Origin of the sequence: Paenibacillus sp. FSL K6-2393 (genome assembly GCF_038002545.1) — a bacterium.
Lineage (GTDB): Bacteria > Bacillota > Bacilli > Paenibacillales > Paenibacillaceae > Paenibacillus.
On sequence record NZ_JBBOCU010000001.1, the window covers coordinates 403,699 to 461,369 of the forward strand.

General features: G+C 47.5%; 53 protein-coding genes (2 of these 53 only partly in view). 30 read left to right on the forward strand and 23 right to left on the reverse strand.

What is annotated here, in order from left to right; all coding sequences use genetic code 11:
* The 3 genes from MHI14_RS01770 to MHI14_RS01780 form a co-directional block, all read right to left on the reverse strand.
* Positions 1-549 carry the 5' portion of an MraY family glycosyltransferase gene (locus MHI14_RS01770; RefSeq protein ID WP_062836785.1) on the reverse strand. It extends 411 nt beyond the left edge of the window, so 549 of the gene's 960 nt are visible here — the first part of the coding sequence; it begins with the start codon at positions 547-549; the stop codon falls past the left edge of the window.
* 121 nt (positions 550-670) lie between these two features.
* Positions 671-1,483, reverse strand: coding sequence for a hypothetical protein (locus tag MHI14_RS01775; RefSeq protein ID WP_341129767.1), 813 nt, complete (start codon positions 1,481-1,483; stop codon positions 671-673).
* A 69-nt stretch (positions 1,484-1,552) separates the two neighbouring features.
* Complete coding sequence (locus tag MHI14_RS01780) at positions 1,553-1,870, reverse strand: ArsR/SmtB family transcription factor (protein ID WP_289390597.1); 318 nt, start codon at positions 1,868-1,870, stop codon at positions 1,553-1,555.
* 354 nt (positions 1,871-2,224) lie between these two features.
* Between MHI14_RS01780 and MHI14_RS01785 the strand changes: the two genes are divergently transcribed.
* Both MHI14_RS01785 and MHI14_RS01790 read left to right on the forward strand, forming a co-directional pair.
* A complete protein-coding gene (locus MHI14_RS01785; protein WP_339311263.1) occupies positions 2,225-2,623 on the forward strand; it encodes a nuclear transport factor 2 family protein in 399 nt (132 codons plus the stop codon).
* Between the two features lie 197 nt (positions 2,624-2,820).
* Positions 2,821-3,342 carry a hypothetical protein gene (locus MHI14_RS01790; RefSeq protein ID WP_341129768.1) on the forward strand — a complete coding sequence of 174 codons (522 nt, stop codon included), beginning with the start codon at positions 2,821-2,823 and terminating at the stop codon, positions 3,340-3,342.
* A 477-nt stretch (positions 3,343-3,819) separates the two neighbouring features.
* Here MHI14_RS01790 and gntK read toward each other — a convergent pair whose 3' ends face one another.
* The 4 genes from gntK to MHI14_RS01810 form a co-directional block, all read right to left on the reverse strand.
* Entirely contained in the window at positions 3,820-5,370 is a 1,551-nt protein-coding gene (gene gntK, locus MHI14_RS01795; protein ID WP_340964983.1) for a gluconokinase, read from the reverse strand.
* A 275-nt stretch (positions 5,371-5,645) separates the two neighbouring features.
* The gene (locus tag MHI14_RS01800; RefSeq protein WP_341129769.1) at positions 5,646-6,473 is read right to left on the reverse strand and encodes a carbohydrate ABC transporter permease; all 828 of its coding nucleotides are present in this window, start codon (positions 6,471-6,473) and stop codon (positions 5,646-5,648) included.
* Between the two features lie 20 nt (positions 6,474-6,493).
* Entirely contained in the window at positions 6,494-7,360 is an 867-nt protein-coding gene (locus MHI14_RS01805; RefSeq protein WP_091013252.1) for a carbohydrate ABC transporter permease, read from the reverse strand.
* 128 nt (positions 7,361-7,488) lie between these two features.
* Complete coding sequence (locus MHI14_RS01810) at positions 7,489-8,763, reverse strand: ABC transporter substrate-binding protein (RefSeq protein ID WP_133386196.1); 1,275 nt, start codon at positions 8,761-8,763, stop codon at positions 7,489-7,491.
* Positions 8,764-9,086: 323 nt separating this feature from the next.
* On the opposite strand from MHI14_RS01810, the gene MHI14_RS01815 reads away from it, so the two are divergent.
* From MHI14_RS01815 to MHI14_RS01835, 5 genes are all read left to right on the forward strand, one after another.
* Positions 9,087-9,854, forward strand: a complete 768-nt coding sequence (locus MHI14_RS01815) for a GTP cyclohydrolase II (protein WP_091035917.1) — start codon at positions 9,087-9,089, stop codon at positions 9,852-9,854.
* 190 nt (positions 9,855-10,044) lie between these two features.
* Positions 10,045-10,614, forward strand: a complete 570-nt coding sequence (locus MHI14_RS01820; protein ID WP_026081418.1) for a glycerol-3-phosphate responsive antiterminator — start codon at positions 10,045-10,047, stop codon at positions 10,612-10,614.
* A 28-nt stretch (positions 10,615-10,642) separates the two neighbouring features.
* On the forward strand, positions 10,643-12,130 hold the full coding sequence (glpK, locus tag MHI14_RS01825) for a glycerol kinase GlpK (protein ID WP_249912770.1): 1,488 nt from the start codon (positions 10,643-10,645) through the stop codon (positions 12,128-12,130).
* Between the two features lie 556 nt (positions 12,131-12,686).
* The gene (locus MHI14_RS01830) at positions 12,687-14,345 is read left to right on the forward strand and encodes a glycerol-3-phosphate dehydrogenase/oxidase (RefSeq protein WP_341129770.1); all 1,659 of its coding nucleotides are present in this window, start codon (positions 12,687-12,689) and stop codon (positions 14,343-14,345) included.
* 68 nt (positions 14,346-14,413) lie between these two features.
* Positions 14,414-15,418: a Gfo/Idh/MocA family protein gene (locus tag MHI14_RS01835; protein WP_047840822.1), complete on the forward strand. Its 1,005-nt coding sequence runs from the start codon at positions 14,414-14,416 to the stop codon at positions 15,416-15,418.
* 104 nt (positions 15,419-15,522) lie between these two features.
* Here MHI14_RS01835 and MHI14_RS01840 read toward each other — a convergent pair whose 3' ends face one another.
* Positions 15,523-15,822, reverse strand: a complete 300-nt coding sequence (locus MHI14_RS01840; RefSeq protein WP_026081419.1) for a winged helix-turn-helix transcriptional regulator — start codon at positions 15,820-15,822, stop codon at positions 15,523-15,525.
* A gap of 422 nt (positions 15,823-16,244) precedes the next feature.
* Between MHI14_RS01840 and MHI14_RS01845 the strand changes: the two genes are divergently transcribed.
* Positions 16,245-16,625 (forward strand): DoxX family protein, encoded by a 381-nt coding sequence (locus tag MHI14_RS01845; protein ID WP_091035924.1) that lies wholly within the window; start codon positions 16,245-16,247, stop codon positions 16,623-16,625.
* Between the two features lie 194 nt (positions 16,626-16,819).
* Here MHI14_RS01845 and MHI14_RS01850 read toward each other — a convergent pair whose 3' ends face one another.
* The 3 genes from MHI14_RS01850 to MHI14_RS01860 form a co-directional block, all read right to left on the reverse strand.
* Positions 16,820-17,338, reverse strand: coding sequence for an AbrB/MazE/SpoVT family DNA-binding domain-containing protein (locus MHI14_RS01850; RefSeq protein ID WP_076209663.1), 519 nt, complete (start codon positions 17,336-17,338; stop codon positions 16,820-16,822).
* 105 nt (positions 17,339-17,443) lie between these two features.
* Positions 17,444-18,124 carry an LrgB family protein gene (locus tag MHI14_RS01855; RefSeq protein WP_091035927.1) on the reverse strand — a complete coding sequence of 227 codons (681 nt, stop codon included), beginning with the start codon at positions 18,122-18,124 and terminating at the stop codon, positions 17,444-17,446.
* Positions 18,121-18,492, reverse strand: a complete 372-nt coding sequence (locus tag MHI14_RS01860; RefSeq protein ID WP_017691758.1) for a CidA/LrgA family protein — start codon at positions 18,490-18,492, stop codon at positions 18,121-18,123. Before MHI14_RS01860 ends, MHI14_RS01855 begins: the two co-directional genes overlap by 4 nt.
* A gap of 163 nt (positions 18,493-18,655) precedes the next feature.
* On the opposite strand from MHI14_RS01860, the gene cidR reads away from it, so the two are divergent.
* From cidR to MHI14_RS01880, 4 genes are all read left to right on the forward strand, one after another.
* Positions 18,656-19,540 carry a cidABC operon transcriptional activator CidR gene (gene cidR, locus MHI14_RS01865; protein WP_047840818.1) on the forward strand — a complete coding sequence of 295 codons (885 nt, stop codon included), beginning with the start codon at positions 18,656-18,658 and terminating at the stop codon, positions 19,538-19,540.
* 111 nt (positions 19,541-19,651) lie between these two features.
* Positions 19,652-20,509: a carbon-nitrogen hydrolase family protein gene (locus MHI14_RS01870; RefSeq protein ID WP_341129771.1), complete on the forward strand. Its 858-nt coding sequence runs from the start codon at positions 19,652-19,654 to the stop codon at positions 20,507-20,509.
* A 72-nt stretch (positions 20,510-20,581) separates the two neighbouring features.
* Positions 20,582-21,256 carry a GNAT family N-acetyltransferase gene (locus MHI14_RS01875; RefSeq protein ID WP_091035932.1) on the forward strand — a complete coding sequence of 225 codons (675 nt, stop codon included), beginning with the start codon at positions 20,582-20,584 and terminating at the stop codon, positions 21,254-21,256.
* Positions 21,257-21,302: 46 nt separating this feature from the next.
* The gene (locus MHI14_RS01880) at positions 21,303-21,974 is read left to right on the forward strand and encodes a GNAT family acetyltransferase (protein ID WP_091035935.1); all 672 of its coding nucleotides are present in this window, start codon (positions 21,303-21,305) and stop codon (positions 21,972-21,974) included.
* A 433-nt stretch (positions 21,975-22,407) separates the two neighbouring features.
* Here the strand turns inward: MHI14_RS01880 and MHI14_RS01885 are convergent, their stop codons facing one another.
* The 4 genes from MHI14_RS01885 to MHI14_RS01900 all read right to left on the reverse strand — a co-directional run bounded on the left by MHI14_RS01885 (position 22,408) and on the right by MHI14_RS01900 (position 25,666).
* Positions 22,408-24,330 carry an LTA synthase family protein gene (locus MHI14_RS01885; protein ID WP_445670360.1) on the reverse strand — a complete coding sequence of 641 codons (1,923 nt, stop codon included), beginning with the start codon at positions 24,328-24,330 and terminating at the stop codon, positions 22,408-22,410.
* 230 nt (positions 24,331-24,560) lie between these two features.
* Positions 24,561-25,058 (reverse strand): antibiotic biosynthesis monooxygenase family protein, encoded by a 498-nt coding sequence (locus tag MHI14_RS01890; RefSeq protein WP_341129773.1) that lies wholly within the window; start codon positions 25,056-25,058, stop codon positions 24,561-24,563.
* Positions 25,059-25,149: 91 nt separating this feature from the next.
* Complete coding sequence (locus MHI14_RS01895) at positions 25,150-25,464, reverse strand: DUF3796 domain-containing protein (protein WP_341129774.1); 315 nt, start codon at positions 25,462-25,464, stop codon at positions 25,150-25,152.
* The gene (locus MHI14_RS01900; RefSeq protein ID WP_036612923.1) at positions 25,454-25,666 is read right to left on the reverse strand and encodes a helix-turn-helix transcriptional regulator; all 213 of its coding nucleotides are present in this window, start codon (positions 25,664-25,666) and stop codon (positions 25,454-25,456) included. Before MHI14_RS01900 ends, MHI14_RS01895 begins: the two co-directional genes overlap by 11 nt.
* A 169-nt stretch (positions 25,667-25,835) precedes the next feature.
* On the opposite strand from MHI14_RS01900, the gene MHI14_RS01905 reads away from it, so the two are divergent.
* From MHI14_RS01905 to MHI14_RS01915, 3 genes are all read left to right on the forward strand, one after another.
* A complete protein-coding gene (locus tag MHI14_RS01905; protein ID WP_133386192.1) occupies positions 25,836-28,148 on the forward strand; it encodes an ATP-dependent DNA helicase in 2,313 nt (770 codons plus the stop codon).
* A 203-nt stretch (positions 28,149-28,351) separates the two neighbouring features.
* Positions 28,352-29,833, forward strand: a complete 1,482-nt coding sequence (locus MHI14_RS01910; RefSeq protein WP_341129775.1) for an alpha-amylase — start codon at positions 28,352-28,354, stop codon at positions 29,831-29,833.
* Positions 29,834-30,381: 548 nt separating this feature from the next.
* Positions 30,382-31,014 carry a hypothetical protein gene (locus MHI14_RS01915; RefSeq protein WP_341129776.1) on the forward strand — a complete coding sequence of 211 codons (633 nt, stop codon included), beginning with the start codon at positions 30,382-30,384 and terminating at the stop codon, positions 31,012-31,014.
* 79 nt (positions 31,015-31,093) lie between these two features.
* On the opposite strand, the gene MHI14_RS01920 is transcribed toward MHI14_RS01915, so the two are convergent.
* Positions 31,094-31,372: a hypothetical protein gene (locus MHI14_RS01920; RefSeq protein WP_249912761.1), complete on the reverse strand. Its 279-nt coding sequence runs from the start codon at positions 31,370-31,372 to the stop codon at positions 31,094-31,096.
* A 72-nt stretch (positions 31,373-31,444) separates the two neighbouring features.
* On the reverse strand, positions 31,445-32,188 hold the full coding sequence (locus tag MHI14_RS01925; RefSeq protein WP_341129777.1) for an MBL fold metallo-hydrolase: 744 nt from the start codon (positions 32,186-32,188) through the stop codon (positions 31,445-31,447).
* Between the two features lie 203 nt (positions 32,189-32,391).
* Between MHI14_RS01925 and uxaC the strand changes: the two genes are divergently transcribed.
* The 4 genes from uxaC to MHI14_RS01945 all read left to right on the forward strand — a co-directional run bounded on the left by uxaC (position 32,392) and on the right by MHI14_RS01945 (position 38,375).
* Positions 32,392-33,834 carry a glucuronate isomerase gene (gene uxaC / locus MHI14_RS01930; RefSeq protein WP_341129778.1) on the forward strand — a complete coding sequence of 481 codons (1,443 nt, stop codon included), beginning with the start codon at positions 32,392-32,394 and terminating at the stop codon, positions 33,832-33,834.
* Between the two features lie 400 nt (positions 33,835-34,234).
* Positions 34,235-34,777, forward strand: coding sequence for a MarR family winged helix-turn-helix transcriptional regulator (locus MHI14_RS01935; protein ID WP_091035952.1), 543 nt, complete (start codon positions 34,235-34,237; stop codon positions 34,775-34,777).
* The gene (locus MHI14_RS01940; RefSeq protein WP_133386185.1) at positions 34,774-36,501 is read left to right on the forward strand and encodes an ABC transporter ATP-binding protein; all 1,728 of its coding nucleotides are present in this window, start codon (positions 34,774-34,776) and stop codon (positions 36,499-36,501) included. Before MHI14_RS01935 ends, MHI14_RS01940 begins: the two co-directional genes overlap by 4 nt.
* The gene (locus MHI14_RS01945) at positions 36,498-38,375 is read left to right on the forward strand and encodes an ABC transporter ATP-binding protein (RefSeq protein ID WP_036612899.1); all 1,878 of its coding nucleotides are present in this window, start codon (positions 36,498-36,500) and stop codon (positions 38,373-38,375) included. The genes MHI14_RS01940 and MHI14_RS01945 overlap by 4 nt, the downstream gene beginning before the upstream one ends.
* Before the next feature lie 101 nt (positions 38,376-38,476).
* Here the strand turns inward: MHI14_RS01945 and MHI14_RS01950 are convergent, their stop codons facing one another.
* Positions 38,477-39,070: a hypothetical protein gene (locus MHI14_RS01950; RefSeq protein ID WP_341129779.1), complete on the reverse strand. Its 594-nt coding sequence runs from the start codon at positions 39,068-39,070 to the stop codon at positions 38,477-38,479.
* Between the two features lie 317 nt (positions 39,071-39,387).
* On the opposite strand from MHI14_RS01950, the gene MHI14_RS01955 reads away from it, so the two are divergent.
* A complete protein-coding gene (locus MHI14_RS01955) occupies positions 39,388-40,284 on the forward strand; it encodes a diacylglycerol/lipid kinase family protein (RefSeq protein WP_341129780.1) in 897 nt (298 codons plus the stop codon).
* A gap of 40 nt (positions 40,285-40,324) precedes the next feature.
* On the opposite strand, the gene MHI14_RS01960 is transcribed toward MHI14_RS01955, so the two are convergent.
* Entirely contained in the window at positions 40,325-40,915 is a 591-nt protein-coding gene (locus tag MHI14_RS01960) for a GNAT family N-acetyltransferase (protein WP_341129781.1), read from the reverse strand.
* A 160-nt stretch (positions 40,916-41,075) separates the two neighbouring features.
* Here MHI14_RS01960 and pdxR point away from each other — a divergent pair, with 160 nt between their 5' ends.
* Complete coding sequence (gene pdxR / locus MHI14_RS01965) at positions 41,076-42,545, forward strand: MocR-like pyridoxine biosynthesis transcription factor PdxR (RefSeq protein WP_341129782.1); 1,470 nt, start codon at positions 41,076-41,078, stop codon at positions 42,543-42,545.
* Here pdxR and MHI14_RS01970 read toward each other — a convergent pair.
* Complete coding sequence (locus MHI14_RS01970; protein WP_341129783.1) at positions 42,542-43,168, reverse strand: TetR/AcrR family transcriptional regulator; 627 nt, start codon at positions 43,166-43,168, stop codon at positions 42,542-42,544. The genes pdxR and MHI14_RS01970 overlap by 4 nt on opposite strands.
* A gap of 178 nt (positions 43,169-43,346) precedes the next feature.
* On the opposite strand from MHI14_RS01970, the gene MHI14_RS01975 reads away from it, so the two are divergent.
* Together MHI14_RS01975 and MHI14_RS01980 are read left to right on the forward strand one after the other, a co-directional pair.
* Positions 43,347-45,578: an MMPL family transporter gene (locus MHI14_RS01975; RefSeq protein ID WP_341129784.1), complete on the forward strand. Its 2,232-nt coding sequence runs from the start codon at positions 43,347-43,349 to the stop codon at positions 45,576-45,578.
* A gap of 270 nt (positions 45,579-45,848) precedes the next feature.
* Complete coding sequence (locus MHI14_RS01980) at positions 45,849-46,802, forward strand: nucleoside hydrolase (protein WP_091035973.1); 954 nt, start codon at positions 45,849-45,851, stop codon at positions 46,800-46,802.
* 226 nt (positions 46,803-47,028) lie between these two features.
* Here MHI14_RS01980 and MHI14_RS01985 read toward each other — a convergent pair whose 3' ends face one another.
* The 3 genes from MHI14_RS01985 to MHI14_RS01995 all read right to left on the reverse strand — a co-directional run bounded on the left by MHI14_RS01985 (position 47,029) and on the right by MHI14_RS01995 (position 51,004).
* Positions 47,029-48,747 carry a methyl-accepting chemotaxis protein gene (locus tag MHI14_RS01985; RefSeq protein WP_091035974.1) on the reverse strand — a complete coding sequence of 573 codons (1,719 nt, stop codon included), beginning with the start codon at positions 48,745-48,747 and terminating at the stop codon, positions 47,029-47,031.
* A 273-nt stretch (positions 48,748-49,020) separates the two neighbouring features.
* On the reverse strand, positions 49,021-49,752 hold the full coding sequence (locus tag MHI14_RS01990; protein ID WP_165980306.1) for a DUF3105 domain-containing protein: 732 nt from the start codon (positions 49,750-49,752) through the stop codon (positions 49,021-49,023).
* 334 nt (positions 49,753-50,086) lie between these two features.
* Positions 50,087-51,004, reverse strand: coding sequence for a hypothetical protein (locus MHI14_RS01995; RefSeq protein ID WP_341129785.1), 918 nt, complete (start codon positions 51,002-51,004; stop codon positions 50,087-50,089).
* A gap of 376 nt (positions 51,005-51,380) precedes the next feature.
* Here MHI14_RS01995 and MHI14_RS02000 point away from each other — a divergent pair, with 376 nt between their 5' ends.
* From MHI14_RS02000 to MHI14_RS02030, 7 genes are all read left to right on the forward strand, one after another.
* Positions 51,381-51,725, forward strand: coding sequence for a Na-translocating system protein MpsC family protein (locus MHI14_RS02000; RefSeq protein WP_017691786.1), 345 nt, complete (start codon positions 51,381-51,383; stop codon positions 51,723-51,725).
* Positions 51,726-52,173: 448 nt separating this feature from the next.
* Positions 52,174-53,244, forward strand: coding sequence for an ABC transporter substrate-binding protein (locus MHI14_RS02005; RefSeq protein WP_289392917.1), 1,071 nt, complete (start codon positions 52,174-52,176; stop codon positions 53,242-53,244).
* Positions 53,245-53,345: 101 nt separating this feature from the next.
* The gene (locus MHI14_RS02010; protein WP_341129786.1) at positions 53,346-54,284 is read left to right on the forward strand and encodes a nucleoside hydrolase; all 939 of its coding nucleotides are present in this window, start codon (positions 53,346-53,348) and stop codon (positions 54,282-54,284) included.
* A gap of 281 nt (positions 54,285-54,565) precedes the next feature.
* Positions 54,566-55,387: an ABC transporter permease gene (locus MHI14_RS02015; RefSeq protein WP_036612869.1), complete on the forward strand. Its 822-nt coding sequence runs from the start codon at positions 54,566-54,568 to the stop codon at positions 55,385-55,387.
* A 4-nt stretch (positions 55,388-55,391) separates the two neighbouring features.
* A complete protein-coding gene (locus tag MHI14_RS02020) occupies positions 55,392-56,183 on the forward strand; it encodes an ABC transporter permease (RefSeq protein ID WP_017691790.1) in 792 nt (263 codons plus the stop codon).
* 18 nt (positions 56,184-56,201) lie between these two features.
* Positions 56,202-57,260 carry an ABC transporter ATP-binding protein gene (locus tag MHI14_RS02025; RefSeq protein ID WP_339167574.1) on the forward strand — a complete coding sequence of 353 codons (1,059 nt, stop codon included), beginning with the start codon at positions 56,202-56,204 and terminating at the stop codon, positions 57,258-57,260.
* Positions 57,261-57,434: 174 nt separating this feature from the next.
* Positions 57,435-57,671: the 5' end (the start) of an adenine deaminase C-terminal domain-containing protein gene (locus tag MHI14_RS02030; protein WP_341129787.1), read on the forward strand. It continues 1,503 nt past the right edge of the window; only the first 237 of its 1,740 coding nucleotides appear in the window; the start codon lies at positions 57,435-57,437; the stop codon falls past the right edge of the window.

The window sequence follows — 57,671 nt, forward strand, 5'->3', positions numbered from 1 at the left end:
CGCCACAATGAACAGGGTGATCGCCGAGATAGCTGATAATCCGCCAGCCAGTCCGTCCATGCCGTCCGAGAAATTGATGACTGTTGTCACCCCAAAGATCCAGAGGATCGTGAGAATGAATTGCAGCCAGATTGGAAGCATGACATATTCCGCGTTGAAGGGATTCACGAATCCAGTGAACGCAATGCCAGAAGCAAACACGAGTACTGCCGCAGAGACTTGTACGAGCATTTTGGGCAGAGCAGGAAAATCTTTGCCTTTTGTTTTGTACCAGTCGTCGACGGTACCAATCGTTAGCAAAAGCATACCACCAGCGACCAGAGCCGCTGTTTCCCATGTGATTTCTTTGGTCAGAGCAATGTATGTCAGGAAAAATCCAGTAAATATCGCGTAACTCGCCGTGAGCGGGATCGGTTGCCTGTGCAGCTTACGCTCCACATCTTCCCGGGGCTTGTCCACAAAATCGAGCCGGTGAGCCAATCGACCAAGCGGCGGAATAAGCAGAACCACGACAGCAAAAGACACTATAAAAGCCAGTATGTATACCATAAACTCGCTTGTTTCACTCCCATCTACCAATTTCCCCTTATTATACGAGTTAAACAGGAAATCTGTCGATGTCATTATTGTAACCAGACGTACGCAAAGGTGAGCAAAAGTTCAGGTTTTATCACATTTGAGGAAGATAGGAGCCAAAATAATGTTTTACGGCTTCTGCATGATATCCATCATCACCTTGCCAGGTTGCTGCAAAGACAAAATCGCTGGAACCACCTTTGCGTTTTCTCGGTTTATCTCCAGGAACCAATATGCCGGCTGCAGCCCAAATTTCCAGCAGGGCATCTCGCTCCTGTTTGCTGGAAGGGAAGAGATCCTTCCACTTCTTCTCCAGTGAACGTGCACTGTCCTTGGGATCTTCCGTCTGAGCAGCTTCAAGCAGGTTTACCAGGATTGCTTGGTCTTCCTGGGTTACTTCATAGTTTGCATCGTTGTCCTGAAGCAGTAATTCCAGATCCATCAGGCAATAGATAAGCCAGCCATGACGCACGCCGCCCCACTTGATCCGTTCAAAATTAAGGACGTTTAAGTCGACGTTGGAATATTCCTTGTCTGACTGCAAACGCAGGAAGTTACAATCCCCACAGGCACTGGTGTTAGGGTGAAGGGCAGGGCGTTCCGCATAGGTATGCAAAAGCATCTTCGATGTTAAAACCCAGCTGGATAATGCGCTGCGCAGGTAGACTTTTTTGGTGGACAGACTATGTAAAAAGGCCGACATGACCCGCTCCTTGAGCGAGTCATCCTGATGCATGTCGTATAGGCGCTGGACTATCTCGTCATGCGTGATCGTGAGTGGATCGAACATAACACCTTTGCTTTTGGCATATTCAAATTCCTCCCCGGAGAAGGGTAGAGAGGTTGTTTTCCAGCCCCCACCTCCCCAGAAGGTGCTCAGCAATATCTTTGCCGCTTTTTTGTCCATATGGTTAGCCTCCTTTATGGGAATTGCGATCATGATGAAAGTAGTTCTTCAATCTCAAACCTGCTTACTTTAATGTACGTATTCCTCGGTTGTATTCAGAATCATGTCAACGAGGCCTGGAAAACGTGTGTTCAGTTCTTCCTTTCGTAGGGAATAAAAGTGCTGTTTACCTTCAATGCGAGGCTGGATCACGCCAGCTTCACGTAAAATTTTGATGTGATGGGACAACGTGGATTTGGAAATATGGTCTACTTCGAAGGCGGAACAGTTTTTCTCGCCAGAGCTGGCCAGACAGTGTGCAATTTTCATACGGATCGGATCACCCAATGCATTGCAGACCGTGGTCAACTTCAGTTCCGAAGCCATAGGTATCGTTGGAGTTCTCATATCTATGACGTTAGCATAATCGGCTGTACCTTTCAATGTTTGAAAAAAATCGAACTATAGAAGTTGAACTGTAACTATTACACTTGTTTACTCCGATTGCAGTACCATCTTTCGATCGCTCTTATCCCCAGATTTTCTTTATTCCCTTGGTCCAAGGGAAAAATCCGGTGATAAATGCGCACGCTTCGCTTCTTCAGATTGGTTCTGCACTCTCCGTGTTAGTGTAAAAGTCGGTCTCAACTTATATATTTCTTGCAGGCAGTATAAGAAGTATGATACATTTCTTTTCAGTTAGTTCGAAAATATTCGAACTGAAAGATTGGAAAACGGTTTTTTATTCTAGGAGGAATATGAATGAGTACTATAAGTACCACAAATACAACTACGATGTTGAACAACTATTTCCGTTTATTTGATGCTTCACGCACAGATGAGCGCGCGATGCAGGACTTATTGTCCCTGTTCACACCGGATGCAGAGATTGTGCTTAACGGCAGCAGCAGATCAGGGTTCGATGGTTTTATGAAAGCTTTTTACGAGTACAATAAGGATGTAAAACATATGTGGGACGGTTGGGTGCAACAGCCTGACGGCAGCTACCAAACGAACTGGGCAGTATGCGGACAAGCGGCAGACGGAACGGTATATGCCAAAGCAGGCATTGATATCGCGCGTGTAAATGATGCGGGGCAGATTGTGTATCTGGAGAATGTACAGGCCGATCAGAATGCGTTCAGCAAGTATAATCAGTAATTAAAATCTAGGATTTCAGTTCTATAGTTGTTAGAAATCTGAGTCAATAAAAGATAGGAAACCTTAACTCCACCGTTCTTTCATGCTGTGGGGTTTTGTTATACCCAACATGCTCAATCATTCTTTTTAGGGTAGGATTAGAGTATAGGGATGAACGTTGTAATTCTTAGTTGTTGAAATAAAGAGGAGTGAACTACATGAACGAAATTGGGAACCGAAACGTCATGGAACCTTTAGAGGTCATACCCATGGTCGGCATTGGACCATTTAAGTTGGGAATGAGTAAATCAGAGGTAGAAGAGATCATTGAGTGCATCACCCCGGAGATTAGTCAGCTCTATAACCAATTGGAGTATGATTTGGAACATAAACTCTATTTCATTGAAGTAAGTAATCCACACGATTATCCACCTGATGAATCTGATGTTGTCCTTACATATGATAATATTGATGTTTTTCGAACAAAGGCTGATGATCTCGTTAAGCTAATAGATAGTAAGACACCATATACTCGAGACATCGATGCGGAGTTGGGATTTTCTTTTATTTTCAAAGACATCCAATTGGCTTTGTGGAGACCTAGCGTGATGACCGAAGAAATGTTGAATTCAGTTGAGTTTCTGACCGAGTTTTCACCAGAGAATCAGGAACTGGAAAAGAGATTTTTCTATTTTAGGACGGTTGCTGTGGCGGCCCCTGGATACTTTAATAGAACATAAAGGGAAGCTCCAAGAATGCTGAGAGATAAATTGATACATTCTAAATAGAGTTTATATAGTCTGTGCATGAAAAAAAAGCCCATTCCCATATGGACATAACCATGGCGGGGTGGGCCTCTTTAACTTACGGCATCTCGTATTAATTCTAACGAATCTGAGACACGCTATTGGAGGATATTTGGCAAAAGTAATTTTCTAACGAACCACAGACACGTTAATAGACTACATATTAGGTTCTAGAGCAGTTTTGTGCGCATGTACGCCGATATAAGGTGTCTCAGGTTCGTTAGATTTTGAAAACATGTTATAAACATCATATAAGACGTCTACGATTCGTTAGACCATTCCATGTTCAACGTTTTGACCCTCCACCGTGTAACATTCCAGACGTTTAACCCTCAAATTTCCAACTCTCAAAAGCTCAGAACCTAAACCGTCCCATCCTTCGGTCATCCTGCATGCGACCCCATGTCGGTCCTAGCCTTGCATCGTCTTATTCTGAAAAGCAGCGATATCCGCATACTCTTCTTCGAATTTGCGGGAGATGCGGATAAAGATCGGCAGCAGTTCACGATAGACACGGACACTGTCCGGGTCTGGTTGGTGCCGGTGCGTTGATCCGATCATGCCGGAGACGGCACTCAGGGAATCGATGCGGCCAAGGGCGTACAAGCCCAGTACAGCTGCGCCGAGACAGGAGCTTTCAATACTTTCGGGAATGATGACATCCTGATCGAAAATATCGGCCATCATCTGCCGCCATAGCTCAGAGCGGGCGAAGCCGCCTGTCGCCTGGATTTTTTTCGGACGACCGATCTTTTCTTCAATCGCGAGCATGACCGTGTAGAGGTTAAACAATACACCTTCGAGCGCAGCGCGAATCATATGTTCCTTCTTATGATGCAGCGTCAGGCCGAAGAACGAGCCGCGTGCGTTCGGATTCCAGAGCGGAGCCCGCTCACCTGTCATGTACGGATGGAACAAGAGACCTTCCGAACCCGGAGGTACATTTTCCGCAACACGAGTGAGCACTTCATACGGATCGATGCCAAGTCGTTTCGCGGTCTCGACCTCGGAAGCCGCAAACTCGTCCCGAATCCAGCGGAAAATAACACCGCCGTTGTTCACTGGTCCGCCAATGACCCATGCATCCTCCGTGAGTGCATAACAGAAGAAGCGTCCTTTCGGATCGGTCACCGGTTTATCTACGACCGTACGAATCGCTCCACTGGTACCAATAGTCACGGCCACGACACCTGGATCAATGGCGTTCACACCCAGATTGGAGAGCACGCCATCACTGGCCCCAATGACAAACGGTGTGGTGACCGCAATGCCCATCTCCTTGGCGTACTCCGGGTGCAATCCATGTTTCAGCACATGTGTGGTTGGAACCAATCGGGACAGGTGTTCCGGCGTAATGCCCGCCACATGCAGCGCTTCTGCATCCCAGTCGAGTTTCTCAAGATTCATGAGTCCGGTGGCGGAGGCCATGGAGTGATCAATGACGTATTCAGAAAATAATTTATAGAAGACATATTCTTTCATGGATATGAATTTGTACGTCTGTCTGAAAAGTTCTGGTTGATCCCGGGTGAGCCACATGATCTTGGTGAGTGGGGACATCGGATGAATCGGCGTACCTGTTCTCAGATAGATTTCGTGACCATTCATCTCGGATTTGAGTACTTCGGTCCACTCGGCACTGCGATTATCTGCCCAAGTCATGGCCCGCATCAGCGGTTTGCCGTGTTGATCGACAGGCAGAATGCTGTGCATGGCCGAACTGAAGGATACAAACAGGATGTCCTCTGGCTTCACTCCCGCTTTGGAAGTGGCCTGTTTAACCGATGTAATGACTGCTTTGAAAATATCTTCCGCATCCTGCTCCGCAATCGCAGGTGTGGGGGTGTGCAGCGGATAATCGGCACTGCCTTGTGCCACAATGGTTCCGTTCTGTTCGAACAAGACGGCCTTGGTGGAGGTTGTGCCGATATCTACGCCGATCATATAGGGTGAAGAAGCCATTTTGTCATCCCTCTTTCTTGAATATATAAGTGAATGAATGCTGTTAAACGTTAACACTTCGGGTGCAGAAAGCCTTCCGATCGCCGTTATTCCCAAATTTCTTTGATTCCCTCTTCAAAGGGAGAAATTTGGTTATAAATGCGAACATTCCATTTCTTCAGGCCCTTTCTGTCCCCTCCGCGCACGTGGCGCTATTCATCCAACTTATATGGCATCTGTTATTTCATCTATAGATAAGAATATCAGACTTGAGGGATGGATCAAAATGCAGAACCCTAGTCCTTCACCGCCCCTGCGGCAATATCCGAAATAAACTGGCGGCTGATGAACAGGAACATCACGATGAGCGGAATGACAGCAAGCAACGTACCTGCGATGACCATCGCATAGTCTGTGTTATACAGCCCGTTTAATTGAGACAATGCAATCTGCAACGTGTATTTGCGTTCATCCGTCAGGACGATCAACGGCCACAGATAATCATTCCATACTCCGATAAAGGTGAACGCGCCAAGGAAAGCAAAGGCAGGTCGCAGAATTGGCAGCGCCACGTTCCAATAAAGTCGGAAGAAATTACAGCCGTCGATGCGGCCTGCATCCAGCAGATCGTTCGGAATCGACTCCGTGGCATACTGACGAATCCAGAAGATACCGAAGGCGTTCACCATGCCCGGAATAATGAGGGCTTTGAAGGAACCAACCCAACCGAACGTGGCCATGAGTACGAAGGAAGGCACCAGCGACAGCTGGGAAGGCACCATCATGGTAGCAAGCAGCAAGATGAAGAGCCACTTTTTGCCGGGAAATTCGAACTTCGCAAACGCAAACCCCGCCAGTGAGTCAAAAAACAGTACAAGAATAGTCACAAGGCCCGACACAAACAGCGTATTCAGAAAGGCGCCCCAGAAATCAATCTGCTGCAATACGCGCGTAATATTATTCCACAGTTCATCCCCGAACCAGAGCTGAGGTGGGAACTTGTAGATATCGGACGTTGTCCGGGTGGACATTACAATCAGCCAATAGAACGGGAACATGGATATGAGCATGCCCCCGATAAGACCGGTATACAACACCAGCGATTTGAGGTGTTTGGTCGCCATGTGCGCTCCCCCTTATCACATCAGGATGATTTGCCTTGAACAAGCTTCCAGTTCACAATCGAGAACAGGGCGATAATGAGGAACATACCCCAGCCAACAGCAGCGCCATATCCGAAGTAATTGTTAATGAAGGACTCACGGTAGAGGTAGAGTACAATTGTCATGCCTGCTGCACCAGCGCCGCCATCATTACCTACCAATACTTGAGGCTCGGTGAACAGCTGCATACCGCCAATCGTTGATGTAATGACCGTGAACAGGATCACAGGACGCAGCATCGGAATTGTAATTCGGAAAAAGGACTGTATCGCTGATGCGCCGTCAATCTTTGCCGCTTCGTATAATGTCTGCGGGATACTCTGAAGTCCGGCTAGGTAGATGACGGCGTTATATCCGGTCCAGCGCCAGACCACCATGGAGGAGATTGCGACTTTAATGCCCCATGGTGCATTAAGCCACTCCACAACCGGTAGCCCGACCGACTGCAACAGATAATTGAGAAAGCCATAATTGTTGGCAAATAAGGCACCGAAGATAATGGCTACCGCTACGATGGACGTGACGTTTGGCAGGAAATAACCGACCCGAAACAGGGTACGGAACTTCACAAATGGTGCATGTAGCAAAAAGGCAATAATCAGGGCGAAGAAGAGCATCGGAATCGTCGAATAGATCCAGATCATGAACGTGTTGCCCACGGCTTGCCAGAACTCGGCATCGGTCAGCATGTATTTGAAGTTGTTGAACCCGTTGTACGTCATGACACCGATGCCATCCCATTTATGAAAAGCCAGATAGAGTGAGAACCCGATTGGGAACAGCCCAAATACCGCAAACAGAATATAAAACGGCGATATCGCAACATAGAGTGCACGATGCTCCCACATTCTCGCCCATAGTGACTTCTGCCGATCCAGATCAGGTCTTGCATGTCCGGGATCGGGAGTAAGACGAGGTTCAGTTACAGCCATATGAATTCCTCCTTTGCGGATAACGAAACCACACGTTCTTCAGGTTAACGCTGCAATTCCCGCTCGACGCGGTGTACCGTATCCGTCCAGACCTGCTGTGGATCGGCATTTTGCTTCGCGACATCATTCAGCCGCCGGGTGATAATGTTGTGTACGGAAGGGTATCGTTCGCCAAAGAAAGCATCCGGCACCTCCTGTGCCGATTCGGCAAATACAGGCCCTGTCGCCTGTCCACCGAAGAAAGGTTCTTTTTCTTTCATGGCAGGATCATCAAACACACCTGGTGCAGAAGGGAAAAGGTTCAATGTCTGATATTGCTCCAGTTGATTTTCGGGACTTTGCAGCCAGCGAACCAGTTCAAAGGCTTCCTGAGGATGTTCACTCGACTTCAGGATGGACAGGAATGATCCTCCGTTATTGCCATCTCCCCCTGGTGCCCGAGCGACACGCCACTTCCCGGATGTATCCGGAGCGGCTTCCTGAAGAACTTGTTTCATCCAGACAGCACCTACGAAAGAGGCGATTTCACCATTATTCATCGCGGCGTTCCAGCCTGGAGTCCAGCCATCTGCATTGGCAAGCAGTCCCTTTTCTTTAAAAGCAACGGCCGTATCCCAGCTCTTGCCCACAGTAGGGGAATCCATGCCGATAAAGGACCCGTCCGGCCGGAAGTAACGCTCAGCAGACTGCGATATGACTTGGTTGTAAACGGTTGCAATATTGTCGGTTAGAAAAACCTTGCCTCCGAATTTCTCCTTGAGCTGTTCTCCGGCAGCAGCATATGCATCCCAGCTGTTGATCTGGCGTGTAACGTCTTCGGGATCAGATGGCAATCCGGCCTCTTTGAACAGATCTTCTCGGTAGAAGAGGGCTGTTGGTCCCGTATCCATCGGGAAACCAATCATCTGTCCGCTTGGCGTAACGCCTTGCTTCCATTTCCACGGCAGATATTGGTCTTCAATATCTCCTGCACCGAGATCATACAGATTATAGAAACGGTCCTCACTGGGGAAAAGCTCCATGATCCAGTCGTTCAATGCGACAATGTCTGGTTCACCTGAGCGTGCAGCGAGTGTTGTTTTGAGCTTTGCTTTGAAATCACCGCCGATTTTCTGAGCTGTCAGTTCGATATTGGGGAATTTTTCCTTAGCCCTGGCAAGCAACTTATCATCGATGGACCGATTCCAGTACCATAATGTAAGCGCTACCTTTTTGTTGTTCGCTGAATCGTCCTGTCCGGGCCAGATGGAGCATCCGCTTATGAGCAGGACGCAGACCATCAGTATGGCTGTCCAGCATGTTCTTTTCCGGCGGATCATGTGTATTACCCCCTCATCGTTAAGTTCGAGGCATGAAGTGCTTTGGACTACAACATTAGTGTATGAGCAGTTTATAAACTCATACCCAATATTCCTAAAATGAAACACATATTTGTGTCCGTTGCGTAACATAATTTTAGTAGTTACTTTAAAAATAAAAGTTACTTGACACTTTATAATTTTTATTCTAAACTAACTTACATAAAGTAACTAATGATGATGAGAATAATATAGATACGTACTATATAACATCCAAGTGATCCAATTTCACGCTGGATGCGAATCAATCAACATACAAGTTGGCCTAAACAGGAGGAACGACAATGATCAATTCACATATTATTCAACTGCTTGCCCCCAAAATTCAGACTTTTCCGAGTGGAAAAGAGTTCATATACCTGGTGGGACCAATCAAGCTTCCGGTTAACCTCGATGGGGAGACCAAGACATTCCAGTGGTACAGCTGGATGAAATCGGACAAAGCGATGGAGAGCGGCGAGTTAATCGAATCTCTTGCTGCTGCTGAACTGGCAGAGCGTCAACAATCCAGTGTTCTGGTGTATGGTGACTTTGCTGAAGCGCAGGAAGCGCTGATCCGGATGCATAGCATCTGTCATACAGGCGACATCTTTGGCAGCAAACGCTGTGATTGCGGCTTCCAATTGGAGCAATCCATGAAAATGATCGCCGCTCACGGAGCGGGTGCACTGTTCTATCTTGCGAACCATGAGGGACGTGGCATTGGTCTGTTCAGCAAAGCCATGGCGTACATTTTGCAAGAAGAAGGTCTGGATACGGTAGATGCAAACTTGCAGCTTGGATTCACAGACGATGCTCGTAATTATGACGATGCGATTGCTGTGTTGCGTGCACTTCGCACAGCACCGGTTACCTTGATCACCAACAATCCACGGAAGCTGGCTGCCTTGCAGGAAGCGGGATTAAATGTGGGCGGACGTGTTCCGCTGTGGGGAGATCGTTCTGCTTTTAACGAGAAGTATCTGCAAACGAAAGTGAATCGTTCCGGTCACTTGGCGGAAAGTGATGGCTGGGCTGGAGCAGAGACGTTGCTTCCGCATGCGCAGGCTTAATTATTTAATAGACGTAATTGATTAGTTGATTAGTCGTTGTAGTACTCTCCGTTATGGAGAAGTACAGCAGCGGCTTTTTGGTATGGAGAACAGGGTAGCGATCAGGTTTTCCTGATTCATGGAATGGCTTGCCGTTCCCACAGTGTGGATTATACAATATAGTCATCTGATGAATGCGGGAGGAACCAAGGTGCCATTTGAGGGACAACGTATATTGCCGGCTGCAAAGAGCATGAAGCAGTTTGAAGCGATGATTGAAGGCCCTTATACCTATGGGGTGATGCTGGAAACCCATATTGCACAGCTTCAGAGTGTAATGGACGAGGCGCGGCGGTATGACAAGAAGATACTTTTGCATGCAGATTTGGTTCAGGGTTTAAAAAACGATGAGTATGCGGCAGAGTATCTGTGTCAGCACATTCGCCCGGCAGGACTGATCTCTACGCGAGCGAGTGTCATTCAGAAGGCAAAGCAGAAAGGCATTACAGCGATTCAACGTATTTTTCTACTGGATACCCATGCGCTGGAGAAAAGTTATCTGTTGCTGGCCAAAACCCAACCGGATTATATTGAAGTATTACCTGGCGTCATTCCGCATATTATTGCGGAAGTATCTGTGCGTACAGGGATACCCATTATTGCGGGGGGATTGATCCGTTCACCGGAAGAGGTCGAACTTGCGCTTGGCGTCGGGGCTACGGCAGTGACCACATCCAATGCAGATCTGATTCGACACTTTGAGAAATCGCTTACACCGTAAAAAGAACCCACAACAGGAGGTTGGCTGTATGGAAAAATATATATTGGCTCTGGATCAGGGAACAACAAGCTCCCGAGCTATTCTGTTTAACCGTGGCGGAGAGATCGTGCACATTGCACAGCAGGAATTCCCTCAATATTTCCCCAAACCGGGCTGGGTAGAGCAGAATGCCAACGAAATCTGGAGTTCCATTCTTGCCGTGATGGCTTCATGTCTGGCAGAGAGCGGAATCAAACCGGTCCAGATTGCCGGAATTGGAATTACCAATCAGCGGGAGACGGTTGTGGTATGGGACAAAGAAACAGGCAGACCCATCTATAATGCAGTGGTATGGCAATCCAGACAGACCGCAGATATCTGTGAAGAATTGAAGACGCAGGGTCTCGGGGACCTTTTCCGCCGTAAAACAGGATTATTAATCGATCCCTACTTCTCGGGAACAAAGATTAAGTGGATTCTGGATCATGTCCCTGGTGCCCGGGAGCGGGCAGAGAAGGGTGAAGTGCTGTTTGGCACGATTGATAGCTGGCTGATCTGGAAACTGAGCGGGGGGACACATGTCACGGATATATCCAATGCCTCACGTACCCTAATCTATAACATCTATGATCTGCAATGGGATGACGAATTGTTGGATATCCTCGACATTCCTAAGGCGATGCTGCCAGAGGTGCGAGGTTCATCCGAGGTGTATGCACACACAACAGACTATCATTTCTTCGGGCATCGGATTCCGATTGCGGGAGCGGCAGGAGATCAACAGGCAGCGATGTTTGGTCAGGGCTGTTACACCAAGGGCAGTATGAAAAATACATATGGTACCGGTTGTTTTATGCTTATGAATACGGGCGAGAACCCGGTACAATCCAATCATGGACTGATTACAACGATTGCCTGGGGGATGAATGGCAAGGTTGAATATGCGCTCGAAGGCAGCATTTTTGTTGCAGGTTCAGCGGTTCAGTGGCTGCGTGACGGATTAAGGATGCTTCGCTCTTCAAAAGATAGCGAGGATTACGCCTCACGTGTGCCTTCGACAGACGGCGTTTATATGGTACCTGCATTTGTGGGACTGGGCAGTCCGTATTGGGATAGTGAGGTTAAGGGTGCGGTGTTTGGCTTGACCCGAGGCACGACGAAGGAACACTTTATCCGTGCTACGCTTGAGGCGTTGGCGTATCAGACCAAAGATGTACTGGAGGCAATGGAATCCGACTCGGGTATTCCTGTGCATGCTCTGCGTGTAGATGGAGGAGCGGCGGCCAATGATTTTCTCATGCAGTTCCAGAGTGATATTCTGGGCATTCCTGTCGAACGCCCAACGGTGAATGAAACAACTGCATTGGGTGCGGCTTATCTGGCAGGATTAGCGGTTGGATATTGGACGAGTGCGGATGAATTGACCGATCATGAAAATACGGAGCGTGTCTTCCAGCCTGTTATGGCTGAGCAACAACGAATAGAACTGTATGCAGGCTGGAAGCGTGCAGTGAACGCAGCAATGGCTTTTAAATAAGCATTTTGCATAAATCACCTGAGCGTCTTCAAATCAGCAAGAAATAGATCGAAATGATTTTGTTCGTCTATACACTGGTTGGATCAGGATGCTTCTTCCTGTCCAACTTTTGTACCCGTGAGCGGAATGGTTCGAATTATGAAAAATGCTAAATAAGAGGAATGAAATGAATATTTCTTGGGTGGGTATTTGTACTTTTTAACTAAACATATGTTATAAATGATATTTACTGGTGGAAAATGATGCATGATTTACAGGGTTATTCTTCCTGGAGAAGGTAAAATATATATCCACTATAAGGAAAAAAACAAGGTTAGTGGATTCATTTGAAATTCCATCCTTTGGCAGAACAACTTTTTGAATTTTTTTTGAATAATGTGTCATTTCAGGACTTCACGCCGTCAAAAATCTGTGATAGGATAAAGGCACAAGTTAAAAAATGATGTCTGGAGATCGGGAGGGACCACGTGCCGCTCAGCAATTGCTGAGCGAATGACGTGGTCCTTTTTTTGTTTTTTTTACGGAAAAATTGAGAAAATCAATAGGAGGTTCAAGAATGACAGAAACGTTCTCGTCAGCACACCGGACCGAATATTTGCAAAACATGGCGAATGTACATTTTGACGTATTAATTATTGGTGGTGGGATTACAGGCGCAGGGATTGCATTGGACGCGGCTTCCCGTGGATTGAAGACAGCGCTTGTAGAAATGCAGGATTTCGCAGCAGGTACATCCAGTCGATCGACCAAACTTGTCCATGGCGGATTGCGTTATTTGAAGCAATATGAAGTGAAGATGGTTGCTGAGGTAGGACGGGAGCGGGCTGTAGTCTACGAGAATGGGCCACATGTGACCACGCCAGAACCGATGTTGCTACCGATCTATACGGCAGGTACGTTCGGCCGCTTCAGCACGTCCATTGGACTGATGGTGTATGATCGGCTCGCCGGGGTGAAGCGCAGTGAACGGCGCCAAATGTTGAATGCTGGAGCGGTGTCAGATAGTGAACCTTTACTACGCAAGCAGGGACTGTTAGGTGGTGGGCTCTATGTGGAGTACCGGACAGACGATGCCAGGCTCACCATTGAAGTCATGAAAGAAGCTGTCAAACGTGGGGTACAGGCAGTGAACTACGTTAAGGCGAAAGGTTTCCTGAAGGAGAATGGCAAGATTACAGGTATTGAAGCTATTGATCAGATCGATGGGCAGACCTATACGCTAAAAGCAAGCAAGGTGATCAACGCTTCCGGTCCATGGGTGGACGGTCTGCGGGAATTGGATGGTTCGCGCCAGGGGAAAACGCTACAGATGACCAAAGGCATCCATTTGGTCTTTGATGGTAAACGATTCCCGCTAAGACAGGCGGTTTATTTTGATACACCAGATGGTCGAATGGTGTTTGCTGTCCCGCGTGATGGCAAAACCTATGTGGGGACAACCGACACCGTATATCAGGACGATCCTGCACACCCCCAAATTTCCGACTCCGACCGTGATTATGTCATTAATGCAGTCAATGGCATGTTTCCAGATGTACGGATTGGTACCGAGGATGTGGAATCCGGATGGGCGGGTGTACGTCCACTAATCCATGAGGAAGGCAAGAATCCTTCCGAAATTTCACGTAAAGATGAAGTCTGGGTATCCGAATCCAATCTGATTACGATTGCCGGGGGCAAATTAACCGGATACCGTAAAATGGCCGAGATGGTCGTTGATCTGGTCGCACGCCAGATGGAGCAGGAGAGCGGGCATTCCATAGGCCCTTGTGTAACGAAGAAGATGCCCATCTCCGGCGGTGATGTAGGGGGATCGGCTGGATTTGTATCGTATGCGGAACGCAAGATCAAGGATGGTGTTGCCTTGGGACTTGCTCGACCTGCTGCGGAGCGACTGGTCCGCACGTATGGTTCCAATGTGGAGGCACTATATGAGCGAATGCCCGATCCACGCACCAAGTCCGAGCTTCATGGCATGCCACAGGAGCTACTGTTGATGTTAAGTTACGCGATTGATGAAGAGATGGCTGTAACCCCGTCTGATTTTTTGGTACGAAGAACAGGTGATTTATTCTTCCGTATTGATGAAGTTCGTCGCTATAAAGCAGCGGTTATCTCGTATATGGCAGGTCGTTTGAACTGGTCTGAAGAGGAAGAGGTTAAACATACACAGGAACTGGATCAGCTGTTGCTGGAAGCATCCGGCAAAATCTGAGGCAGGATTTCAAGATCGAGAGTCGAATGGAACATGTAAGCGTGTAACATAGAGAGGGGATTACATCCATGACATTACAGATCGGAATCATTGGAACAGGCTGGTTCAGTAAGGTACACGCGGATATTCTCGCACGGATGGAAGGTGTTCGTGTTGCGAGTGTCTGTGGAACATCGCTCGAAAAGGCAGAGGCTATGGCCTCCGTTTATGATGCTGTTGGTTACGGGGAACTTGAACATATGCTGGATGGTGAGAAGCTGGATGCGGTGTATATCTGTGTGCCTCCGATGTCTCACGGATCGATTGAGTCCGAATTAATCCGCCGTGGTATTCCATTCCTGGTGGAGAAACCTTTGAGCACCGGAATGGATGTTCCGCGTCAGGTGTTGGATCAGGTGCAAAAGAGCGGATTGTTAACCTCTGTAGGATACCATTTCCGTTATCAGGAGGCCGCGCAGGTCCTGCAGCAGTCGATGAAAGAACAGACGGTCGGCATGGCACTTGGCCGCTGGATGGGCGGAATGCCAGGGGTCGCCTGGTGGCGGCGTCAGGACGGTTCAGGAGGACAATTCGTAGAGCAAACTACACATATTGTAGACTTGCTTCGGTATTGTGCAGGAGAAGTTACGGAGGTATATGCTGTAGCAGCTCAGCGAAGCATGCATGAGAAGCATGAGCATGTGACCGTTGCTGATGTGGCGAATGTGACGCTCAAGCTGGAAAGTGGAGCGATTGCCAGTATCGCCAATACATGTCTGTTGCCAGACGGAGAGGGGGGCGCTGGGCTCCAGTTCTACACGGATGCAGGTGTGTGGGATTGGACGCCAGAACGTTTGCTTCTGCCAAGTGCCGCAAAACATGCGATGGCAGGTCTGGAGATTCCGGCAGGACATAATCCATACGAGCGTGAGAATGAAGCGTTCATTCATGCACTGCGTACGGGAGACCGTTCACGAATTCTGTCCGATTATGCGGATGCCTGCCGTACACAGGAGATTACTACGGCGGCGCTGGCATCGGCAGATTCCGGTCTGCCTGTACAGCTTCAGCCTTCAAAGCATCTCTCTCATTAAAAGGTTGAAGGTAATATAAATATGCCTGAATCAGGGAATGATCCGCAGATCAGCCTGATTCAGGCGTATTTGTGTTGAGTAGAGATTATTAAGTAGCAATTCAACTACTCGGATTTCTGCTGTTTCAACCAGTCGGATGACCAACTGTAGATCTGATCAATGACAGGTTCAATGGCTCTGCCTTTCGGTGTCAATTCATACTCTACACGGGGAGGTATCTCGGGAAACATGTGTCGGGTTACGATACCTTCCGTCTCCATTTCCTTCAATCGCTCCGATAAAAGTCGTCCACTGATCGCCATCTCTGCTTCAAGCTCCGTAAACCGCTTGGGTCCGGACAACAGTTGGTACATGATTAACAGTACCCACTTCTTGCCTATGATATCTATGGCTTGAGTGATCATACAGGGACTTGGTGCTTTTACTTTTTTCAGCTTCAACGTATTCACCTCGATTCATGGTTATTTTTTCGCAGGTTGTATATGAAAGGACATGGTTTCTGCCGCTTTAAGAATATAGGACATCCATATAAATGAGGGTTACTACAAAATATACTGTAACATACCTTTTGTATGTATTATACATCATACAGCGAAAAATTACTTGAAGAAATCATATTATTATTATATACTAACTTCATAAAAGTAAGTTGGTGATAAATAATACGTATAATATGAACGCGTACTATTCTGAAAATTGAACTCGGCTAAACGGTTGAAAACAGAGTGACCTTTGGGAACTTTTACATAGATTCTTTTTTTACAATGTGCAGCACAAATAATCATTACATAGTAGGAACATATAATTTGTACAGGAGGATCTACATATGAACAAAATTTTGGGTTATATTTTTCTAGTTATTCTTGCAGGTGTGTTTGTCATGACAGGGTTTAACAAGATTAGTGGGGCAGACATGATGATTCAGACATTCGAAAGTTTCTCTTATCCGACATGGACCATGTATCTGCTGGGCGCTGCGGAGTTACTTAGTGCAGTAGGATTGCTGATTCCACGGACTCGCATCCTGGCTTCTGGCATACTGACATTCATTCTGATTGGGGCCGTGGGAAGTCATCTGATCTATGCACAATACGCTGCTGTTCCGTTCCCGGCTGTGTTGTTGGTAGCTAACATTATTGTCCTGGTGGTAGGCATGCGCAGATTGGAAGCGGAAGAAGAAGGCCAGATGGACGCGATTCAGGCGTAAAGGAAAGATAAATAGAAGATTTGAAACGATATCATGAGATGGCCGCTGCAGATGAGCATAGGTCATCTTTTTTATGATTGAATGGGATTTAATATAAAAAAAAGAAGAACCCACGAAAAACAACGGGTTCTCTTGCAGCGGGACTTCCTGGATTGGAAGGTCTTCTGACTATAAATGATCAAATGCCATTTTGATTATAGTAACTTTTTTAATTGAGAGACGCGTCCTTGGCTGATGCCAAGCTTTTCCGCAATTTGCTGTTGAGCCAAACCGGGATTCTGTTCAACAATTTCTTTCATCTGTTGCAGCATGCGTGCCGTCTTCGGCCGCAGATCCGGGTATTCTTGGTTGTCAGCTGTGGTCCCTTCTTCCCTAGCGGGAGATGAGACTGAGGCGGATTTGGAAGCAGGACGCTCCACGGGTGCAGGAGCCTGTTTGTTCTGAGGTACGAACCAGTCGGGAGAGTCATCCGGGTGTTTTAATTGAATTGCACAAGTCCGGCAGATGAATTGTTCTTTGAAATACATTTCCGTATCTACATCACCGCAAAAAATACATAATGTTGATTTGTACTTTCGTAAAATCAACTCTTTCCCTTCAATGAAAAACTCAAGCGGATCGCCGATATGGATTTCCATCGTATCCCGCATTTCTTTGGGAAGGACAATTCGTCCAAGACGGTCCAGAGATCTCTTCATTCCGGTTCTTTTCATCGCATCTCCTCCGCAATATTCACAATTAAAACCTGTCCTTATTGTAAGGAAGAAAGGGCTTTAATACAACAATAATATTTCAAAAAAGTGGGATAATTCCATCTATTATGGGAAAATAAGTTTGGAAAGGATGGGGGCGACGGCTAAAGTGAATAATGCAGCGAGCACCATGGAGATGCTGGAAATGGTACCAGTCAGGGAACTTAGTTCAAATGCCTTGGATGTCCCTGTGCCATGGGCACCGGTTCCAAACAGTGTGCCTCGTGCAATCTCCCCATCGATGCGCAGCATTTTGACGATCGAAGGTCCCATAATCACTCCGAGCAGACCAGTCATAATAACAAAAACAGCTGTCACTGCGGGTATGCCACCGATGGTAGCCGAAACGTTCATGGCAATTGGGGTGGTAATCGATCTTGGGATCAGACTATGAATGAGACCGGAATCCAGACGCAACCATTTGGCGAGCAGGGCAGAAGAAAGTACGGCAACGACCGAGCCGGTCATGACACTGAAGACAATCTCGGAAATATGTTTTTTGAGTACATGGAAAAAGGTATATAGCGGTACGGCAAAAGCCACGGTGGCCGGTTGAAGAAGCAAACTCAGCCATTTGCCGCCACTGCTATACGTGGTATAATCCGTTCCCGTTGCGAGCAATATGCCAACTACAAGCAGCGGCGTAATGAGCAATGGTGACAGATATACTTTTGGCAGATTACGATACATTCGTTTGGCGACCCCATAGATACCGACGGTTAACAAGAGGCAGAGAAATCCAATCATCCGGTGTGACGCTCCTTTCGTTTGGCAATTCGTGTAGCAACCAGGCCTGTGCAGGACATGACCAGGAATGTGCTAAGTAATACGATGAATAAAATCTGCAGTCCGTCATGCTCCAGCATGGGCATATAGTTCATAATGCCAACGGCTGACGGGATAAAAAATAACAATAGTTCACCGAGCAGCCAGGCAGCTCCAACTTCAATCCAGCGCAGCTTCACGACACGAGTCTGAAGCAGAATGAATAACACAACCATACCGAGTATTGAACCCGGTACAGGAAGATGGAGAGTACGGGCCAGCAGGTCCATGAGCAGTGAAAAAACCATTAAGAGCGCAACCTGTGCAATACCAAGGCCCCATTTTTTCACTTCAATCCCTCCTTGTATAATCAACGTAATCGTTTGAGTTATTATGAAAATGAATGGAAACGTTGTTTGATATCACAAATTTTACATGGCATTCTTTCATGAGTAAAATGCATATTAAGAATGTTTACTATTCCATTTATCTATGAGAGGTGGGAATCAACCAATGGATATCCGCCATTTGCAATATTTTCTGGAAGTTGCCCGGCAGCAGAGCTTCACAAAAGCCGCCGAGGTACTGTATATCACCCAGCCCACGATCAGCAAGACGGTCAAGAGTCTTGAAGAGGAATTGGGTATTACGCTACTAGACCGTTATGGGAAAAAGGTGGAATTAACCGATGCAGGTCATGTGTTTTTTCGGCAGGCACTTGAGATTGAAAAATCATTCCGCAGTCTGTCGTCCGAATTGGACGATCTGATGAATTTGAAGAAAGGTCATCTGCGGATTGGGTTGCCGCCGATGGTGGGGTCCAGCTTTTTCCCCATGATCATTGGCGAATTTCACAAAGCCTACCCGCAGGTGACCATTCAGCTGTTTGAGGATGGCGCCAAAAAAGTGGAGGCCGATGTGATCAGTGGTGCACTGGATATTGGCGTTGCCGTACTGCCAACCGTGGATGAGCTGTTGGATCATTTTGTGTTTGTCAAAGAGAAGCTGAACCTGCTCGTACACCCTTCACATCCACTTGCGGGGAAAGAGTCGGTTGCGCTGCATGAACTGGAAAACGACGCCTTTGTGCTGTTTCGGGAAGATTTTGCGTTGCATGACCGGATCATTGTGGCCTGTCAGCATGCCGGGTTCCAGCCCCGGGTGGTATATGAGAGCTCCCAGTGGGACCTGCTCAGCGCGATGGTTGCCGCCAATCTGGGGGTGGCCTTACTACCAGAGACGATCTGTCGTGAGGTGGACCATATGCGCGTGCGCATTATACCGGTGGTGGAACCGGTGATTCCATGGCAGCTCGGTATGATTTGGCGGAAGGACCGCTATCTTTCATTTGCCACGAGAGAGTGGATCGGATTCACACAGTCGATGCTGGGTGAGTAAGGAAGAGATCGGAAGGTTGTTCTGTCATTGTAGGGCCCAGTGTAAATACTCTTTTGTTGACCCCGGATCGTTGTTACAATGGAAGCATAATTATGGTGGAGGTGTACGAACATGAAACTGCGGGTATCCGCTGTACAATACCAATTGCACACAATCAGCTCGTTTGAGCAGTTCGCCGCTCAGGCTGAGCATTACATACGGACAGCGAATGAATACGGAACCGAATTTGTGCTGTTCCCTGAATTTTTCACAACGCAATTAATGTCCATTGGGGACAAACAAGGCAATGCACTGACGATTGAGGATCTGCCAAACTTTACGGAACAATATGAACAACTGTTCACGTCACTTGCTGCCAAGTACGGCATGCACGTCATCGGGGGAACCCACGTCATTCGCCGTGAAGGGAAGTTATATAATACAGCCCACATGTTCTACCCGGATGGTCGCATCGTGCGCCAGGACAAGATTCACATTACGCCAACCGAAGTACAGGAATGGAACATGGCTCCCGGAGATGGACTTGAGGTGTTCGACACCGATAAAGGCCGTATTGCCATGCTGACCTGTTACGATATTGAATTCCCGGAAATTGTACGGATGGCCAAAGCGAAAGGCGCTGACGTGATTTTCTGTCCTTCCTGCACGGACGATCGCCACGGTTTCTATCGTGTGCGTTATACGAGTCATGCCCGAGCGGTGGAGAATCAGGTGTATGTTGTGTTAACCGGAACAGTGGGTAACCTGCCAACCGTTGACTTCATGCGTGCCAACTATGGACAGGCTGCAATTATTACGCCAAATGATATCCCGTTTCCGCCACGTGGCATTCTGGCTGAGGGTGAGATTAACAATGATATGATCGTGACCGCCGATCTGGATCTGGATTTGCTGTATGAGGTGCGCGAACGTGGATCGGTAACGACCTGGCGTGACCGCCGTACTGATCTGTATACCGATTGGGAGTAAACAGCAACTTTTATAGTCGAACGGAACAGAGTAGGAAATTCATTTGTCAGTGGAAAGGGGTGACCCGGCAAGATGTATACAAAAGAAATGTTGATCACCGACCCGGAGCAAAGTGGCAAAAGGGTAAAGGCAGTCGTTCGCAATTATGTTGCAGCCGACTTTGAGGAACTCATTCGCATTCAGGCGGAGAGTTTCCCTCCTCCTTATCCGGAAGAGCTGCTCTGGAGTCACGAGCAGCTCACCAGTCATGTGAAGCATTACCCGGAGGGTGCCATCTGTATTGAAGTGGGTGGAGAATTGGCTGGCTCAATGACCTCGCTGCGGATGCAGTGGGACCCTGCACATCCAGCAAGTCATACCTGGGCCGAAGTAACGGATGACGGCTATATTCGTAACCACCAGCCGGATGGCAACACGCTGTATATTGTCGATCTCTGTGTTCGTCCAAAGTACCGCAAATGGGGACTGGCTCAGCTTATGATGCAGGCGATGTACCACCTTGTCATCGCTCAGGGGATGGATCGGTTACTAGGTGCTGGTAGAATGCCCGGTTATCATCTGGTTGCAGACCAACTGTCTGCGCAGGAATATCTGGATCAGGTAGCAGCGGGAGAGAGACGTGACCCGGTGATATCGTTCCTGCTTCGCTGTGGCCGCATGCCGGTTGGTGTGACCGCAGACTATCTGGACGATGAGGAATCCTGCAACTATGCTGCCCTGATGGAGTGGCGGAATCCGTTCAGATAAAGAAATGTTAAACGAAATACATCATCAATCGAGGGGGTATTTATTCATGGAATTCACGCGTATTACATCTATTAAAGATCCATTGTTTGCCCAAATGCACAAGCTGATGCAGGAGATTTTCCCGCGGGAAGAAGTGCTGGACTTTCCCCTGTGGGAAGAACCGCTGGAAGATCCGAGTATTCGGGTGTTCGTGGCTGTGCATGAGGGACAGGTTGTTGGAGCGACAGAGTACCGTTATTACGAGGATTGGAACGTAGCCATGACGGACTTCACGATTATTGGGCGCGAAGGACTGGGGATCGGCAGTTTCCTGGCGAATCACCGCAAGCGTGATCTGCAGAAGCTGGCTGCAGCAAACGGGAAAGAATTGTTCGGTATGTTTGCCGAAATCTATAACCCTTATCTGAGTCAGGATCACGAGTTTGGCGGTATCAAGCCGATGGACCCGTATGTACGTCGCGAAGTATTGTCTCATCTGGGATACCAACGTCTGGACTTCCCATATGTTCATCCATCTTGGCAAGGTGACGGTGAAGCAGTTGGCGGATTGGATCTGTGCTTCATGCCAGGTGATGAGTCGCTTGGTGAACTACCAGCAAGCCTGGTGGCTGATTTCCTGAATCGATATTATGCGGTGTTACCGAACAAACCGCAGGAATGGCTTGCCATGGTAGAGCAATTGACTGCTCGCAAGTCGGTTGCACTACTGCCGTTGTAAACGGGAGCAGGGCTGTCACAGAGGATGACGTTGTAATGTCCTAAGCCACAATAAAACCAGAAAAAGGCCCGTTAATCAGACCGTGATTGGTTCTGTTTAATGGGCTTTTTCGGTTTCAATAAGGTATGGGATGTAGATATAAAATGATTGCTAAGCTTGAGGTTGGAGCAAGGCACGAAGCAAGTCCTAACGAATCTGAGGCGCCTTATTCAGGGATTTGAAGCATCCGCAGAAATCTAAGGAACCTGAGACACGCTATATCCGAAAAAACAGCCGTTTACAGCGTTTTTTCGGGGGATTTTGGGAAATAACGTGTCTAATGTTCTTTACAATGTATAAGGAGGACCTAAAGGTCAAATAAGACGTCTTGAGTTCCTTAGAAAATCGTCTACCCATTCGCCAGGATAGTAACCGTATACTCTAAGATTAATTTTTATTTAACTTCCTTTCGGTCCGGTAACTGGCTTAAATAACTGTTGGACAAGTGTGCAAGATCCAATGCTCGATCATATTGTTCCTTCGTGATAAACCGTGAAGAAGACAGCCCACTGTGATTGGGTGTGGCTATAGTTGGAGATTCCTCATCTCCCGCATTCTTCGGCATCTCTTCTGAAGGAACATTCATCTGCTGTTGCACGGCATCCTGTCTGCCCGCATCAGCTAGGGAATAATGCGTTCCATCCCCGTATCCTTTCGCCGGAATGAAGAGAGAAGCATCGTTTAGCACCGACCCGGAAGGAAGGTAATAACGTTCGGGTAGGAGATTTCCACCTTCGTGTAACAAATCCTGTCCGAAGTGTAATTGGTCCTTCAGCGATACCCCGGTGAGTCCCGCAATCGTTGGCAGAATGTCCACCTGACCTCCGATCTGTTCCAGTTGTACACCCGGGGTAACGCCCGGTGCCGAGATAATGAGTGGGATATTAATCATATCTGCTGATGTGTATTCCCGACCATACAACTCTTTCATAAGGACTTTGTCATCCCGATCCAGTGAATAGATGGGAAGTCCCAGGTGATCCCCGTACAAGACAAACAAGCTATTTTCCCATAATCCCCGTTCTTTCAATCCAGCAATCAACTGTCCAACTGCCTGATCCGCATAATGCTGTGATATCAGATAATCACCGGGCAACGTATCCTTGTAGCGCTCTGGCAGCGTCAGCTTCACCTTGTTTTTAGGCAAAGTGTACGGGTGGTGGGCTGACATGGAGATGATATGGGCATAAAAGGGCTTGCCCGAAGAATGCATGGATTCCAGCTTATCCAGTGTTTTGGAATACAGAACCTCATCCGAGGCCGAAAAGGCGATAGAGTCCTGTGTGCCGAAATAATCGATATCATAATACTGGTCGAATCCAAGTGCCTTGTATAACTGATCCCTATTCCAGAAACGAACATCATTTGTATGGAATGTAGCTGTCTGATATCCGTTTGCTGACATCAACTTGGGTAGACTTGGCAGAGCTTTATCCGCATATACAGTTGTTGCTGCCCCGTTCGGCGGGGTGTAGAACGATGTGTTCACAACAAATTCTGCATCCGATGTATTTCCCTGTCCCACTTGCTGATAGAAGTTCGGAAAATACAGGCTCTGTCTAGCCAATTGATTCAGATTAGGCGTGATGTCTTGTCCATCTACCTCTAATCCAATCAGGAAGTTCTGAAACGATTCCAACTGGAGCATAATCACATTGCGTCCGCTCGCTGCACCCTGCTCCACAATCGCAGGAAGTTCGGTCGTTTGCTTCAGTTGGTCGATGTCAGCCTGATCGATGTGAGTGATGGGCACAGGTTTATCAGGTCGATCCAGGATGGTATATGCCTCGTAACCGAGGATGCCCATCTGTTCTGCTTGTGTAAGCTCACTCATGCTGGCCCGATTGGGATAGATGTTGAGCATGCACAGGATCATGGACAGGGTCAGAATGACCGAGGCAACCCGTCTTCTGGCACGTCGTTCAAGCGGAATGCGGTTCGGACGTTCTGTACTCCCGAGCTTGATCCGACGACGAATGAGTATCCCCCCAATGATTAGAACGTCTGCAAAAATAAACAAGTAATAGGGATCAAGCAATGAAAACATGCTGCTCTTGACCGAAGTCACCTGATTTACCTGTGCCAACGCGTGATAGTTAACGATTACACCATAGTATTTGTAGTACATGATGGCTGCAAAGAAAATCCCTGAGAGCAGCAAATTCATGGCAAGGTATATCCACATCCGCCGCTTGGCAGCAAACCACTCAATCAGACAGAAGCCGATCCAGATGAGCGGCAATTCAGTCAGCAGTGGTTTCCAGACAGGGATGTCATCGAAGATAACGATCCAGGCTAGTGAACTTTTGATCATCATAATAATGGTAAAGAATATAAACGGTCCGCTTAGAAATCGGGTGAGTGAACTGCGTGACAAGGTACCGCCTTCCCTTCCGAAGTTTCATTTAACAAGTATTATCCTATCTCAGCATGGCTGTGTCAAAAATGAGAGCCTTCAACAATTGACGGCAAAAAACCTCTTCCATGCAGGAAGAGGTTTGAAAAAACATGGGCTACTGCGATAAAAGCCAGATGCGACCCAATCCGTTATTCTATAGTGTACGTTGTGACGTAAGAAGGTCTGGGGAACATGGTGGGCTTCTGTGCAGTCAGCCCTTCGCTAGTACTGCGGTTACGGTGAGCATGACTATAAGCTTGGGATTCCTGCCAGCCTTTGAAATGTTCCTCCGACTGCCAGAGTGTAAGTACGACATATGTGTCATACTTCAGAGGACGAAGCACACGAATACCGACAAAGCCAGGCTCGTCTTCTACCTTGCGGGCACGGTTCTTGAACCGTTCTTCAAAATCGTTCCGACCATCCTCTGTGACAGGGATATTGTTGAGAACAGCGTAACCTCCGCCAGTCCAGGAGCCTGCGGCATCGAAAGCTTCATATGCGGCTACTTTATCATCAGACTCGATATTCATCAGGCGTTCTGCGGATTCAATAGCCAGACGCACGTGCTCTTCGCTTCGCAAAGTCAGATGCGGGTATGCAGCAAGTGCATCCGGAATCGGTGAAGGAACCAAATAGATATACATAGAAGCTGCCTCCTCATTAAGTACATTCTATTTCAAGATAGCATATGGAAATCAGCGAGTCCAATCGGTTCACATGTATCGGACAGGTGGGCTAATTCCGAGCAGAGTAGTATAGGTTTGCCGCAATAGAAGATAAACAATGAATGACAAACACTGCAGTAATAATGAAAAAGGAAAGTGATATCCCGTCTAGTATAACTACGAGGATCCAAGCCAGAGCAAGACTGATAGTGGTCGCATTCCAGGAGAAGGCTTTTGCTCTCGTGATACAATAGAGGTACCGCTCATCCAGTCCGTTTTGCTTTTTTGCAATCAACCTTGTGAAAAAAATAATGAGTATTGCAAATAACAAACCAGCTACAATTCCACCGATCCCGATCATCCGATTCAGTGATTCAGAACTCAATATTCTCATCTCCTTCAAAAATAAATAATTCCTCGATCTGACAGCCAAATAATTGGGCAAGCTTGTGAGCAAGCACAAGAGAAGGTTTGTACTTTCCGGATTCCAACGATATGATGGTCTGCCTGGAGACCTTTAGCCGTTGAGACAGTTCTTCCTGTGTGATGTGCATATGTATTCGTTTGTCTCTGATTAGATTTTGCAAGTATATCCTCCCATAAGTAAAGTTCGCTTTACGTAAAGTTAACTTTACTTATGGGACGATGGCATGTCAATAACTATTTGTAATATTTTCCACTTCTTCGAGGTGGTGCTGTGTCCAAAAGCATATTTCATGATAAAGTATAATCACTACAAACAGAACGGGTGATCGTATGACAACAACAATTCGGATATCGGTTAGACCTTTGGTGGAGTATGTGTACCGCAGTGGCAGCATACGTCCAGGATTCCGGACCAATGCCTCGATGCAGGAAGGGACTCGAATTCATCAAAGGGTACAGAAGGAGTACACCGAAGAGGATCTAAAAGAAATTGTGCTCGAAGCTGAGATCCAACATGGGGATCTGACCTATGTGGTGGAGGGGCGATGTGACGGTTTAATTCGTCTGGACGGTCAGTTGACGGTGGATGAGATCAAATCAACTGCGGGCAATCTGGATGATCTGGGAGAGGGTCTTCCCGTGCACTGGGCACAGGCCATGATGTATGCCTATATGTACGCCGTTCAGCAAGATGAACCACGCATGCAAGTGCAGTTGACGTATGTGCATTCGGTGACCCATGAAGAAAGACGGTTTCGCCGAATGGCAGAACGACAGGAACTGGAGCAGTTTGCGGCAGAAGTGATTGCCGGTTATGCGCCATATGCTGAGATGATCGCTGCGTATGAAGAAAAGCGTGATATCAGTGTGCGAGAGCTGCCGTTTCCTTTTCGTAAATATCGGGAGGGACAGCGGAAGCTGGCGGGTGCCGTATACAAGACGATTCGTGAGGGTCAGGGATTGATGGCCAAAGCACCAACAGGCATCGGTAAAACGATGTCCGTTCTGTTTCCCACGGTCAAAGCGATTGGTGAAGGCGAAGCAAGCCGATTGTTCTATCTGACCGCGAGGACGACGACACGGGTGGCGGCAGAAGAAGCTTTTGCCCGGATGCAATCGGAAGGATTGAAGATGCATGTGATCAGTCTGACCGCGAAGGACAAGATTTGTTTTAAGGAAGAGGAAGCTTGTGATACGGGGCAGTGCGGCATGTGTGAAGGATATTATGACCGTATTAACGGGGCCGTGCTGGACATGCTGGAACATGAGACGTTGATGACACGTCCAGTCATCGAGCAGTATGCGCGCAAACATCGGGTGTGTCCGTTTGAGTTTTCACTGGATGCGGCGTATGCAGCCGATGCGGTGATCTGCGATTATAACTATATTTTCGATCCGAGGATCTCTCTGAAAAGAATGTTGGAAGAGCAGAAACGCAAGACGGTGTTACTGGTGGACGAGGCTCATAATCTGGTCGATCGTGGCCGAATGATGTTTTCCGCCGAGCTGGAGAAGGCAGTGTTCCTGGATGTGAAAAGAGAGTTCCAGTCGCTGGACAGCAGTGTGCCTGCTGCCAAAGCCATTGTTGACTACACGGGGGCCATTGATAAGTATCTGATTACCCTTCGGAAAAACGGTGGAGAAGAAGGAAAGATCATCCAGCAGGAAGCACCGGAGGAACTGATTGAACGGCTGGAGCCTTTTGTCATGGTCGCGGAGCAATGTCTTGTTGAAGGTGGTTCGGGGAATGCCGAGACGGATCAGTTGCTGTTGGATGCCTACTTCACGGCACAGAATTTCCTGCGCATTGCCAAGCTGTATGATGAACGTTTTATTACGTATGCAGAGTGTGTTCGAAGTGAAGTGAGAGTGAAGTTATTTTGTCTCGACCCTTCGGTACTGCTTCGTCAGACGGCCAAAGGATTCCGCTCCCTCATTCATTTCTCGGCCACATTGTCACCCCTTCGCTATTATCGGGATATGCTGGGTGCAGAGGAAGAGGATTATACATTGCAGATTCCATCGCCGTTTCAGCGCGAACAATTGGATGTGAGACTCCTGCCCTTATCCGTGCGTTATAAGGACAGGGAACAGTCCCGGCGCCCCATTGCGGAGATGCTGCAACAGCTGGTAAGTGAATGGCCGCGCAGCAATCTAATGGTGTTCTTCCCTTCCTATCCTTATATGCGCGAGATATATGAAACCTATGCACAGCTTCCAAGTGAAGCGGATACGGTCATACAAAAGCAAGGCATGAACGAGCTGGAACGGGAGCAGTTTCTGGATGGTTTCCAACCCAATCCTGAACGAACACGCTTGGTATTTGCCGTCATGGGTGGCGTATTCTCAGAGGGTGTCGATCTGCCGGGAGACCGCTTGAATGGCGTGGTTGTGGTAGGTGCGGGGCTGCCGCAGATTGGTCTGGAGAACAACGTATTACGTGATTACTATGATCGGACAGGACGCAACGGATTCAATTATGCCTATATTTTCCCGGGTATGAATAAGGTGCTGCAGGCAGGTGGACGGCTGATTCGGACGGAGGAAGATAGGGGTGTGTTGGTGTTGGTCGACGATCGTTTTATCCAAGAACCGTATCGTTCCCTACTGCCAGAGGAGTGGCGGGACTATAAACGAATTTGAATATGATGCATCTTCACAGCAATTTGAATGATATCAGGCAAATGCTGAACCAAGAAGTTTAACATTTTTCTCAGATTTCTTTCCTTTATATGATTGAAGGGTAGGGTGAAAGGGTTATAACTTGGTTAGCAACGAACGAACAACGGCGATTACCCTATCCGTTCCGCGGTCCGCTTCGAAAGCAATCAAGGAGGTCGGTTATAATGAAGAGAAATCATACCATGATGCAGTTTTTTGAATGGCACCTGGCTGCAGACGGAGATCATTGGAAGCGACTGGCTGAAATGGCCCCGGAACTGAAAGCCAAAGGTATTGACTCGGTATGGGTACCACCCGTAACCAAGGCAGTGTCAGCAGAAGATACAGGTTATGGTGTATATGATCTGTACGATCTGGGCGAATTTGATCAAAAGGGTACCGTACGGACCAAATATGGCACCAAGCAGGAACTGGTGGAGGCCATTGCTGAGTGTCAGAAGAACGGCATTGCCGTCTATGTGGATCTGGTTATGAATCACAAGGCCGGAGCAGATGAGACGGAAGTGTTCAAAGTGATCGAGGTTGATCCCAATGATCGAACGAAGGAAATTTCTGAGCCGTTCGAAATTGAGGGCTGGACCAAATTCACATTCCCGGGTCGCGGAGATCAATACTCCTCCTTTAAGTGGAGTTCTGAACATTTCAACGGTACAGACTTTGACGCCAAGGGAGAACGAACAGGTGTATTCCGCATCGCAGGAGAGAATAAAAAATGGAATGAGAATGTCGATGATGAGTTTGGCAACTATGACTATCTGATGTTCGCCAATATAGATTATAACCACCCGGATGTTCGGCGCGAGATGATCGATTGGGGGAAATGGCTGATCGATACCCTTCAGTGCGGTGGGTTCCGGCTGGATGCGATTAAGCATATCAACCACGAATTCATCAAGGAGTTCGCAGCAGAGATGATCCGCAAACGCGGTCAGGATTTCTACATCGTAGGTGAGTTCTGGAATTCAAACCTGGATGCATGTCGTGAATTCCTTGATACGGTAGACTATCAGATCGACCTGTTTGATGTGTCTCTTCACTACAAGTTGCATGAGGCTTCGCTTGCAGGCAGAGACTTTGATCTCTCCAAAATTTTTGATGACACCCTGGTGCAGACACATCCTACCCATGCGGTAACTTTTGTAGATAACCATGACTCACAACCTCATGAAGCGTTGGAATCATGGATTGGAGATTGGTTTAAGCCGAGCGCTTATGCCTTGACGCTATTACGTCGTGATGGTTATCCGGTTGTATTTTACGGAGATTATTATGGCATTGGTGGACCTGAACCTGTGGATGGCAAAAAAGAAATTCTGGACATTCTGTTGTCTGCCCGTTGCAACAAGGCGTATGGAGAGCAGGAAGATTACTTCGATCACGCCAATACGATTGGCTGGGTACGTCGTGGCGTAAAGGAAATCGAAGGCTCCGGTTGTGCAGTAGTCATCTCCAACGGGGATGACGGTGAGAAGAGGATGTTCGTCGGAGAGCATCGTGCTGGTGAAGTCTGGGTGGATCTGACGAAGAGCTGTGAGGATCAGATTACCATTGAGGAAGACGGCTGGGCCACCTTCCATGTGTGCGGTGGAGGCGTCTCGGTATGGGCCCTTCCTGAACAGAATGAGGACTGCGCTGACGCTGAGTAACGGCATGTGCCAGGCAGGATAAGAAAAGGTACACGGATTGATATGAAAAACAGTATATAGATAGATCGTTATCGTTAAACCATCTGAACAGGAGAGCGAGTATACCTGTGTCCAGGTGGTTTTTTTCATTTTTCTAGGTACAACTAAAACTCCATCCTAACGAACTGAGCGCACCTTATTTGCACTGAATTAGCGTTATTGGAATTCTAACGAATCTCAGTAACCTTATTACTCTCAAAAACGATTGAAATAGTGCCAATTGGAGCAACATCACTAGATTAACGCGTTTGAGATTCGTTAGAATATTGAAAACTCGGATTTTAACGCATTAAGGCTTCTCAGATTCGTTAGCTTCACGTGGGTTAAGGCTCGCCGCCATAGGCAAACGAATCACTGCTACAAGTAAAAACATGAAATGAGAAAGAAACAGTTCGGTTTCACATCCTAATATATGGTACAATAATCCAAATATGGAGTGTTAGAAAACAAAATGAGAGATCGTAATAAGCGATATTCTTTACAGAGGATTGGAGAAAAGGAGGGATGGCATGGGTCCCAAAAGAGAGATGAACCGTTTCTCCCCGTTGATCATGTATCTATTTGTAATAGCCGTGTGCCTGGGGGCTTGTAGTTTGGGACCAAACCAGGGGCCAGCGGGCGAACCGAAGCGGAGCGATGAGTATACATTGAATTCGGAGCGGAGAGATTTGAATGAGCGGGTTACGAAGAGACCTGAGTCCTTCCAGAAGGATACGCCTGATGATTATACTTTGACAGCAATGGTGAATGTGAGTCATGAATCCGGAGTTGATCGGATTTCTTATGAGATTTTGGTGAATGAGGCTCGGGTGCCCATGGTTAATGTCATTCAGTCCTTCACCCTCGATCCCAACATGATAAATCGAATAGATGCCGGAGAGTTATTTCATTCCAATGTGAGCAATACACACGAGATTAGTCTAGAGTCTGACAAGGAACCGCTTGGATTGAGTTTGAGCAGAAGTTACGTCTTGAAGCCCAAGGCGGAGATCGACAGCAATATCCTCCAGCGTTATGCAGATATGTATATCAAAATTTCCTATGGCCCCAATGATCAGCGAACGGAAGATTATTTTTATATTCAGGCCGAGCCGTCTCCAAGGACGAATGAGTATATGAAGTCATGGGAGATAGAAAAATAGGAAAAAGCAGCGCATACCGGTTCCGTATGAGGAATTTCAGTAGACGCTGCCGGTTCATCTATTTGAGATAGTAAGGTTATTACTTTTTAAAATACTGATTCATCGTATCCCACATTCGATTGAACTCACTTCGTTCCATTGAAAATGCTCCAGGCTTCTCAGGTTTATGATGAGAAGTTGGCTCAAAGTTTAAGTATTCATGGTGTGTAGTACACTCATAGTTTTTGCTGTTAATAAGGAATTCAATTCTATCCTTAAAGGGTCTTTCCAGTAATTTAACCACCATGATGTCTCCACTACTGGTGCTTCTTGCAGGAGAATATATCAGAAAGTAACCTTGTTCAAATCGATACTCCATAGCATTTACCTCCATTAGGATACAGAACGATTACGATACGAATCCATCACTTATCTAATACCCTCCGTTTACCTACTCCAGTTCAAATGATTCCAACGTGCCAACCATCCGCAGATCATGCTCGCGGTTGAACTGTTCCCGTTTGTCCGCATCCGCGTACTCGTCATGATAATGCATTAGTACGGTTTTCTGTCTCACTTCGGCAGGCAGTTGTTCCAAATCGTTCAGTGAAGTGTGGGATTTGATCACCAGATCATGCATATGACATTCATGGAAAATCAGCTGCACATCGGCGGCAACTTGCTCCACCCGTTCCTGGTCGAGTGTACTGTCAGCGCTGTAATAGAAGTAAGGCTTGGCGAGTATCCCATTGCTGACCATACCGGGAACATGTTGCGTCCGAAAGGTCTCAAACGTCACGCCGCCCAGTTCAAATGTGCCTCCATCTGGCAGGGGAACGACATCATAGTAATCGCTCATAGTACGTTCACCATCTGTTGTGTAGCGCATGCCTGGGGATAGAATGTTCCAGAGCGGATCTACCAATTGTTCGTGGATGAACAGACGGGGTTTGCGGTCGCCTACGATCTGTGCGTAATAACCCAGCATCTGTACACCATTAATATGATCTTCATGCAAATGGGTAATGAACACATTGTGGATATCGGTCATGGGGAATCCATATTCCTTGAGTGCTTTGGCATTGGATTCCGGAAAATCAATGACCAGATGCGTGTCTCCGAATTCAGCCAGCATACTATTGTGGTGCTGCTCCACGCTAAACATATCTCCTGTGCCGAGAAAAGTAATTTTCAATTCATTTCATCTCCTTGTGTGCTCTTCAAATCAGCATCCTTGCGTTAAATCCAGTATACCTTGCTCCCGAATATATGCCTAAATCAACCTTTTTTGATAACGCTATCATTTTATATTGAACTTTGATGGCAAACAGTGTAGCGTAAAGATGGGAAGTGAACCCATATGAACGTAAACTCACCTAAAGGGAGCGTGCGAGGCGAATGAAATCTTTTCTGGATGAACAATTTTTGCTGCACAATGAAACGGCGATCAAGTTATATGAGGATTATGCCAAAGACATGCCGATTATTGATTATCATTGCCACCTCAGTCCTCAGGAGATCTACGAGAACAAAACCTTTGGCAATCTTACAGAGGCTTGGTTATACGGTGATCACTATAAGTGGCGGCTCATGCGCGCAAACGGAATTGAAGAGCAATATGTGACCGGCGGCGAGGGAGTAACCGATTACGATCGTTTCCTGGCTTACGCCAAAACGGTCCCCATGATGATTGGTAATCCGCTGTACGCCTGGTCTCATCTGGAATTACAGCGATATTTCGGCGTCTACGAAGTACTGAATGAGACAAGCGCACCAACCATCTGGGACAAAGTAAATGCCAAACTGAACAGTGACGGATTCGGTGCACGTGATCTAATTACCAAATCCAATGTCACTGTTGTGTGCACAACCGATGATCCAACGGATTCTCTGGAGTATCATCTGAAGATTCAGGAAATCGAAGGCTTTGACACGGCGGTATTGCCTTCTTTCCGCCCGGATAAAGGCTTGGAATTGAACCGGGATACCTTCACCGAATGGGTAGGCAAGCTGTCGCAGGCATCTGGCACTGCGATTTCAGATTATGAATCCTTCCTTGCTGCGTTGGAGTCCCGAGTGGAATTCTTCCATTCCGTCGGCGGCAGAGTCTCTGACCATGCACTGGATTATGTTCCATACGGCGTGGCTACACGCGAAGAGGCTGGTGCCATCTTTGCAAAGGCACTTGCAGGTCAGAAGGTAACTCGTGAGGAAGAGGACAAGTACAAGACAGTGACGCTGACGTTCCTTGGCAAACTGTATGCAGAGCGAGGCTGGGTGATGCAGTTCCACATTAATGCAGCCCGTAACAACAATACGCGGATGTTTGCCAAGCTTGGGCCGGATACCGGTTATGATGCCGTGAATGATACGCCACTGTCATCGGCAATGATTGGATTGCTCGACGCGTTGGAGCAGCAACAAGCGCTGCCCAAAACGATTTTGTATTCTCTGAATCCAAGGGACAACGAGGTGCTCGCGGCGATCATCGGCAGCTTCCAGGGCGGGGGCATTCCGGGCAAAATCCAGCTTGGCGCAGCATGGTGGTTCAATGATACAAAGGACGGCATGCTAGCCCAGATGAAAGCCCTGGCGAATGTTGGTCTGCTCAGCCGATTTGTCGGCATGCTGACTGATTCGCGCAGCTTCCTGTCCTACACCCGGCATGAGTATTTCCGTCGTCTGGTCTGCAATCTCATTGGTGAATGGGCTGAACAGGGCGAGGCACCGCAGGATATGGAGTTGCTCGGTCAGATCGTACAGGGCATTGCCTACAACAATGCAAAAGAATATTTCCCGTTTGCCTCAGTACTTAAAACAGTCTCTGCTTCACAGTCTTGATGATTAACAAGCGCATCTAATCATGCAAGTTATGCAATAAGAAGATTCTCTAGTTTCTACTTTTCAATCGCAATCCAAAATGCTCCCATTCCTACTCCGGGTCATCATCCACCGGAGTAGGGAATGGGAGCTTCTTTGTAAGTTGAATTTATGGAATGGCACATAATAAGTATAGCGGCCTCCAATGAATGCCAAATGACAAAACCCATAATCAAGCGCGTATAGGCTCTTGGTTATGGGTTTATATTGGTTATTTTTAGATGTTTGACATTGGCTTCTTACGATAATATACTTAGTACACCTAATTAATTGTGCATCTATTTAATTGTACTGCTATTTAATAGATGTCCTATGATGTTGGATGTCTATGGAATGATAAAGGAAGAAGGAGGGACCCATTATGACTGGTATAGATCCGGTCGCTCAGAAGCTTTTGTACTCCATTATGCAGTTTAATAAAGGCAAATGGAGGCAACATAAACCTCATGGGCGCAATCACAATGAAATTATGGTGCTGGGTTGTTTACTCCACGGGATGCATCCGGGAGAACAATTGAACTGGCAGGACAATCCGCCTGATTTCAATGACACGATCCAATCCAATCATCCTGGAATGAAAGTCTCGGAAATCAGCGCATTGTTACGAGTGAAGTCACCAACCATTACACCTGTTATTCGTGGCCTTGAAGATGAGGGGCTGGTCAAACGGACGATGGACCCGGAGGATCGCCGTGCTGTCCGCATCACGATCACTGAAGCAGGTCGTGAAATTATTCGGGCTGCTCACCAAGAGCGTATGGAAATATTCAATAAGTTAGTTGAGCATTTGGGTGAGCAAGACAGTACTCAGCTGGCTGAGTTGTTGACAAAGGTATACACCTTTTTTGATACATTAACTTCCTTGCAAAAGGATGATTCGACAAGAGGAGATGATACGCCATGATGAAACTGTTTAGCATGCTGAAGCCATACCGAATTCCGATTATTTTCATTCTGGTTTTGGTACTGTTTCAGTCGCTTGCTGAATTGTACCTGCCTACGTTAATGGCAGATATTGTGAATGACGGCATCATTAAAGGGGATATCCCGTATATCTGGCAGATTGGTGGATGGATGTTGGTCATCGCGATTGGCGGAACAGCGTGTTCGGTGATTGCCAGTTATCTCTCATCTCGAACAGCGGGTGGATTTGCCAAACAACTGCGGAGCAGAGTATTTCGCCATGTGGAGAACTTCTCTCTCCAAGAGTTCGATAAGATGGGGACTGCTTCACTGATTACGCGTACAACGAATGACATCACGCAGGTACAGAATGTACTTACGATGATGCTGCGAATGATGATTATGGCTCCGCTCATGTGTATCGGGGGTATCTTCATGGCGGTATCTCAGGACGCCAAATTGTCTACGATTTTCCTGGTCGTGCTTCCGGTACTGGGTGGAGCTATTGCGCTGATTGGCGCCAAGGGTTTACCTTTGTTCAAAACCATTCAGAAAAAGCTGGACCGTCTCAACCTGGTGCTGCGTGAGCAGTTAACAGGGATTCGGGTTGTTCGTTCATTCAACCGTGGGGAGCATGAGAAAGTGCGCTTTAACGGGGCCAACACAGAACTGAGAGATTCATCGATCAAAGTTAATGTGCTCATGGCGACCATCATGCCTGTGATGATGCTGGTTATGAACTTTTCGATGATTGCCATCCTTTATTTTGGTGGAATGCGGATCGACAGCGGCAATATGAATATCGGTGCATTGATTGCCTTCATCCAATATGCAATGCAAATCATGTTCTCACTGATTATGGTTTCCATGATCTTTGTCATGATTCCAAGAGCTTCGGCATCGGCAGAACGGATCAACGAAGTGCTTGATATGCAGCCGGATCTTAGCAATCCCGAGCAGCCTCGTGGTATGAAATCCATGCAGGGTATGATTGAGTTTGACAATGTAACTTTCCGTTATCCGGGTGCAGAGAATCCAGCTTTATCCAATATCTCCTTCACAGCTCGCTCAGGTGAGACAACAGCCATCATTGGCGGTACGGGTTCTGGGAAATCAACATTGCTCAGTCTTATCCCACGATTTTATGATGTGACCGAAGGTAGTGTTCGGGTAAATGGTACAGATGTGCGTGAACTTCGGCAGGAAGATTTACGTGCCAAAATTGGCTTTGTACCACAAAAAGCAGTTCTCTTCACGGGTACGATTACGGAGAATATTCGTCACGGGAAAGACGATGCCACAATGGATGAAGTTGTGCATGCGGCCCGTACGGCTCAGGCTGAGAACTTCATTACCGAGATGAAAGAGGGATATGACAGTCTTATCGCGCAAGGCGGTAACAACGTGTCTGGTGGACAAAAGCAACGTCTTTCCATCGCTCGCGCACTTGTTCGCCGTCCGGAAGTCTATATCTTTGATGACAGTTTCTCTGCTCTCGATTTCAAAACGGATGCTAAACTTCGTGCTGCGCTGAAGTCTGAAACGACAGAAGCGGCTGTGCTAATTGTTGCGCAACGCGTAAGTACAGTAATGGATGCCGATCGAATTTTGGTTATGGATGAGGGCCGAATTGTCGGTTCAGGAACACATAAAGAGCTGCTGGAGCACAATGAAGTGTATCGCGAGATTGTATCCTCCCAGCTGACAGAGGAGGAGATCGCATGAGTGAACGTACAGAACGCAAGTCGCCTCGTCCCCATGGTGGGCCGGGTCCAGGTCCCGGAATGGGCATGCGACCTCCCGCTGAGAAAGCCAAAGATTTCAAAGGCACACTGCGTCGCTTGATTCGTTATCTCCAGCCCCATAGTTCTCGTCTGTTAGGTGTGCTGGTTGCAGCCATCTTGAGTACCGTATTCAGCATCATCAGTCCAAAAGTTATGGCCGAAGGAACGGATATTCTCAGTAAAGGCGCCATTGCCATCCTTCAAGGTGTACAGGGAGCCGGGATTGATTTTCCTGCATTGATGAAAGTATTATATCTGCTTGGCGGACTGTATCTGTTCAGTGCTGCATTTATGTATGTTCAGCAATACCTGATGGCTGGTGTGGCCCAGCGTGTTGTATATGACATGCGTGAGCAGATCAGTGCGAAGGTTGGACGTCTTCCTTTGAAATATTTTGACTCCCGCACAACTGGGGAGACACTTAGCCGTGCCACGAATGACGTGGACAATATCAGTAATACACTTCAGCAAAGTTTGGCACAGTTCATTACATCTATCGTCACAATTGTCGGCGTAATTATTATGATGCTGACGATTAGTCCATGGATGACCTTGATCACGATTTTGACGTTGCCACTCAGTGTAGTTGTTGTCATGCTAGTCGCATCTCGTTCGCAAAAACACTTTGCGGGTCAACAGAAATCCCTTGGGGAACTGAATGGTCATGTCGAAGAGATGTACACGGGACACAAGGTCGTCAAAGCATTTGGACGTGAAGAACAATCCGTACAGCAATTTGAGAAGGTCAATGAAGAACTGTATGAATCCGGCTGGAAAGCCCAGTTTATCTCCGGTATTATTATGCCGCTCATGAGTTTTGTGGGTAATCTGGGTTATGTGCTGATCTGTGTGGTTGGTGGGATTTTCGTTACACGCGGATCGATCTCTATCGGGGATATTCTGGCCTTCACACAGTACTCCCGTCAATTCACACAACCGATTAACCAGATTGCAAATATCTCCAATATCATTCAATCAACGATTGCTTCGGCAGAACGAGTATTCGAGTTGCTGGATGAAGAGGAAGAAGTTCCGGAGTCCAAACAACCCGTGCAACTACAGCAGCCTAAAGGTGCGGTTGCATTCCAAGGTGTTAACTTTGGATATAAAGAAAATGAACTGCTCATTCATAACATGAATATTGATGTAAAACCGGGACAGACGGTAGCCATTGTTGGACCAACGGGAGCCGGTAAAACAACTCTCATCAACCTGTTAATGCGTTTCTACGAAATTCAGGATGGTCGGATTACGATTGACGGTGCCGACATTAAGGACATGGAGCGTGGCAAGCTGCGCAGTCTGTTCGGCATGGTGCTTCAGGATACCTGGTTGTTCAACGGAACGATTCGGGACAACATCGCGTATGGTCGAGAAGGTTCTACGGAAGAGGATGTCATCAAGGCAGCCGTTGCGGCACATGCGGATCACTTTATCCGTACACTGCCTGATGGTTATGATACGGTGCTGAATGAAGAGGCGTCGAACATCTCTCAAGGGCAGAAACAGTTGCTGACCATTGCAAGAGCGATTCTGGCGAACCCAGCCATCCTCATTCTGGATGAAGCGACGAGTAGCGTGGATACACGGACCGAAGTATTTATCCAGAAAGCAATGAATGATCTGATGAAGGATCGCACGAGCTTTGTCATTGCACACCGTTTGTCCACTATTCGCGGCGCCGATCTGATCCTGGTTATGGATCATGGTAACGTGATTGAACAGGGCAATCATGATGAATTGATGGCAAGTCAGGGCTTCTATGCGGATCTGTACAATAGTCAGTTTGCGGAGCAACAACCGCAGGCGATCTGATTACAATGTAACTAACAAGAATAGCCGGGAGCACCCCTAGGGATGCTCCCGGCTATTTGTTGTGTATCCAGAGGATTGACGCTGAGATATGAAGTATTTATTTACTGATCCTTAGAATCCTTCGCAGGTTCATCTGCGCCGTTGCTAGAGACCGACTTCACTTCTACCTTCACGTCGTCGCTGTTAGCTTCCTCCAGCGCAGACGGAGCCGGCTCACCCGGAATTAATTCGCGCTGCTCAATCATACGTTTCACAACCTCATAACAGTCATCCACATGTTTGTTACCCACATAGCGCATGGCTGTGAAGCTGAGTGCAGCAGCCAATCCCTGTCCTGCAAAGGGGACAAATTTGGCGACTGATTTGGTGGCTACGCGTACGCCGACTCTTTTCAGAACCTGTACCACCAATTCCTTGGTGATCATACGACCGATGACTTTGCTTCCGATGGACATGACGAATCCATAGATCATGGATTTGGTCTCGGGGTCCATGCCGTCCAGCTGTTTTTGTGATAATCCGAATTTATTGTTAATGGCAGGCAACAGCTGCATCAGCATCCCCACATCAGCCAGTACGTCTGTACCGGGCAGCGGAACGAGTGTTGTACCGGCAGATGCGGTAGCTCTTTTGCGAACCATGGTACGGCATTCCTTGCGAACTTGCTCCAATTGTTCCAACGTTGCCGGAATCATAGGGAATCCCTCCATTCGTATATGGTATAGATATAACCGTTTTGACTCGATTTGAATGGGTTCTCACCAGCAAAATTTGCAGCCTTATGACATTAAGGTGCGGAGAAACCCTTTTTCTCATGCATACATCTGGTTAAACAAGGAGATGGTTTTATAAGATAAACGGGCCATCTAGCTATTACGAATGAATGAGGATTAGGATGCATATCCGGTTGGGGAACCTATTTGAAATCATGATGAGTACTTAGCGCAAGGCTTGTTTACGGCTTCGACCTTTGTGGGTAAAGGGTAACAAGCATTGGAATGGAGGAAGAGGGATGGAATTTAACAAAGCGTTGTTAATTCATCATCATCATTCAGGCAAGGCCAATCGTGAGAATACAGTGGGACTTGTGGCTGGTGTGCTGGCTCCCGCTGTCCATGAACTCGTCATTGTGCGTACGGATGAACCGGGTGAAGGAGAGAAGCTGTGTCGTGAGCGCGGTGAACAATTCGATGTGGTGTTTATCCTGGGTGGGGATGGCACGGTACATGAATGCGTGAATGGACTGGCTGATCTGCAACATCCTCCGTTGATTGGTGTATTGCCTGGAGGTACCTGTAATGACTTTGCGCGTTCGCTCGGCATTTCACCGGATGCAGAGACTGCCGCACAAGAAATGCTTGCAGGTCGGGTGGTATCCATTGATGTTGGACGAGCTAATGATCGGGTGTTCACGAACTTTTTTGGTATTGGCTTGATCAGTGATGCATCGCAGAATATTAACGAGAATCTGAAAGACGCGCTGGGTAAGCTCAGTTATTTTATCAGCACGTTGCAGACGATTAGTCATACAGAGCCGTTTCGATACCAACTGGAGGCGGATGGGAAAGAGATGGAAGGCGAAGCTGTGATGATCTATGCAGCCAACGGCCGTTTTCTGGGAACCAATGCATTACCCTTTGCACCGGATGCGTTGCAGGATGGCGAACTGGACGTGCTCATTATTCATGAGACAGGCATTCCGCTGCTGCGAGAGATTCTGTCGCACAAGCCGGAGGGAGATTGGCAACCTCAGAGTGAGAGCATTTCATACTTCAAGGCATCTACGTTAAAAGTGAACACAGATGCGCCGATGTCAGCTGACACGGATGGCGAATTATATATGAAGACACCCGCCGAGCTGTCGGTGCTGACGGGTCATCTGAAGTTTCTAACCGGGGAGGGTTATTAAATCCCCCGGTTTTTTAGTTTGATTTTAGCTGATCGAAAAATCAAACATTCCCTACCTGATCTTTCATATGACGTTGTCTGAACTCATCCTCCAGCATGCTCATCTGAATTGCATCATGGTATTGATGGTTGTAGAACAAGACATCCCGCTTCACACCCTCGCGCTGGAATCCAAGTTTCTCATACGTGCGAATGGCTCGCTCGTTAAAGGCGTACACCTCAAGCTCGATTCGATGCAGGTTACAGATGCCGAAGCCGTAGTCCAGCATAAGCAGCAACGCCTCGCTACCGTAACCTTTTCCTTGATGCTCCGCCTGATCGATGGCAACCCGAATATGTGCACTGCGATTCTTGGCATGCATGTCCATCAGGACGACATCTCCGATGATCTGGTCATTTTCCTGTAAAGCAATAAGTAGCATGAGTCTGGTGTCATCTTGTGTAGCGCTCTCAACATAACGTTCAACCTGAGCGCGTGTGAAACTGTTCTGTGTTCCTGTCAGCCTACGCATCTCGGAGTCAAACAGACCGGGGAAATAAGCATCCACATCTGTAATCTCGAAAGGACGCAGATATATGCGCGACGTTTCTAGCAGACGGGGGATACGTGGGGAAGGTTTTGAATGTGACATTAGTTGTTCCTCCTATGGGTTCAAGGCGGGACAGATTTAGATCGCCCTGCCTCTTAAAGTTGGCGTTACATATTGATGATGACATGAGTATATCCCAATACTGTATACTTCCAAATATACAGTTTTAATTAATTTTACAGGACAGATGAGGTGTATCATTATGATTACATTACCGAAGCTGGACGAGAACGATAGTGTGCCAATCTATGTACAGCTCTCGGATCATATCAAAAGGGAAATCATTCACGGGGATTGGGCTGAGTATAGCCGATTGCCTTCGGTGCGAAAGCTTGCCGAGATGCTTGGGATAAGCACCACTCCGGTGGAGTGGGCCTATCAACAATTGATCGCCGAAGGATATATATACAGTCAACCACGTCGTGGTTATCGTGTTCGTGCCATGGTGGACAGCGATCATGCCATGCAGATTGGGCAAAGAGATAAAAAGACAGCCGGACAAGCTCCCGTGGCCCGAACGACGTGGTCAGATCATCAGGCAATACGCCCTGCCCGAGCAGTTCAATATGATTTTCATATGTCACGCAATGATTTCAGCCTGTTTCCAATTGCCAAGTGGCACCAATATGTTAATCGAATCTGGCGGGAAGAAGCGAAGGAGCTATTGTTCTATGGGGACCCTCAGGGAGAATGGGGGCTACGATGTGAAATTGCTGTCTATCTTGCGCAGTTCAGGGGAGTCAGCTGTTCTCCAGAGCAGATTGTTGTGGGTGCTGAACAGCATCTGCTAATGTCCCTATTAGCACAGACCTTGCTTCACAAGGGAGAATCAATGCATTCCATCGGTGTAGAGAATCCTGGATACCGACTGTTACCTGGCACATTCCGCAATTATGGTTATCAGGTTGTCCCGATCTCTCTGGACCCTGATGGCATAAACCTTAGGGAGCTGGAACAGGCTGGGGTGAAATTGGCGGGTGTGTCGCCCTCTCACCAATTTCCACTAGGTATGACCATGCCGATTACCCGAAGATTGGCGTTGCTGGATTGGGCGGAACGAACAAAGGCATATATCATCGAGGATGATTACGATGGGGAGTTCCGGTATCATGGAAGACCAATCCCTTCCATGCAGGGGCTGCGTGAAGGAAGCCGCGTGATCTACATGGGTGGGTTCTCACAGGTCCTCGCACCTGCTCTTTGTATCCATTACATGGTGCTTCCCAGAGAATTTATGGATGATTTTCGCGAAATGTATAAGACTATTCTATTCGAACAATCAGCTTCACGGCTCCATCAACGGACATTGGAGATGTTCATGCGTGAAGGGGAACTGGGCAAACATATTCGTAAAATGCGTAATGTCTACAAACGAAAGCATGACCTGATCGTTCATGCCATTCATCTGCATTTCGGGGATCGGGCCGAAATAAGGGGTCAACATTCCGGCTTCCATCTGATATTGCGAATGGCAACCACACAGTCATCCCAAGAAATGGTGACCAAAGCGATAGATGCAGGGATACAGATCAGTTCAACGGAATATTTGTGGGCGAACGGGAGCGAACCAGCAGACGGCAAAAGAGAGTTCATTATCGGTTTTGCCGGAATAGAACCGGAACGCATTGACCCGGGTATTGCCGCATTGGCTAGAGTCTGGGGCGATTATTAGTTCCGCTTTACCGCTCCATCCAGAAACAGGGCCACCAGTTCCCGTGCGAGTTCCTCAATGCTGCCGTCATTCATGTTGCGTACATCTTCGCGGTTCGCGAGCATCAGCAGTGACGTAAATGCATGGGCAAGCAGCATGGGGTTTCCGACCCGCAAGTAACCATTGTCCATCTCCTTCTGAAAATGGGTGGCTAGCACTTCAAATATGCGAACCTCCGCTTCTCGAATCTGGGCGAGTTGCTCCGTGTCCAGATGTTTCTCGGCTTCTCGCATCATGGTCTCCGTTTCAATATGGGAGTGTTGCATCTTTGCTTCAGCAACCTTAACCAGCCTTTCTTGCAATGAGCCGGGTTCTTCCAGACGGAGCGAAGTCTGCTGCATGCCCATCGCCATCATGCGGGTAATGGCAACAGTGAACAGATCGGCTTTGCTGGTGAAGTGATAATAGATTGATGCTTTGGTTACATTGCATAATGAAGCAATCTGCTGGAGAGAAACGGGTTCATACCCGTATTCCATAAACAGACGTGAAGCGGTCATCAATATGTTGGATTGCACAGATGCTTGATCGGCACCCGTTTTGGGTCTGCCCGGCGACCGGGGAATGTTTGTTTTTTTGCTCATAGGTACATACCTCTTTACGTATTTAATTGCTTGTTAGACGTGTTCACAAAAATAAGGATTGCATAATTAACCTTCCGGTATATATAATTAACTCGATTATACTATGACCCGTGGTTCATTACTACACCATCACATATATTAGGGCTTCATAGAAACAGAATAGGGAGATGAAGAGACAATGCAGGAAGGTTCGGGTTACGGCCGCTGGGTTGCTGGCAAACGAAGCAAATGGATTACACTGTTGGTATGGATCATTATCGCTGTTGTGCTTGGCATGGTATGGCCTGCTGTAGGTGATCGTGAAACCAATAACGCACAGGATCTGAGTGAATCCAAGCCATCGGTTCAGGCAGCTGCACTTGCCGAGAAGGAATTCCCTGGCGGTGAAGGACTGCCCGCGCTGATCGTATGGCGTCAAGCCGGCGGTCTGACGGATGAGCAGATTCAGAACATTCAGGCATTAACGGAGCGACTGGATCAAGATCCGGTAGAACAACAACAGTCCGTTGTGCCACTTTATCAATTGCCACCACAGGCATTGAAAGGCCAGCTTTCGGAAGACGGAAGCACCTTGGTTATGCCACTTTTCTTCAATGAAGGTGCCGCTTCGGAACAATTGAAGGAAGGTATTGAAGCGCTTGAGCAAAAAACACAAGACATCTTCGGGGCAAACCCGTTCGATGTAGCCATAGATGATACCAATACACTGATTGCCCGTGTGACAGGACCAGTAGGGATATCCATTGATGCGAGTGGGCTATTCTCCTCCGCCGATGTATCTTTGCTGATCGCTACGGTTGTACTGGTATTAGTACTGTTGCTGTTGATCTATCGTTCGCCAGTGCTGGCGATTATCCCGATCATTGCCGTTGGTTTCGCGTATATGGTGACCAGCCCCATTCTGGGATTCATGGCAGATCAGGGCTGGATTACGGTGGACGCACAGTCGATCTCAATCATGACTGTATTGTTATTTGGAGCAGGAACGGATTACTGCCTGTTCATGATCTCTAGATACCGCCAAATTCTCTATCATGAGCCGGACAAAAAGAAAGCCATCTTCCAGGCAATCACCGGATCTTCCGGCGCCATTGCCATGAGTGGGTTCACGGTCGTTGCAGCACTACTGGTGCTGTTGCTGGCTGAATACGGTGCATATCATCGCTTTGCCGTACCATTCAGTCTGTCCATCTTCATCATGTTTATTGCAAGTCTGACTCTGGTTCCAGCGCTCTTGGCGATCTTCGGTCGGGGTTCATTCTACCCGTTCGTACCGCGTACACATGAGATGGAAGTGGAACGTGCGAAGAAAAAAGGCAAACCGGCTCCTGCCCCGCGCAAAGTGAAGGAAAGCTGGATTGGCCGTGTTGTAGTAACAAAGCCATGGACCGTTCTTGTAATTACGTTGGTATTGCTGGGAGGACTGGCGGCATTCTCTACTCAGGTTAAATTCACGTATGATCTGTTGTCTTCCTTCCCGGAGGATGTGCCTTCCCGCGAAGGTTTCACCGTCATCGGCGAACAGTTCTCCCAAGGTGAGCTGGCTCCAGTGAAAGTGATCGTTGATGCAGAAGGCAAAGAAACTGATCTGAAGCAGCGTCTCGAATCGCTGGATTACATTAGCAAAGTAGGCGATGCCCAGCAGGGCGCCGAGAATGCCAACATTACCGCCTTTGATGTGGAATTTAATCTGAATCCATATTCCATGGAGGCAATGCAGCATATTCCAGATCTGCGGGCTACTGCGGAACAGGCGCTTCAAGACGCTGGTGTAGCTAATGTGGACAGTCAGGTCTGGATCGATGGTCAGACGGCTGAACAGTATGACATTGAAGTAACCGGAGAACGGGATGCCAAGATCATTATTCCAGTGGTCATCGGCATGATTACATTGTTATTACTATTATATCTGCGTTCAGTTGTAGCTACGGCGTATCTGATTGCAACGGTTGTTCTATCGTATTTCTCTGCATTGGGTCTGGGTTGGATCATCATTCACTACGGACTTGGCGCAGATGCCATTCAGGGAGCGATTCCGCTGTATTCCTTCGTATTCCTCGTGGCACTGGGTGAAGACTACAACATCTTCATGATCTCTAGCATCTGGCAGAAACGCAAAACGATGCCGCTTCGTCAAGCGATTAGAGAAGGTGTTGGCGAGACAAGCTCTGTTATTACATCAGCAGGTCTGATCTTGGCAGGAACGTTTGCGGTACTTGCTACATTACCAATTCAGGTGTTGGTGCAGTTTGGTATAATCACAGCTGTTGGTGTGATGCTGGATACCTTCCTGGTTCGTCCGTTCATGGTACCGGCGATCACCGCATTGCTGGGCAAATGGGCCTTCTGGCCAGGCAAATATGTGCCGATTGCAGAGAAGAATGAAGAGAAACAGAACCAGTCCATGTAATGCATGGATTGGGTCAGATGGACGGCTGGGCTTCAAGCCTGCTGTCCATTTCTTTATTTTCCGAACGATAATGACCTCTACCAGTTGTCCTCCTGAGATGGAATGGTGGAACTGTAAAATATCCGCAGGATGAGACGTAATCCTGGCTTTCTTTGTATGGGGAAGGTTTACGTAACCAAGTGTTTTGGGACATAATAGAGGAAGCGTCGGCTTAGGGCAGACGGAAGAATTAACAACAATGGGACAACCAGGGGAAGGATGAAAGCAAGCATGACGAACCAACTTAATGTGTATTTCAACCATGACGGCGGCGTAGATGACCTCGTATCGCTGTTCATGCTTCTGCAAATGGACAATGTACATGTAACCGGCGTATCGGTTATTCCGGCAGACGGATATCTGGAGCCAGCAACAGATGCCAGCCGTAAAATCATCGATCGTTTCGGTACATATTCCGTAGAGGTATCCAAATCCAACTCCAGAGGGAAAAATCCATTTCCTGCGGCGTGGAGACTGCATTCCTTCTATGTAGATGCACTTCCAGTACTGAATGAATCCGGCAAAATGGAAGCACCACTCTCTACTGTTCCAGCACACCAGCATCTGATCGAGAAAGTGCGCAATACCGAAGGCAAAACGTTGCTCCTGTTCACAGGCCCACTGACTGACCTTGCGCGTGCACTCGACGAAGCACCAGACATTGAAGAGAAAATCGACAAGCTGGTATGGATGGGCGGTACATTTGAGCGTGGTAACGTAGAAGAACCTGAGCATGATGGCACAGCTGAATGGAACGTATTCTGGGACCCGGAAGCGGCTTACCGTGTATGGCAAAGTGGCATCCAGATCGATCTGGTTGCACTGGAAAGCACAAACAAAGTACCTCTGACTCCAGCCGTTCGTAACCGCTGGGCAGCGGAGCGTCGCTTCGAAGGCGTTGACTTCTTGGGTAACTGTTACGCAGGTTGTCCGCCACTGGTGTATAGTGAGACAAATTCCACCTACTATCTGTGGGATGTGCTGACAACGGCTTCCGTTGGACGCGAGGACATCGTGAAGAAGAAAACCGTAAACTGTATTGTCATCCCGGATGGTCCTAGCCAGGGCCGCACGGTGGAGCAAGCAGACGGACGTCCAGTACAACTGGTGTATGATACCGATCCGGAAGCGTTCTTTACGTACATGACGGATTTGGGTAAAAAAGCTGCTCCGCAGCGCTACTAATTCAGGCAGCCTCTGGGCTTGCCATCCTTAAAGGTACAACAAAAATAAAGCCGCAGGCAGTGTCCGGAAATGGGGTTGACCCCATAATCCCGTCCCTGCCGTGCGGCTTTTTGTTTTGGGCTGATTTTATATAGATTGATAACAGCGATCGGAAGTTTGTTCTGTCATCGAAGTGGCATGTGTGAATATTCTTAAGTTCAATCTGTATAACAATCTAAGCTGCCCGCTATATTTTAAATCGACTAATCAATCCGTTCAGCTCACTGGACAATACCCGCAGAGATTCGGCGGATGCACGCATCTCATCCATAGATTGCAACTGGCTTCCGGTAGCGTGCGACACCTGTTGGATACTTGAAGAGGATTCGCGTGAGATATGTTCCATATCCTCCACAGAAGCGGATACTTCTTCTGCACTGGCAGACAGCTGCTCGGATGCTGCGGATACTTCGTGCAGACGATCATTCATCGTCTCTATCCCGGTATGAATGGATGTGAATGAACGGCCTGCCTCCTGAACAACAGCGAGACCGGATTGAACTGCTGATGTGCTGGCAGACATATGTTCTGACAACAGGGCGGTCTGGCGTGTCATCTCGGCGATCAGTTCGGTTACATGCTGGGATGATTGCTCTGATTCCCCCGCAAGCTTGCGAACCTCTGAGGCAACCACCGCAAACCCGCTGCCATACTCTCCTGCACGAGCCGCTTCAATACTTGCATTAAGTGCGAGCAGATTGGTCTGTGAAGCGATGCCTTTCATCAGATGTGCCACCGATTCAATTTTACCTGAGTACTGCTCCAGCTGAGAGGTGGAGGCCACCATCTGCACATTTGCTTGATGAATTTTGTCCATGCTGTCAATCGCCGTGTTGATGTTGGCTTGACCTTGCACCGCGTTATTAGTCGTTTCCTGTGAGACATCCGCGACCATGGAGGAAGAATTGGCAATATGCTGCATGCTACGCGTAATCTCTTCCATGGCTACTGTGACTTCGCCTGCACGTGCTACCTGTTCTGCAGCTCCATTGGCCGTATGATTGGTATGCTCGGCAATACGCTGACTAGCTTCGGCAGTCGCCTGTGAATGTTTCGATACACCTTCTGCAGCCTCTAGCAGAGAATCGGAGCTTTGACGGATGCCCGTCATGACATCCCGGGTACCTGTAACCAGATGTTTGAACTCGGAAGCGAGCTGTCCCACCTCGTCCTTGCGACTAAGTTCAACGTTGACGGTCAGGTCGCCTTTTCCTACCTGGGTAATTAACTTCTTCAACTTCACCAATGGTCGGGTCAAGTAATGGGCGAATCCATACACCAGCAAGACACTCAGCAGAACAATAGCCAAGGCTGTCCAGATCATGGTCATACGGTTGCGGGACATCAGTTCATAGACCGCAGTGGAGTCCAGATCCGCACCGACCAGCCCCAGTACTTTTCCGTCATCTCCATGGATCGGCACATATGCTGTAATGGTAGCGCCATATTCATCCTGTGTGAGTTCACCCCGAATAGGCTCATTCTGTTCAAAAGCTTGCAGCATTCCTTCATAATGGGTCTCTTCTGCGGAACCGTAAGGGGAGAAGTCATCCTCTGCCACATCCGCAGCAGCCCCATCCACAACGTAGAAATATGTATTTGTTCCATTTTCTTCGCGAGTACCAAGTGTGTACAGATATTTGAGCCCATTGGCCTCGCGCAGCTGACTAAGCTGCTCACGCAATGTGCCATAATACGCTGTCTCCTCCTGTCCGGTACTGAGTGGTGCATACAGAGAGGTGTCAATTATTGCTACTGCCCGTTCAGCCACAGCCTGTGCCTGCATCCCCATGGATTGTTCGACCAGTTGAGCCGATGAACGGTACATGGTAATGCCAAGAACCGCACCCGCGGCTAGCATCAGACAGGAAAAAAATAAAAAGATCCTCATAAACAAACTGTTCATTGGTAAAAGTGTTCCCCCTTGATCTGTTGAATCAATCGTCTCTTTGTCTCTTTACTTGGTGTTTGTCGTTCTTCTTTGGTTCGTATGTATTGTATATCCAATATACAGTTTTCTACTTGAAATATCGGCATCCGGTCCATAAAGAATTAGCCCCCGAGTCAATTTGATCCGGGAGCTAGTTTCGTTTCAATCCTACATTGACCATGCCCATCATTGGAGGAAACCTCATGGTTACTCCTTAGAGGGGCTTCATATAACTGAGTGATTACCTGATTACATTGTTCCGCCGCCCTGGCGAACAGAGGCAGGAATCTTTTCAGGTCCCTGATTAATATATTTATTAATAAAAGTACCCACCTTGGCATCATCGAATTGGTCGAGCTTCATCGTTTTGGTCCATGCGGTCACCACGACTTCACTGCCTTCGGGAATATCCTTGTTGGGTACAGCCAGAATACCTGCTCCGGCTTCGCGGAATTTAGCGAGGTATTTCAGATGTTCCTTCAAATCCTCGCTTGCGTTCTCACGATAATAGATGATGATATCCCCGTGCTCCAGATTGTGTACCAGGTAATTATAACCCGGGAAGTCGGTGTAAAATCCAAACTTGATATCATGTGGATTATGCGGCCCTGAAGTCGGGATCTTCATCTCATACTGAATAGGGTCCTCCGTATGGTCAGCCCCGTAATATTTATCGTCCGTCACGTCGATTGTCGCGTTGGACTCCAGATCAGCTACATTATATGTTTTACCTGCCCCTTGCATGAAGAAAAGGCCAAACGTAATAATCGACACAGCCATCATTACGTGTGCAGCCAGCCGAAGGGATCGACTTTTTTTCTGAATGTCCGCCCGCTCTTTCTTTTTCATGTGGCCCAGGATTTTGCCCTGTGTGCGTGATGCCCAGATATAGGCGGCGATGGAGAACAGCAACACGATTACACCTACGATGAGCCACAGGTAGGATGTACCTGCCTCGTGCTCCATTTGCATATGATCCATATGAGTCATGTCCATAGAGAGTTCCTCTGCTTTCTTTGTAAAATGAGTGATTAATACACTACATAATGTAGTGTTTATGGCAACGATGAATCCTCTCATTACGTAACGAGAGTTGCTGGACTCGTCTATTACGTAAATAAGAACATACCTATTGCACTACACATTATAGTGTATGAAACATATTCGGCGCAACGCTGTTTTGGAAAATCAAAAAAAGACGTTCCCCGCGTGAGCAGGGAACGCCTTAATATAATCTAATGGGATAACAGCGATCGGAAGGTTGTTCTGTCATCGAAGTAACGAGAGTAAATAGCTTTATTCCAACTGAACTATTTTACAGACGACCAAATGGTGAAAGCATCAGGCTGATCAGTCCAATAATAATTTCACCCAGCAATTGATAAACAATAAAGAACACGACCGCATTGGCGATCAGCACACTGTACATGCTGTCGATGGCTGCTTTGGTGCGATTCAGTGGATATTGGAACAGCACCGAGTTCAGAGCGACAAAGACAATGATATATGAGACAGCAAGCAAGGAGATCGCGATGGAATACGAGATAATAATAAACAGATTCGCCAGAACAAGGGATACTACAGCAGGAACAAGCAATGTACCGAACTGGGCAACCAATGTTTTGGGACGGAAGGTTATTTTTTCAATCTTCAGAATAGCGTACATCAGTGCAATTGAGGCAATTAGGATAATGACGGTGAACAATAGCGGCCTTAAAAATCCACCAATGAACAAGCCGTCCATGCCTATGCGACTAAAGGTAATTAAGAAGTATGTAGAAGATAGAACTGCAATCAGCGCCATCGTTAGCCATCCGTTTAGTGAATGCTGGTCGCCAACGGTTTTCATCGTCTGATAAGGACGGGCCAATACACTGAGGAAATAGGATAGATACTGTTTACTTACTTCTTTGGCTTGCTGAACTTTCTCATTCTGCACGATATTATTCCACTGATTAGAGCTATTGTCCCCTGCAGAAGTATGGTCATTGGTGCCTGTTGAATCTCTTGTCTGTTCCTTGTGAATAGATACGGATGGTGTGTTGGATGGAACGGATGCCTGAGAAGATTTAGCCTGGGTGCTGGACCAACGGGTATATTCGGGTTCGGAAGCAGCAGCAGATTCCGGGTTTGGTACAGGAGTTGGCGAAGAGGTGGTTTGCGTTAGATTAGAGCCGCACCTCTCGCAAAAATGGGCATCTCCATTTTCATGATTACATACTGGACATTTCATGGTATAAGCCTCCAATTTCTAGAAAATAAAAACATGTCAACATTGTGTCTCATTTTAACGGTTGATGACGAAGTTTGTCTATGTTTCGCAGGAATTAATACCCCTACAGAGAGAAAGTTGAAACGAAGACTCGAATGCTGTGTATTAAAACGTAGTTTAGAAGTAACAATAGTATAGGACTGACATGCAGGCATTTTAATGTAAATTCACGGTGGTTTAAGACGAATTGTTTTTGGAGGTAAATGTCTTATCGTTCGCTTCTGTGTGTGATTTACATGTTAAGTATATCTTTTGGGTTGCTCATTTCAGAAGATTTATGTATAATCAATCGTGTTAACACGTCGAATGTACGGTAGTAAGAGATGTGGGTGAGTTCATGGAACTACTGGACAGCAATGAGAGCAAGAAGAAGATGTGCCAGTATTATAACGAAATCTCGAAGGAACTGTTCGGATTTGGCACCACTCTCCTGAGAGTGACCATTGACCAGAATATTGTGACCTTCTACGCGAAGCACCGACGTTCACCGCGCTCTGATGCCCTGGAAGGGGAGGCCCCCGGCTTAAAGCTGGAAGTGGACTTCCGCATGTCTGTCTTATATAAGAAGAAATTCCGGGAGAAGCTCGAGCAACACATGGGTTTGCCAATTGAAGCTATATTGCGGGATTATGATGCGTCCACTCAGTGGGCAATCACGAATGTAATTCTGGAACAGGCCTAGGATGGATCGGCAGGATTAATTCTTGTTGATGTATACAGAGGTTATGGCCCGGATTCATGATCAGGTTCCGTACAATTTCATATGATGGCGTCTGTCTTTGGATTGATTCTGAAGCAGAAACCGATGATGTACCGGCAGCGGGTGTCGCTTTCCTTTGTTTACGAAGAAAAGTGTTCTTGTTTATACAAGAATGCTTTTCTTTTTGTTTTTTAAGTCGAACTAACCCTGTATAACACATCATATTCTTCGAAAATCAGGAAGACCCTTCGATCGCTGTTATCCCCAGATTTCTTTTATTTCCTTTAAATAAGGGAGAAATCTTGTGATAAAGGCGAACACTTCGTTTCTCCAGGTTCTTTCTGTTTTCTACGTAAGATGTGTTATCAATTTAGTTCAACTTAATGGTTGGGTTGTTAAAACACACATATCAGGGGGAATCAGGATCATGATGAAAAAGTGGATTAGCGGTTTGGCAGCAGTGGCAATGACATCAGTATTACTTGCAGGTTGTGGCAGCAGCACGGATGATGCGACAGGCGGATCAGGCAGTGGGGGAACAGCAGCGAACAAATTGGTTATCTCCACTTGGGGCTTCTCGGAAGATTTCTTTAATGAAGAAGTATTTGGTCCCTTTGAAAAAGAACATAATGTAGACATCGTGCTCGAAGTCGGCAATAACGCTGAACGTCTGAATAAAATTCGTCAAGGTACATCAAATGTCGATGTTATCTACCTGTCTGATTATTATGCACAACAAGGTATCGATGAAGGTCTGTTTGAGAAAATCGACCGCTCCAAAATTCCAAATGTAAATGACATTTATGATATTGCCAAAGCACCACTTGGTGAAGATTATGGCCCGGCCTACACGGTTGGACAGCTCGGTATTGCTTATAACCCGGATCTCGTATCCAAAGAAGTGACTTCATGGAGTGACCTGTGGGACCCGGCGTTCGAAGGTAACCTGACGATCCCGAATATTACAGCAACAGCAGGCCCAATGATTGTGGATGCAGCTTCTCGTGTAGCTGGAAACGATACGTTTAATGAAGATGCGGCATTTGCTGAACTGAAAAAACTGAGCGGCAATGTGGTGAAATTCTACAGCCAAACATCCGAATTCGTGAACATGTTCTCCCAAGAAGAGATTGCTGGCGGACCAATCATGGAAATGTATTTCAAAGATCTGAAAGCAGCCGTGCCTAATGCGAAGTTTGTTACACCTAGCGAAGGTGCATATGCCGTGATGAATACAATCAATGTCGTGAAGGGCAGCAAAAACAAAGAGCTGGCTGAAGAGTTCATCAACTGGCAGCTCAGCCAGGATGTACAAGCGAAATCTGCTAAAGCTAAAGTCGATTCCCCGGTTAACACCAAGGTTGAACTGACTGCTGAAGAAGCAGAAGGCGTAACATATGGCGCTGAAGTTGTTGAGAAGCTGAACAAGCTGGATATGGAATTTGTGAATCAACAGGTTAAAGGCTGGACAGATCGCTGGAACCGTGAGATTGCACAATAAATACAAGTAACCGACTGACTTAAAAGTTATCTTTGGTCAACATGTTTAACTTATATCATTTGCAGCAAGCAACCATATCACCGCATAGGAGTTGAGAACGGATGAGTGAAGCGCAAAATCGCATCATTCTGGATGTGGACACGGGGATTGACGATGCACTGGCGATTTTGCTGGCCGTCAAAAGCCGGAAGTTGGACATTCTCGGTATCACCACAGTCTGTGGGAACGTATCACTCCAGCAGGCAACAGAGAATACGTGCAAAATTCTTGAACTCGCGGGTGCACCTGAAATTCCGGTCATTGCCGGAGCAGCTGGACCGCTCACTCGCAAATCGCATTATGAACACCGGGTACATGGACAGGACGGATTGGGCGGTGCGCTGCCTGATCCGGCCGTGTCTAAGAAAGCCGAGGAAGGTTTTGCGCCAGACTTCATCGTGGAACAAGCCAAGCAATATCCGGGCGAACTGACATTAATCATGACCGCACCCTTAACGAACTTGGCCCTCGCGCTTATGAAGTGCCCTGAATTGCCTTCTTTATTGAAGGAAGTCATCTTCATGGGTGGTGTTGTTCGCGGACATGGCAATATTACACCAACCGCCGAGTACAACACATACGCTGATCCAGAGGCCGCTCGCATTGTACTGCATTCAGGTATCGAGAAGCTTACTCAAGTCGGACTGGATGTAACGCGTCAAACGCTGCTGAATGAAGAAACGATTGAGCGTCTCACAGATCCTGCACTGCGCGCGTACGTTGCTCAGAGCACGGAGATTTACATCAACCGTTACGAACAAATGAATGGCGTCCGCGCTTGCGCGTTACATGATCCACTTGCCGTTGGCGTAGCCCTTGCCCCGGAACTGGTAGGACGCAAATCGTATTACGTGGATGTCGAAACCGCCAGCCGCCTGTGCGATGGCCAGATGGTATGTGACTTCCAAAACCGTTTGGGTGAGCAGCCCAACACCCTCGTCTGCGAAACCGTAGACGCAGAAAGCTTCCTTGAACTGTTTATCAACGCGTTAAACGCGTAGCTATGATCTTCACGGCATTGGGGTTCAGTCTAAAATCAATCCTTACGTAATCAGCTGGTAGTGTAGGGGACGAAATCGATTCTGAAGAAGCGAAGCGTTCGCCTTTATCCTTGGATTTTTCCTTCTATTAAGAAGGAGATCAAGAAAATCCAAGGATAACAGCGATCGTAAGAACGATTCGTAACCGGAACGGCTGGTGCGCTAAACATGGACGTTTATTTTTGAAATGTGCGCCAGTGAAACGTGTGAATAAAACCATTTTACAAGTCAGGAGTATCGCGATGAAGAAATCAGTAATCTACTGGCTATTGCTGCCGGGGTTCGTGTTTTTGGCGGCATTTATGATCATTCCGATTGTCCTGACGATCGGATCGACGTTTTTCCAAGAAAACTCCTTCACGTTTGAAGGATACATGCATTTTTTCAGAGACCCATACTTTTTGAAAATATTGCTTACGACGCTGCAAGTCAGCGTGGTCACCACCATCGTCTGTGTGGTGCTCGGATTCCCGACAGCTTATTATATTTCGCAGAAAGCGCCGCGCCGCAAAGGTATTTTGCTGGCACTGGCGATCTTCCCACTGCTGACGAGCCCGGTCGTGCGCTCGTTTAGCTGGATGATCATTCTTGGACGCAAAGGGCTGATTAATAACACCCTTGTAGGCCTGGGTATCGTGGACAAGCCGCTGGACATTCTGTACACGCCGGCAGCGATGATGATCGGTCTGACACACCTGTTCCTGCCATTGATGATTATCTCTCTGGTGGGCGTGCTGGAGAACATTGACGGTGACCTGCTCAAAGCAGCACAAAGTCTGGGCGCCTCGCGTATTACGGCATTCCGCCGGGTCGTGTTCCCACTGGCTGTGCCAGGACTTGTGATCGGAGCCGTGCTTGTCTTTGTCGGAAGCCTGACGGCGTATACCACACCTGCCCTCCTTGGAGGAAAACAGCGTGTAATTGCTACGTTCCTGTATCAAAACGCCATGACCCTCAACGACTGGTATCTGGCCTCGGTTGTTGCCGCGATTATGATTGTAATTACATTTGTCGTGGTCGGTGTCATGAACAAAATGGCCAAAACTTTAAATCCGAAGGGGTAGACATATGCGGGAGAAACATATCGGGCTGGGCCTGTTCAGTCTGCTGGTCTTTATCTTTCTGCTGGGCCCGCTTCTGATCATATCGGTCACTTCGTTTGAACCGGGAACGGTACTCAAATTTCCGCCGGAAGGGTTCTCCTTCCGCTGGTATGAGAACATTTTCAACACAGGCGGATTCCTCCGCACATTCCAGACGTCCATCATCATTTCCCTGCTGGGGAACCTGTTGGCGCTGGTGCTCGGAGTTCCGGCTGCGTATGCACTCAGTCGTTACGATTTCAAAGGCAAGTCTGTGCTGAACGCACTGTTCCTGTCCCCGGTACTGATCCCGGGAATCGTGCTTGGTTTTACATTGATGAAATACCTGATCGTAATCTACCATCTGCCAATGTATCTCGGACTATTGATCGGTCATACGATTATCATGCTTCCATTTATCATTCGGGTTATCGCATCGAGTCTGTCGAGCTTTGACTTTGCAGTGGAAGAAGCTGCGCTGAGTCTTGGTGCGGGACGGGTAAGAACGTTCTTTACGATTGTGCTTCCTAACATCCGCTCAGGAATTATCGCTGCCGTGTTGATTGCCTTCTTGGAGTCCTTCAACAACGTGGACATCTCGGTGTTCATGACCGGACCAGGGGTAAGCACATTACCGATCCAGATGCTGACGTATGTGGAGAATTACTTTGACCCAACGATTGCAGCGATTTCCGTGCTGTTGATGGTACTGACCGGACTCTTAATGTTCGTGATCGAACGGATCATGGGCGGATTTTCATACTTTACTAAACGTTAATTGGAGGCGCAGAACGCTATGGCATTGCTGACATTAGACCACGTATCCGTGGCATACGATAAGCAGACAATCCTGAAGGATTTTCAGTTGGAGCTGGAAAAAGGTAAACTGCTCTCCCTGCTCGGACCGAGCGGTTGCGGCAAAACAACTACGCTGCGCCTCATCGCCGGATTTCTGGAAGCATCACAGGGCAAGTTTATGTTCGGCGGCAAGGATTATACAAAGGTTCCGGCGAACAAGCGGAACTTCGGATTTGTATTTCAGAGTTATGCGTTATTCCCGCATCTATCTGTCTATGACAACGTGGCCTTTGGCCTGCGGATGCGTAAAGTAAAAGACAAGGATATCTCTTCCCGTGTGATGCGAATCCTGGAAGTTGTTAACCTGAATGGATTTGAGAAACGTTTTCCACAAGAACTGTCCGGTGGACAGCGTCAGCGTGTGGCGATTGCCCGCGCATTGGTCATTGAACCTGACCTGCTCTTGTTCGACGAACCGCTCAGTAACCTGGATGCCAACCTGCGCCTTAACATGCGGGTGGAGATTCGCCGGATTCAGCAAGAGCTGGGCATTACAACGTTGTATGTCTCTCATGATCAGGAAGAGTGTTTCTCGATCTCGGATCAGGTAGCGATTATGAACAAAGGCTTGGTCGAGCAGCTCGACCGCCCGGAAACGATTTTTAAATATCCGGCAACGGAGTTTGTAGCACGGTTTATTGGGTTCCATAATTTCATTGAATTTGCGGATCGCAGCGATGCAGGTGAACTCATCACATTGCATGCAGGTGGCCGCACATTTACGGCAACGGCGCATCCTGGAACAGCACGTCCCGGTGCTCGTAAAGGCGCGATTCGCCCGGATGATCTGATCGTTAGTGGAGATACTTCTGCGGATGTGGTGAATGCTTTGCCGGGGATTATCAAAGTCAGCACGTATCTGGGACGCAGTTATCAGTATGTAATTGAGACGGAGCTGGGTGACTTTACAGCAAATCAGGAGATGGAAACACCGTACCTTAGTGGGCAGCGTGTTAGCCTGATTTTCCCACAGGACAAGCTTGTACTGGTGGAGTAGTCGTGAATGTAAGGAACAGTATTAAGAAATAAGAGCAACAAAGAAGGCATTTCATACGATGATTCCGGACGAGGCAGTGGTACGCAATCAAGTGCATTGCATCGGATTGAAGTGCAGGTTCATTGTCCAGTCCGGATCGTGGTGAAATGCTTGTGAAGAAGGAGATTATGCCCCATGCGTGCAGATCAACTAATTGTGAATGTACATGTGTATAACAGTTATTATAAACGGTTTGAAATGAACAACGTTGCTGTACTCGACGGCAGATTCCTGTATGTTGGACCCGGTGGGCCTGAGATGATTCAGGCAGACGAAGTCATTGATGCGCGGGGAAGATACATGATTCCTGGCTTGATTGATATCCATCTGCATATCGAAAGTACGATGGTGACACCGGAAACCTTTTCTCAT

Excerpts from the sequence above, each read along its gene's own strand:
- MHI14_RS02020 (WP_017691790.1), top strand. The coding sequence starts at position 55,392 with ATGCGGGAGAAACATATCGGGCTGGGCCTGTTCAGTCTGCTGGTCTTT.
- MHI14_RS01935 (WP_091035952.1), top strand. The coding sequence starts at position 34,235 with ATGACTGGTATAGATCCGGTCGCTCAGAAGCTTTTGTACTCCATTATG.
- MHI14_RS01950 (WP_341129779.1), bottom strand. The coding sequence starts at position 39,070 with ATGATTCCGGCAACGTTGGAACAATTGGAGCAAGTTCGCAAGGAATGC.
- MHI14_RS02000 (WP_017691786.1), top strand. The coding sequence starts at position 51,381 with ATGGAACTACTGGACAGCAATGAGAGCAAGAAGAAGATGTGCCAGTAT.
- MHI14_RS01920 (WP_249912761.1), bottom strand. The coding sequence starts at position 31,372 with ATGGAGTATCGATTTGAACAAGGTTACTTTCTGATATATTCTCCTGCA.
- MHI14_RS01870 (WP_341129771.1), top strand. The coding sequence starts at position 19,652 with ATGAAACTGCGGGTATCCGCTGTACAATACCAATTGCACACAATCAGC.
- MHI14_RS01890 (WP_341129773.1), bottom strand. The coding sequence starts at position 25,058 with ATGTATATCTATTTGGTTCCTTCACCGATTCCGGATGCACTTGCTGCA.
- MHI14_RS01910 (WP_341129775.1), top strand. The coding sequence starts at position 28,352 with ATGAAGAGAAATCATACCATGATGCAGTTTTTTGAATGGCACCTGGCT.
- MHI14_RS01945 (WP_036612899.1), top strand. The coding sequence starts at position 36,498 with ATGAGTGAACGTACAGAACGCAAGTCGCCTCGTCCCCATGGTGGGCCG.
- MHI14_RS02005 (WP_289392917.1), top strand. The coding sequence starts at position 52,174 with ATGAAAAAGTGGATTAGCGGTTTGGCAGCAGTGGCAATGACATCAGTA.
- uxaC (WP_341129778.1), top strand. The coding sequence starts at position 32,392 with ATGAAATCTTTTCTGGATGAACAATTTTTGCTGCACAATGAAACGGCG.
- MHI14_RS01830 (WP_341129770.1), top strand. The coding sequence starts at position 12,687 with ATGACAGAAACGTTCTCGTCAGCACACCGGACCGAATATTTGCAAAAC.
- MHI14_RS01980 (WP_091035973.1), top strand. The coding sequence starts at position 45,849 with ATGACGAACCAACTTAATGTGTATTTCAACCATGACGGCGGCGTAGAT.
- MHI14_RS01960 (WP_341129781.1), bottom strand. The coding sequence starts at position 40,915 with ATGTCACATTCAAAACCTTCCCCACGTATCCCCCGTCTGCTAGAAACG.
- MHI14_RS02010 (WP_341129786.1), top strand. The coding sequence starts at position 53,346 with ATGAGTGAAGCGCAAAATCGCATCATTCTGGATGTGGACACGGGGATT.
- glpK (WP_249912770.1), top strand. The coding sequence starts at position 10,643 with ATGGAAAAATATATATTGGCTCTGGATCAGGGAACAACAAGCTCCCGA.
- MHI14_RS01875 (WP_091035932.1), top strand. The coding sequence starts at position 20,582 with ATGTATACAAAAGAAATGTTGATCACCGACCCGGAGCAAAGTGGCAAA.
- MHI14_RS01880 (WP_091035935.1), top strand. The coding sequence starts at position 21,303 with ATGGAATTCACGCGTATTACATCTATTAAAGATCCATTGTTTGCCCAA.
- MHI14_RS01790 (WP_341129768.1), top strand. The coding sequence starts at position 2,821 with ATGAACGAAATTGGGAACCGAAACGTCATGGAACCTTTAGAGGTCATA.
- MHI14_RS01840 (WP_026081419.1), bottom strand. The coding sequence starts at position 15,822 with ATGATCACTCAAGCCATAGATATCATAGGCAAGAAGTGGGTACTGTTA.
- MHI14_RS02015 (WP_036612869.1), top strand. The coding sequence starts at position 54,566 with ATGAAGAAATCAGTAATCTACTGGCTATTGCTGCCGGGGTTCGTGTTT.
- MHI14_RS01995 (WP_341129785.1), bottom strand. The coding sequence starts at position 51,004 with ATGAAATGTCCAGTATGTAATCATGAAAATGGAGATGCCCATTTTTGC.
- MHI14_RS01810 (WP_133386196.1), bottom strand. The coding sequence starts at position 8,763 with ATGATCCGCCGGAAAAGAACATGCTGGACAGCCATACTGATGGTCTGC.
- MHI14_RS01985 (WP_091035974.1), bottom strand. The coding sequence starts at position 48,747 with ATGAACAGTTTGTTTATGAGGATCTTTTTATTTTTTTCCTGTCTGATG.
- pdxR (WP_341129782.1), top strand. The coding sequence starts at position 41,076 with ATGATTACATTACCGAAGCTGGACGAGAACGATAGTGTGCCAATCTAT.
- MHI14_RS01905 (WP_133386192.1), top strand. The coding sequence starts at position 25,836 with ATGACAACAACAATTCGGATATCGGTTAGACCTTTGGTGGAGTATGTG.
- MHI14_RS01990 (WP_165980306.1), bottom strand. The coding sequence starts at position 49,752 with ATGGATCATATGCAAATGGAGCACGAGGCAGGTACATCCTACCTGTGG.
- MHI14_RS01800 (WP_341129769.1), bottom strand. The coding sequence starts at position 6,473 with ATGGCGACCAAACACCTCAAATCGCTGGTGTTGTATACCGGTCTTATC.
- MHI14_RS01940 (WP_133386185.1), top strand. The coding sequence starts at position 34,774 with ATGATGAAACTGTTTAGCATGCTGAAGCCATACCGAATTCCGATTATT.
- MHI14_RS01915 (WP_341129776.1), top strand. The coding sequence starts at position 30,382 with ATGGGTCCCAAAAGAGAGATGAACCGTTTCTCCCCGTTGATCATGTAT.
- MHI14_RS01780 (WP_289390597.1), bottom strand. The coding sequence starts at position 1,870 with ATGAGAACTCCAACGATACCTATGGCTTCGGAACTGAAGTTGACCACG.
- MHI14_RS01785 (WP_339311263.1), top strand. The coding sequence starts at position 2,225 with ATGAGTACTATAAGTACCACAAATACAACTACGATGTTGAACAACTAT.
- MHI14_RS01970 (WP_341129783.1), bottom strand. The coding sequence starts at position 43,168 with ATGAGCAAAAAAACAAACATTCCCCGGTCGCCGGGCAGACCCAAAACG.
- MHI14_RS01845 (WP_091035924.1), top strand. The coding sequence starts at position 16,245 with ATGAACAAAATTTTGGGTTATATTTTTCTAGTTATTCTTGCAGGTGTG.
- MHI14_RS01835 (WP_047840822.1), top strand. The coding sequence starts at position 14,414 with ATGACATTACAGATCGGAATCATTGGAACAGGCTGGTTCAGTAAGGTA.
- MHI14_RS01975 (WP_341129784.1), top strand. The coding sequence starts at position 43,347 with ATGCAGGAAGGTTCGGGTTACGGCCGCTGGGTTGCTGGCAAACGAAGC.
- MHI14_RS01815 (WP_091035917.1), top strand. The coding sequence starts at position 9,087 with ATGATCAATTCACATATTATTCAACTGCTTGCCCCCAAAATTCAGACT.
- MHI14_RS02025 (WP_339167574.1), top strand. The coding sequence starts at position 56,202 with ATGGCATTGCTGACATTAGACCACGTATCCGTGGCATACGATAAGCAG.
- MHI14_RS01855 (WP_091035927.1), bottom strand. The coding sequence starts at position 18,124 with ATGATTGGATTTCTCTGCCTCTTGTTAACCGTCGGTATCTATGGGGTC.
- MHI14_RS01850 (WP_076209663.1), bottom strand. The coding sequence starts at position 17,338 with ATGAAAAGAACCGGAATGAAGAGATCTCTGGACCGTCTTGGACGAATT.
- cidR (WP_047840818.1), top strand. The coding sequence starts at position 18,656 with ATGGATATCCGCCATTTGCAATATTTTCTGGAAGTTGCCCGGCAGCAG.
- MHI14_RS01805 (WP_091013252.1), bottom strand. The coding sequence starts at position 7,360 with ATGTGGGAGCATCGTGCACTCTATGTTGCGATATCGCCGTTTTATATT.
- gntK (WP_340964983.1), bottom strand. The coding sequence starts at position 5,370 with ATGGCTTCTTCACCCTATATGATCGGCGTAGATATCGGCACAACCTCC.
- MHI14_RS01885 (WP_445670360.1), bottom strand. The coding sequence starts at position 24,330 with ATGATGATCAAAAGTTCACTAGCCTGGATCGTTATCTTCGATGACATC.
- MHI14_RS01955 (WP_341129780.1), top strand. The coding sequence starts at position 39,388 with ATGGAATTTAACAAAGCGTTGTTAATTCATCATCATCATTCAGGCAAG.
- MHI14_RS01775 (WP_341129767.1), bottom strand. The coding sequence starts at position 1,483 with ATGGACAAAAAAGCGGCAAAGATATTGCTGAGCACCTTCTGGGGAGGT.